The organism is Allocoprococcus comes, assembly GCF_013300725.1.
GTDB lineage: Bacteria > Bacillota > Clostridia > Lachnospirales > Lachnospiraceae > Allocoprococcus > Allocoprococcus comes_A.
This window is the reverse complement of the sequence record NZ_JAAIMM010000001.1, coordinates 171,175-228,845: the sequence shown is the minus strand read 5'-3', so window position 1 is coordinate 228,845 and position 57,671 is coordinate 171,175. Positions and strand designations below refer to the sequence as shown.

Here is a 57,671-nt window from a genome sequence, read left to right as displayed (position 1 = left end):
ATCTCACATCCAGTGCTTATTACTTCTTTTAAAGTTTCTTTTGTTTCTTCTTCCGACAGATGTCCACATGATAAAAACGCATATTTTATATTAGGTCCGATTTCACGAAGATCATCTGATGTAAAATTATCATAAAAATCATAGCAGATCCGAACGCCATACTTAGCCAGTTTCTTTATTTTTTCATGATTAACTCTGGCTCCCCAGCTGATACATGCGATATCAAATTCTTTAATATATTCAATTTCTTCCTTTGTAAATTCAAATGGATATAAATCCGTTACACCTTTCTTATTCCAATCAATAAATACTCTGTCTCCATCTTTCAAATCTACTAACGCATATCCACTGGAGCCTTCTTCATGATGTGAATGGCTGGTATCTATCTGCTCTTTTTGCAAAGTTTCCTCTAATATTTCTCCAACCTTATCATTTGCAAAAACTCCCATAAATGCAGCCTTTGCTCCTTGTTTTTTTGCATTGTATGCAATGTTATATTCATTTCCACCTGGATACATCTTATTTTTATAACAATAAATATCCATAGTAGCTATGCCAATTCCTATGATACTTACGTTCTCCATTATGTACCTCCTCGTATTATCTTGTTCCTGTTTTTTTAACTTGTATTAACTCGTCTTGCTACAAGAATACTATTGTTGTTAATTATTGTCAATATATTTTCTGATTTTTATTTTTTTTAGGTGTTTTATACAAATAACTTTAAATATTTTTGTAAAAAAAGGAGATATCTTTTTAGATATCTCCTTTTTTTCTTTCATTCTTTTATACATACCATTTCAAAATATTATCATTATCTCCTCTGACAATATCTTTGACCGTATGAACTGGTCCTCCATTAATATCAAACACACATACTTCCGATTCTATAACCGGAGTTCCAACCGAAAGCTTCAACAATTGTGCTATTTCTTCCGTTGCAAATATAATTTTTACACTTCTCCTTCCCTTAATTGACGGAATCATATGATATTTTTCCTGCAGAATCGCATAAAGCGATCCAGTTAAGTCCTCATTCATTAACCCCTCTAATTTTGCAGATAAGTGATTCTCCTCGATTAAAAGCGGAACATTATTCACACACCGTAATCTTTTAACAATTAAAATATTTTCTCCATCATTAATTCCAAAAAATTCTTTATCCATTTCCGTTTTTACCGGTTCCAAGCCAACTTTTAAAATCTTTGATTTCAAATCTGCCCCTTGCATCTTTGCATCTCCAGTAAAACTGGTTACTCCAACCGGCAGTCTTAACATATCTGACTGTGCAACAAAGCTTCCTTTTCCTTGCACCTTGATAATATATCCTTCTCTCTCTAATTCTGCCATCGCGTTACGAACAGTTACCCGGCTCATACCATATTCCTTTTGCATTTCTGCCTCTGAATCAAGTTTATCCCCGGCTTTTAATATTCCAGATCTTATTTCCTGTTTGATTTTATTTTTCACCTGTAAATATAATGGTATAGAATTTGATTGTGATTGAATTTTAGTCATTATATCCCCCTAGCTTGTATTAACACATGTATCTATTTTGATATTATCATAATACAACTAAAGTTATGTATTTGCAAGGAATAATGGAATATATGCTCTTTTTATATAAAGACACGTCTTATAACATATTATCATTATAATTTCATTAATAAAAACTTAATTATAAGAGAATTCAAATAAACATATCCAGTTTTACAGTAGTTCCATCATCATATACTTCTATATCCTTTATACGATCTTTTTCAGACACCGTATCCTTTTCACCACAGGCAATAGTTCCTTCTACGATCAAAACAATTCCCAAAAATATAGCATATTTTCTATATTCCAAATCCACTCAGCAATACATAATACCCTGTCAGAATCACTACAAACACCACAATAACCGGGATTGTCTTCTTCATCAGCTGCCCCCAGGACACTTGGAAATACTCCGTAATGATCGCAAGGCAGATGTGCGTCGGTGAAATCTGCATTGCCGCATAAGAAAGTGCCATCAGGTACACCAGAAGTCCGGCTCCTGCATGCGGTATGCTTGCAAATGCCAGCGGAATCAGTAGCACAATCATAGAATTTGCTCCACTGATAATCGTTCCAAGAAACATAATGATTCCAAATGCCGCAAACTGTGGAATCGCGGATCCGGCAAACAAATCCGGGAGTTTTCCGATTGCCCCTGTATAGGTAAGAATGTTCTTGAACATCATCAGAATGATCGTATTGAAGATGATTCTCCACTCTACCGATGTCTTTGCAAAATCAAACACTTCCTTCGGACTTAACCGGTATACAATAATCGAAAGCACAATAATAAACGGCAGTACCTTGATCACAGAAAGATTCAGTGCGATCACCAGTACAATACAAAGCACCAGTGGCCAGAAACAGTACAGAAGCTGTTTGAATTCTTCTTTTTTGTCAATCGTTTCATCCTCACCTGCTTCATATCCTTTCGACAGCTTCCGCAGATAAAATACATATCCCAGTACCAGAAGCACCACAACCATCGGCGCCATAAAAAGTACAAATTGCCCGGTCGATACTGCGGTAATAGAAAGTGCCAGCAGAATTGCATTATAAGTCGGCGAAAAGCTTTCTGAAATATGGCGGTAGTAACTGGTCACAAACGTCTTTTCTTCCACATCCAGATCTTTTCCTGTCGCCTTATCTACGATCGCCCCACAGATATTGACAGCTCCTGCAGACGGAAGGAATCCAATGATCACCGGCGCAATTACACACACCATACGCCTGTCTCCGCTAAGTCTCTGCAGTGCCATCTCCGCTCTTTCCAGAAGTTTCCGGTTTTCCATGATCCGCTGCAAAAAGGTTACAAGAATAAAGCTTCCGACCACCAGCAGTGTATCCTTTTCATAAACCGATTGTATCATCAATTTTGCTGCATCCCCAAGCGGAATTCCAAACAGGATCACAGTCAGCAAAATGGCAGCAATCATCGCATCACGCAGCTTTAATTTTGCAAGAACCATCACCATAATGACAATAAAAATCACTGCCAGCTTTGTAAATTCGGTCTGCATCTCTTTACTCCAATTCTCTTTTTTCTAATTTCCCTTTTTTCATCCACAGACACCGGTCCGCATAATTTGCAAATTCCCTGTCATGGGTACTGACCAGGATTGTCGTTCCTGCTTTTGCCATTTTTTGAAAATACTTCATAATGATCTCTGAATTTTCCATATCCAGACTGCTTGTCGGTTCATCTGCGACTACCAGTTTCGGATTCTGCGCAAATGTCCTTGCGATCGACACACGCCTTTGCTCTCCGCCGGACAGATTTGCCGGATATTCGGAAAGCATATTCTGAATCCCAAGAAGCTCCGTCAGATACGTGATCCTTTCTTTATCCGGTTTCCGGTTTTTCCCCAGCGAAAGCGGCAGCAGGATATTTTCCATAACCGTCAGATTCTGGAGAAGATTCTGTCCCTGCATGATATAACCAAGGTCGCCTCCCCGCAGAACCGATAACTGTCTGTCATTCATTTTTTCAATCTCATGATCCAGCACCGTGATCTTTCCTTCTGTCGGTTTCAGGATCCCGGTCAGCATATGGAAGAGGGTGGATTTTCCGCTTCCAGACTGCCCCATGATCGCAACCAGTTCTTTTTCTTCCACTTCCAGGTTCACGTGATCTACTGCGTAAAACTGATTCTTTCCACGTACAAATTCCCGACTCAGATTTTCTGTCTTTACAATCATGATTCCACCTCCTGGATCAGTTTATATGGTTCCATACGATTCGCTCTGACTGCCGCATATAAGGTGGCAAGAAGGCTGACACCAACAGCAAGCCCCAGGCTCTGTAATGCAAGAATCACATACTGGGAAACATTCACATTCAGATACGGCATATTCATGCTTTCCATGATCACGTCTTTAAATAACAGGACTCCGCCTCCGGAGAACACCACTCCAAGGAATCCTCCAAGCACACCGATCATTCCTGCTTCCAGAAGAAGCATCTGGAAAATCTGGCTTTTTCGTGCGCCGATAGAAAGTAGTACCCCAAACTCCTTCAAACGTTCATTCACAGTAATGTTAAAAATGCAGATCAGTGCCAGGACTGCCATTAAAAACAACAGTCCGATCAGAAGTGCGCTGTAAGACTGCATCTGTTCCAGTGTATCTGAAACTTTTCCGGACATTGCTTTTGCCGTATAAGCTTTCAGCCCGGAATCTCTCATCTTTGTGTTGATCGTGTTCGCTACTTCTTTCGGATCTGCTCCGTCTTTCGTCCGGATCGTCAGAAGGGAAACATATTTCTGCGGTTCTGTAAGATCCGTCACATACTTGATCTGAAAACTGTCAAATAATGTATATGCCGTCTCAAAATTCATGAATGCGCAATTATCATAACTGGTTCCTGTTTCTTCGAGTTTTCCTGCAACCTCATATTCCTGTCCAAAGAAAGAAATTTTGTCTCCCGCTTTTGCCGTAATCTTGCTTCCAACAACAGTCTGACCCTTTTTCAATTCACTCACATTGCTTCCGGACATCCACGGCTGTACAATAAAATCACTTTCCGGTTCAAAAGCAACAATCTGTACCGGAACTGAACAGCATGCCGCATCCAGTGATGCAATGTAGAGCTGCGGAGAAATTTTGTCAATTCCATCCGTCTTTTTCACCTGATCCATCAAAGACTTTTCAAAATAGAAACTGCACAACCCTCCCGAAAACAGAGAATCGCTTAAATCTGATTCATATTCTCCCGGTGCTACGATCACATCCGCCCCAATCCGATCTACTGTCTTATCAATACAAGTTTTCATACTTTCTGTCAATACTCTGCTGGTAAACAGCGCTGCCGATAAAATCAGCACCAGTGTTGCCAGAAACATCGTCCTGACTCTTCGATGCCGCAGATTTCTGACTGCAAGTCCAGGTACAGTCAACATTTTCTGTTCCATTTTTCTTTCCTTCCTTTTTAACATTTTGTCCGGAAAAACCCCGTAATTTTCCAATTATAAGAAAGAATGTGCCTCGGCACTTTCTCGCGCCAAGCGCGTTGCTGAGCGCCAGTGGCGCTCGTTAAGCAACGACCGAAGCGCAGCGTAGACCGCTTGCGACATTCTTCATCTTCGTGCCGAGGCACATTCCTAATATATAAGACAAAAGAGGATCTTCCACTCATCACAGAGTTCAAAGCTCCTCCACCTCATTCACATATGTGTCTGATTATTTTGTGCTTACTTTTTCAGCAAGTGGCTGCCATGCTGTCTCTACGACTTTATCTACAGTCCAGTCAGAGCTGATGATTCCTGCATCAATGTAGTCCTTTGCAACAGCTTCAATTGTTTTCTTTGTATCAGCATTGGATACTGCCCAGTTCTGCTGATCAAGCATGTATTTTGTAAGCTCGATGTCACCAGATACCATACCCTCATCAAGCATGATCTGTGCAGCTTCGTCTTTGTTTTCTGCAATGTACATATATGCATCCATTACACATTTTGTAAGTACCTGAGAGATTACCGGATTTTCTTTTACGAATTTTCCGCTCATAGCCATTACGCAGCATGTTTCATCTTTGAAATCATCATCCCATGTGATAGAACGAAGAACTTTTAATGTTCCGTCATCTACGAATTTCTTTGCAAAACGGTCACTCAGAAGGCAAGCTTTGATATCACCTGACTGAAGAGACTGGATTGCTGCACTTGATTCAACCTGTACACATGTTGCTGCATCCTGTTTCAATCCATCTGCAAGGAAGAAACGGATGATCATGTTGTGTGAAGATCCACCGACCGGGCTATCCATACCAACCGTTGTGCCTTCCAGATCTTTTGTTGATTCGATTCCTGAATCGGCAAGTACATATAAAGATTTGCATCCTGTCTGTGCGCTTCCTGTAAATACGATGTCCATTCCGTTTGTGATCGGAACTAACATATGTGCAATATGATGTACTCCAAACTGAGCTTTTCCAGTTCCAAGTGCTTCTGTGATTTCAGTACCAGCTGCGATCTGAACATCTAATCCCCAATTATCATAGTATCCGAGTGCTTTTGCCATGCTAGGTCCTGATGTACAGTCACCGCCATCATATTCTGCTGTGATGGTTGTTCCCCATGCCGGCTCTTTTTTCATTGCTTCTTTAATTTCATCATCTGACATTTTTGTGATATCAGTCACTTCTTCCTCTGTAGAAGCTTCCTGTTTTTTGGAATCACTTGTGTCTTCCTTCTTTTCTGATGAACCGCCACATGCAACCAGTGATACGGTCATTACGCATGCAAGTAACGTTGCAAACAATCTTTTTTTCATAATTCTTTTCTCCTCTTCGTGTTTTTACTTTGTTGCTTTTATATTTATCTTTCAATAAATATCCATTTAATGATCTGTATGATGCTTCAGATCGAGCATTTTCAGGATCCTGTTCCGATATGCCTGGAACTCTTCGCTGTCTCTCTGCTTTGGTTCAGCCAGTTCAATCGGTATATCTGCCTTTACACGTCCCGGTCTTGGCTCCATAACCAGCACTCTTGTTCCCATATAGATTGCTTCTTCTACATCATGTGTAACCATGACGACCGTCTGTTTCTGTTCTCTCCAGATATTCAGGATCTCATCCTGCATATTCATTCTGGTAAATGCGTCCAGCGCGCCAAGAGGCTCGTCCAGAAGCAGAATATCCGGATGATTGATCAGCGATCTTACCAGCGCCACTCTCTGTGCCATACCTCCGGAGAGCTGATGTGGATAGTCTTTTCGGAAATCTTCAAGTCCTACCATTTTCAGCATATGCTCTACCAGTTCTTTATCCTGCTTTTTCTGCATACGCAAGCTGAAGGACACATTCTTCTCTACCGTAAGCCACGGAAACAATGTTGCTTTCTGGAATACCATTCCACGATCCGGTCCGGCTCCAACAATCGGTTTACCACCAAGTCTGATCTCACCGGTAGTCGGTCTGATCAGTCCTGCGATCAATCGTAGAATCGTTGATTTTCCACATCCACTTGTTCCAACAATACTGACAAACTCACCCGGCTGGATCGTCAGATTCACCTCTGCCAGCGCATGTGTGATCTCGTTACTGTCTGTCTTTGCAAAACTCTTTGTTACTTTGTCAAACTCCAGGACACGCCCGTGTCCCTGCTTCTCATCCACTGATGCCATCTTATTTCACAACTCCTTCCTGCCAGCGAAGCACTATTCTCTTGATCACATTCAGTATAAAGGTAACTGCTGTGAAAATAAGACAAATTAAAACGATAGCTGCATACATTTTAGAATAGATCGCCCATGATTTCTGCCACTGGATATACCATCCAAGACCTGCCTCGGCTCCCATCATCTCAGCAACCAGAAGTGCTGTACAGGCAGAACTCATTCCCTGTGTCATACCCTGAAGAATGTTTGGCATTGCATGTGGGATAGCCACCCGGAATACCAGCTGGTGACCTTTGGCACCTAATGTTCTGGCCGCTTCCAGATATGCCTTGTCTACATTCTGGATACCGGTTGACGATGCGATCGTAAGTGCAAACCATACACCAAGAGCGATGATAAATACACTTCCTTTAAACAGTGAGGATACCAGAACCATGATGATCGGGATCCATGTTGTGGAAGGGATCGGTCCAAGCATCTTAATGATCGGTGAAACCCAGTAGTTAATCCTTTTGCTGTATCCACAGGCAACACCTGTGATCAGTCCAAGGATCGCTCCAATAAAATATCCTGTGAATAATAATCGCAGTGAGTACAATGTACTTTTCAATAATAGTGCCCGGTCATCAATGATCGCACACAGGACCGTATTCACACATGGAAAGAACGGCTGTTTTAAAATAGCTGTCTTAACCGTCAGAAAATCATACAGCATAATTACCAGTATGATCACAGAGTAAAGCGGTGCTTTATGACGTACTTTTGCAAAATAGCTTTTATTCAGTAATCCTCTCACTACCATGATTAGATATAATGCCAAAAAAAAGCAGACGACAATAGTAAACACATGCGGATTAAAATTCTGAACGGCATCCGGCATCAGATAATATACTAAAAACATAATTATCGCTGCAAAATACGGACAAAAACAAATTACCACATCCAACATATGTTGCATCTTCGTCTTCGGAGCACTTTCCATTTCTAGCAACTCTTCTCTCGTAAGCTGTCTTTTACTCTCCATTTTTCATTTGACTCCTTTGTAAATTTTTACCATTTCCTTTAAATGCTTTTTAACTATATCAGCATTTTGCACAAATGTAAAATTGTTATTTTTTATATGCAATTCTATTTATTATAATTTTCTATAGTTTTTATCTGGTAAAAATGAACTTATTAACTATAAGTGTGTTATACTAAATACAATAAATTTTTAAAGGAGATATGAATTATGAATTCACAAAAATTATCCGGAACAATTTCCTGTCTTGCAGCAATTCTTATTCTTGCAGCAGATAAGATCTTTGCCCCGGTATGCAAAGGAACCATGGAACTTGCAAACGGAGGAGAATGTATGATGCGGTGTCATTATTATGGAATTGCACTGTTTTTTTTCGCTCTGCTCCTGCTTGCAGAATCCGTTCTTCTTTTCTTCGGAACACACGATTTTAAATTACCGGTTGTTATCATTATCACTGCTGTTCTGATCCTGCTTCTTAGCAATACTTCAATTGGCATTGGTATTTGTGCCAAGGCAGGTATGATGTGCCACAAGACTGCTCTTTGGGGAAGAATTGGTGCTGTTCTGGCAATCATCGGTGCAGGAATCAGTCTCTTTGTACATAAATCACAGATGCCACAGGCGAATTAGGATTCACGCAACAACATTTCAAACAGAATGTCTGATTACCTTTCCTGTAATCTATAATCAGGAGTCAAAACTTTCTTTGTATGCAAAGAAGCCGGAGTCTGACCGATAACACAACTGCCTATATTCAGGCTTTTCTGTTATCAGCCAGATCCCAGCTTCTTTTTTCGCTCTTTAAAGTGCTTCTGCCACTTTCATATTTGCAATCAGTCCCCGCAGCTGGATCAATGAAGAATATCCATCGGTACAGTCATCAATCTTTCCGTTTGCCGCAGGATGGAAATAGCGTCCTTCCTTCTCCGCTCTCTTTCCCTCGGCAATTGCTTCTCTCAAGATCTCCCTGTCTTCTATCCGTCTTTCTTCCGGGATTTCATTGATGATGAGCATTGGTGGCTTTACCGTTTCTGCACTGTTTTCTGCCTTTCCCTGCAGTTCAACTTTTTCTCCACAAAATACATAGCCGGTACAGTAATTTCTTTCTGTTCCGATCACCTTCACTCCGTGCGATATCAGCCAATCGATCGTTGCTTTCCGGTCCAGCATATCTTTTGGCCCAGCCGAGATCAGGATCACCGGAATCTGCTGAAGAGCCGGAAGATCCGGGCAGAGTTCTTCTCCTTTGATGTCCCCGATTCCACCCATTCCACAGGTAATTGCAACCGGAATTCCCATTTTCACACATACTGCCATTGTCCCGGAAGCGGTAAGTGCGCCTGATTGCTTTTCCGATAATGCCTTTTCCAGCAGATCACAGTCAATTCTTGGATAAGCAGCTGCCCGGCTTCTGAATTCAAGGAACTCATCGATATCCCCGATCCTGATTTCCCCATGATCAATCCAGGTGATCTTTTTTCCCGGATCCTGCCATTCTTTTTTTATTGTTTCATTTGATACCGATTTTAATCCATGTGTCAATAATGCTGATTCTACTAAATATTCCATCTGTTGTTATTCCACCTTTCTCCTTCTGGATATCAATCTCGTACTTTTCCTCATCATATCATACTTTTCCGACTCAAACTAAAAAACCGGATAAAAATTTGCATTTCTACCCGGTTCCTGTATTATTTCAACAATTGCATCAGCTCTTCAAAAAAGCTTTTTGAGGTTTCTTCTGAAATCGTATAATCTGACGTTATCTCTTTAATGATCTTTTTCAGCCATTCGTCCCATTTCATAGTCCACCTTCTTTTCCGCCAAAGGCTTCTATTTTGTATTGTCTACCGCATCCTCCACCAAAGAGTAATCGGCATTATCGCCCACAACATCTGCGTACAGATCATCCAGTGTCGGGTATCCATAATATTTCCATACCATGCTGGAAATACCGTCTGTCTTCGCATCAGTCTTGATCTTAAAGAAATTGCCAGGTGTTCCATAGTCAGACAGATCAATATCTGTATTTCCTTCCCCGTCTGCAAGAATTGTTCCATAATGCATATACCAGTAAACATCATTCACCTTGTCATAAGATCCATCATCATTACTGTACTGATCCCGTACCTTTACATGATAAATAAGATACAGTTCATTTCCATTGCCCACAACAGGCTCCAGCAGATAATCTCCCATATAAGTAAGGCTTTCCAGAGATTCGGAATCTACCCAGCTGCTCTCCACATGATCATTGTATTCCTGTTCCGCCCGGTCCTTCATTTGCTGCATTGTATCATCATCGATGTCACTGGCTGATGTGACATAATACCACAGTCCTTTTACGGTATATTCTTTTTCCCATTTTTCCGGCAGCTTTCCCAGATTGGCGGCATAGCTGTCTGCCATAGATTTATCCAGATATACTTTAATCTTATCTCCGTTTGCCAATGTTCCATTTGATGCATCTGTCTGAAAATCGGCAGATGTAAGATCAGATCCTGTATAATCAAATGAAACTTCTCCTCCCGGACTTATTCCGTTAAATGATACCTCCAGGTCTTTGAATGCATCAAATGTCTTAACCTCTTCCAGCCCTTTTACTTTATAGGTTTTATTTTTATATTTCAGGTTGCACTTCACATATTTTGCATAATCTTTATTGACATTCCATCTGTATTTGACTTTATCTTTGTTGGAAAGATCGCTGTCTGAATTCATTTCCACACTGACATAGGACTGGAGTACCGCTACCGGAGATACGGAATCGACACTGTCACCAAACTGTTCTTTAAATTCTTTTGTAAATTTCAGTCTGGAATCATATTTTTTCTGGATCTTCTGCCAGTCGATCTGCGGATATACATTTCCATATCCGTTATATCCTGTTGTTTCAAAGGTGACATACTTGTTCAGATCGATTGTTCTTCTTGCACGCGATATCAAAAGCCCTGCTGCGATCACTACAACGACAACCGCACATGCCAGACCGATCAGGAACTTGTTCAGTCCTCTTGATTTCTTATGTGTGAGTGATTTTGTTTCTGCTGTACTTGTTACCGTCTCTTCTGTATTCTGAGCGATCTCTTCTTTCTGCTCTTCTGCATTCCGAGCAGCCTCTTCTTTCTGCTCTTCTGCATTCTGAACAGCCTCTTCTTTCTGCTCTTCTGCATTCTGAACAGCCTCTTCTTTCTGTTCTGCTACATTTTTAGCAGGTTCTTCCTGTTCCAGTGGTTTTCCGCATGTTGCACAGAATCTTGAACCATCTGGATTCTCAGTTCCACAATTTTTGCACCTCATATCTCTTTTACATCCTTTCTGTATGCTATATTTTTCTCGTTTATATTATTAAGACGAGTCAAAATCCGGTTTGGTTTTAAAAAAAGAAAAAATTTTTATTTTTTTAATAATGACTGATCTGGTTGATGATCTCATGGTATGAAACAGCTTCATTGCCCAGTGCTTCCGGCTTTCTGTTTCCAAATAATTTCTTTAATTTCTTTTCATATTTCTTTTTTGTGACTTCTTTTCCATCCCATTTATACCGGAAAACATAGTCTCCGTTTTCATCATACTCCGGATTCGTATTATCTTCCATTCCATATTCGCCATCACCGATCTGTACCCATTTCCCATCTTTGATTTCAAAAACGCGGTCATAAAAAACACCCATATTTCCGTCATTGTTGTCCAGTACATTACTGCCCGGAATATACCACATCCCGATCCTATAGACTTCTTCTTCCTGGATTCCATCCGGTGTACAGGTCGCTACGGTCGCACCATCCGCCATGCAGGATCCAACCCGCACAATCTCGGGTACATCATCTCCATTCATGTCAAAGAGTTCAAACCTTGTGTCATCACTCCACTTTCCAACCCAGTCTTTGTAAGCCGCCTGCCATTCTTCTTTTGTAACCTTCTGCTCTTTTGCCTGATGGATATTATACCCTGCGACAGCACCTCCTCCGATCACTGCCGCTCCTACAACTCCGGCAACAGCCTTTGTACCGATGATTTTCCCTGCCGCTTTTCCTGCCGCACTCTTTACGATCTTTCTGCCTGCTGCCTGCCCGTTCTTTACCGGATCTGTCTTCCTGATTCCACTTTTACCCGAACCGGTATTTCCGCTTGTGAGTGCACTTCCGCTTTTTACAATACCGGCACCCTGTCTTACCAGTTCTCTTCCAAATGAACCAGGCACCGATATCGTCTGCTCGCCCTCTCTGAGCATCCAGAGTATAAATGGAAGCGGCGCCACGCTGTATAATTTCGTTCCTTTTCTTTCCAGTTCTTCTACATCATTTCTGATCTTCTTCCTGGCGTAATTCAGTCTGCTCTTTACCGTTCCGGTCGAACATCCAAGTGCATCTGCAATGTCTGCAACCGACAATTCCTCATAATAATACATCAGCACACACAGCTTCTGATCTTCTGGCAGACTGTCCAGAATTTCTTTCATCAATCGCTTTGTCTCTGCATAATCCACGGAATCTTCCGGTGAAAATGTCAGATTTTCATCTGCAATTGTATCTTCAAATTCCCGGTCATCATCCCCTGTCGGTATATCAGAAAATAGCTGCGGCTTCTTCTTTTTCAGCCAGTCTTTACACTTATTTGCCACGATACAGTTGAACCAGCTTTTCAGCCGGTCCGGATCCGCAAGCTGATTCAGATTGCAAAATGCAGAAATATACGCATCCTGCATTACATCCATTGCATCCTGCTCATTTTTCACTATCTGAAGTGCGATCGCAAACCCCTGCACATAAGTCAAATTGTAAATTTTCTCCAGAGCGTTCTCTTCTCCGGCGACAGCTTTTTCTATCATCTCTTTCAGATCATTTTTTTCTTTATAATTGATATTCTTCGCTCCACAGTTCCCGCAGAACTTCTGGTCACTCCTGATTTCTTTCCCACATCTGGTGCAATACATGTTTCCTGTCCTCCAACGCATCAGCCGGTCGTTCCTGTGTATGCACAAATCTGTAACCGGCTCGTCTTATACATAAAAGACCGGATAGAATAACTCCTATCCGGCTTTTTGCATATACTCTTTTATTTTTTTACATTCTGACCTGCGTTTCATCATTCGCTGCTTTGCCTTCTAGTTTTCCTCAGTTGCCTTATCGTCTTCTATTTTTGTTCCACAGTTTGTGCAGAATACAGCGCCCTCTTCCAGTGGCTTTCCACAGGCTTTGCACACTTTCACTTCTGCCTTTTCCTCCGGTTGTTCTGCCGGTGCTTCCAGTGCCGCTCCACAGTAAATACAGAATTTACTTCCAGGGTTCACTTTCTTTCCACACTGCGGACAGATCTCTTCTGTCGATAATTTTTCAATCATCTCTTTATTGGCCGCGATCTCATCCTGCAGGGACTTGATCTGTGCGGCAAGCTCCGGCATCTTTTCCATGCATTCATCTCTGTAATTGGCATAGTATGTACTGCCAATCTGATAAATGACTTTTTCAATTTCTTTTTCTTTCGTCTTATTTAAATTTGTCAGGCGGAAAATCTCTGTCGTATCCTTTGCCTTCTGTGATAAATCCTGACCGGTTTCTGTCAGGCTGCTTTTCAGATTATCAAAAAATCCCATTTTCTTCACCCTTCTTTCTGCAATTTTCATCTTACCACATTCTTTATATTTATCAATAAAGAACTTGTATAATTTACCACTTTTATAATTTTTTTAATAGTTATTCAAAAAAGGAAAACACTTTTTTCCAATACTCTTCTGCAATGTCATTTCCTGCATTGAATATCTCATGCTTGGACTCCGGGAACTTCACAAGCTCGGCACTTCCCGGTCTGTTCTTGTTTAATTTTCGCACAAAACGTTCCTGCTCTGCATTGGACACCAGATTATCTTTCCCTGCTGAAAAGAGCATAACAGGTGCTGCGATCTTTTTCCATCCGGTCTTCTCCAGATACCGGTTCAGACGCATTGCATTTCCAAGCCATCCATAAGACGGCGCGTTCAGATGATAACGGGATTCTTTTGTTCTCTTTTCCTCGTAATACTCAAATCTGGCATGGGAAAGAGAACAGCTATCCTCAAATTTTGCCGGCTCCTTGTACGGCTTCTGACCAACCACATAGTTTGCTTCCCTTCCCACTTTGCAGGAAGTCTTTGCAATTGCCTTTGCCACATGCCACGGCACCCCTCCGGTCAGTGGGCGGATCATCGGTGACGACAGAATTACCTTCTCAAATATTTCCGGCGCTCTTGCCGCAACTGCTGCCGCAATTCCGCCTCCCATAGAATGTCCGTACAGATAAATCTTCATCCCCGGATTGTCCTCTTTTGCCTTCTTGGTTACAAAGATAAAGTCTTCCACATAACGCTCAAAATTATCCAGATGTACCAGTGATTCATCCTCTGTCATACGATAGCTGAAACCATGTCCGCAGTGCTCCGGAAGATATACGCTAAAGCCCTCCTTTGCAAAATAATAGGCGATCTCCTTGTATTTCTCCGCATTTTCAACGAATCCATGTGACAACATCACAACCGCATGTGGGTTCTCCGGAACATAATGCATACAATGGATCTTCTGTCCTGCATGCCTTTCCAGATAAAATTCTGTTCCGATGGATGCAAGATACGGTTCTACGATGGTCTGCATCTCTTCTTTGTAGTTACTTTCCTGTAAAATAGTTGTCTGCATGTGAATAACCTCCCCGATAGATATATTCTGGTTCGTACTTTTTATTTCCTGATATGATTATAGCAGAGAGGGAAACTCTCTGCTATATGATTTCTGTATACAATTCTTTAAAGTTGTTTGAAATTATAAAGTTGCACTTTTTCCACTTACATAATTCAGCAATCACGCATTAACGATAGATGCTCATCCTTAATCTCTGCCTTATCTTCTATTCTGCCAGCACTTCTTCCGCAATATTTCTGGCATGGTCAGAAATTCTTTCCAGACATACCAGGGAATCAAGGAATACCACTCCGGCTTCTGTGTTGCACTGCTGGTTGGTAAGACGCTTGATATGCTTTGCACGAAGGGAAATCTCCAGCCCGTCTGCCTCTGTTTCCTTCTCGATCGTCTTCAATGCGCTTTCGCGGTCATTGGACTCAAAGGCTTCCAACGCATACAGATAACTTGCAATACAGACATCCAGCATCTTGTTCAGATGTTCCACTCCTATTTCGGAGAAGTCAACCTGCTTCTCCTGTAAGGATTCTGCAAACTCGGAAATATTTTCACAGTAATCACTGATACGTTCCATATCCGACACGATCTGAAGCATATGAGCCACTTCTTCATGCTCACGTTCATTGATCTGCAAAGTCGACAGCTTGATTGCATAGGATGTAATTCCGGCACTTAACCGGTCTACCTTGCTTTCTTCTTCCTTCAGGAACGCAATCTGTTCTTCTTTTCGTTCGAACATAACCTTTCTTGCAACCTCCAGGGAATCCGCAACCACATGTCCCATTCGGACAAGCTCGGAAACGGTTGACTGAATCGCGATACCAGGGGTCTCCAGCATACGGTCATCCAGAAGGACTGCACTTTCATCCTGTACCTCTTCTTCCACATGTCCGATCTTCTTGGCAAGCTTGATGATCCAGTCAGAAACCGGGAACAGCAGAACTGTTGTCACAATGTTGAATACCGTATGCACCATACTGATCTGTGTCTGTGTAATATTGCCGTGTGCCCATGCCGGATTCACAATACTCAGATATGCGATCGCTATGATACTGAAAATGATCGTTCCGATGATATTAAAGATCAGATGCATCAGTGCTGCGGTTTTCGCATTTTTCTTTGCACCCACACTGGACAGGATTGCAGTTACACAGGTACCGATATTCTGTCCCATGATAATATAGATCGCTGCGCCAAACGGTACAAGACCTGCTGCTGCAAGGCTCTGCAGGATTCCGACCGACGCAGATGAACTCTGGATGATTGCCGTAACTGCTGCACCTGCCACGATACCCAGGAACGGATTTCGTCCCAGTGATACGAAAATATTGCAGAATGCTGCGTTATCCTTAAGCGGTTCTACTGCCGAAGACATGGATGAAATTCCGACAAACAAAAGTCCGAATCCAACCACAATACTTGCAATATCCTTTGTCGAGCGTCTCTTTCCTGTCAGCATAATGATCACACCGATCATGATCGCAACAGGTGCCAGATTGGACGGACTTAAAAATTTGGCCCATTCCACACTGGATACCAGCCATCCGGTAACCGTTGTACCGATGTTCGCACCCATGATAACCCCCATCGCCTGCTGAAGGTTCATGATCCCGGCATTTACAAAACCGACTACCATGACGGTCGTCGCAGATGAGCTCTGGATCACTGCGGTAATGAACGCTCCAAGCAGTACGCCGAAGAACTTATTCTTTGTAAGTGCTTCAAGCAATGACTTCATCCGGTTGCCGGCAGCATTCTCCAGCCCCTGTGCCATGATCTGCATTCCATAAATGAACATACCAAGGCCTCCGACAAACGGAATAATGATACTTGTGTACTTCATAGTCGTGTTATCTCCTCTTATGTACTTTCTTTTTCACTCTGATTCTTATTTTACAGGCCATTTACACAGCCACGATTTCATCTTAACATCATTTTTCTCTCTGTACAATAAATTTTCTTTCGTAGTTCTGACGAAAATTATTCCCATTACTCCTTCATCTTTGGTTCAAATATCCATGATGCAATGTACCCAAAAATCAATGCGCCGCTGATTCCTGCCGCACTTGCCTTGAATCCTCCAAGAAAAATTCCGATAAATCCTTCCTTGTCGACTGCCTCTTTTACCCCGTTCCATAAAGTATTTCCAAAACCGAGCAGTGGCACGCTCACGCCCGCCCCGGCATACTCCTGAAGTGGTTTGAATATCTGTACAAAACCAAGAATGCAGCCAAGCACCACCAGGCTTACCATGACTCTTCCCGGCATCATTTTCGTCCGGTCAAGCAGGATCTGCGCCAGTGCACAGACGAGTCCTCCTACCCAGAATGCATTGATATAGTCCATTTTCTTTCCTCCTTTAACAATGTTCCAGCACAATTCCATGTGCAATTCCTGGAACGCTTTCTCCTTCATTGAAGCTGACCGTCGACATCAGCGCCCCCGTTGGTACAAAAAGGATCCTTTTCCACTCCCCCGATATCAGCTGTGGCATAATATATGCTGCAAGAGTGATCGCCGCGCAGCCGCAGCCGCTTCCACCGGAATTGGTATGCTGTGTCTGCTGATCGAAGATCGTCATTCCGCAGTCCATATGATTTTCTTTGATATCCAGCCCTTTTTTCCGAAGCAGGTCAAATAAAATCGATTGTCCCACATAGCCCAGGTCTCCGGTAATGATCCGGTCATAATCCTTTTCATCCCTTCCAAAATCCATAAGATTCTGCAGGATCGTATCACACGCTGCCGGTGCCATACACGCTCCCATATTCTGTGAATCCTTCAGTCCATAATCCACAATTTTTCCAATCGTCACCCCACTGATCCGCACCCGGCTTTTCTTTTTTCCTACCAGAAAGGCTCCGCTTCCTGTCACTGTCCATGTCGAGGAAAGTGGTCTCTGATTCGCATAGCCAAGTGGAAAACGGAATTCTTTTTCTGCACTTCCAAAATGGCTCGATGTTGCAGCAAGCACCAGATCTCCATAACCTGCCGCCACAGTCATTGCAGCAAGGGCAAGTGCCTCTCCGGATGTAGAACAGGCACCGAAAAGGCCGAACACCGGGATCTGAAGTTCTTCCGCCCCCATCGATGTAGCAATCCCCTGTCTTAAAAGATCACCGCCAAAGAGATAGCGTACCTCCTCCGGCTGTACTCCCGCATTTTTCAATGCCAGCATACACGCAAGCTTCTGCATTGTTCCTTCTGCAAGCTCCCAGGTTTTCTCTCCGAAAAGGTCATCCTCCGATGCAATATCAAAATATTTTCCAAGCGGCCCTTCTCCTTCTTTTTTTCCGGCAACCGATCCGGCGCTTACCAGATACGGACTTTCCGAAAATGCAATACTCTGCGTACCTTTTATCGCATTCATATCCATCCCTCCTTACACAATTCCGATCAGCGTTCCAATCCAGTAGAGCAGTCCCAGAACCCAGCTGGTGAAAACTCCGTACAGGATCACTGGCCCTGCGATCGTAAATATCTTGCAGCCAATTCCGAAAACCTGTCCCTCTTTTTTGTATTCAATTGCCGGTGCCGCAACGGAATTGGCAAATCCGGTGATAGGGACCAATGCTCCTGCTCCTCCCCAGTTCGCGATCTTCGGATAAATTCCAAATCCGGTCAGCACCACACTTGCCAGGATCAGGATCAGTGAACACCAGCTTGCAGAAATATCCTTTGACATTCCTGCCTTTTCGCACGCGTTTAAGATCGCCTGCCCGATCGTACAGATGATCCCACCGGTCACGAATGCTTTTGCCATCGCAGGTCCAGGCTTCCTGACCGGAGTTTTCTCTTTTACATATGCTTCATACTCTTTTTCTTTCTCTTGTTGCTTCATTTTCTCCTCCAGTTACCATCTTTTATAGAAAAACAGAAGTGCTCCCAGGCTTTTCCCAAGCGCCATCCCAAAGATCAGCCACGGCACACATTTCAGGATTTTGATCCTCCGGATAAAGATCGGAAAAATATTCAGGATTTCCGCAAGTGCCATTGACCAGCATCCGACAAAAATTCCAGAAAAAAGCCCAAACACCGGAACGATCCATTTGCCGCCGGGCATCGTGAGCCCGTATACCCAGAAAATATTTCCAAGGATCCCACCTGCCATAATGCAGTTTTCATACAGCATGACATGCTTCCCGGTATGTGTCCGGTCTGCAAAATCTGACACCACGCCAAGTCCAATAATAAAGGAAAACAGTCCTGCCGCGACTGCAAATCCGGATGCAAGACCAACCACCGCCACCAGAATCTGCCTAATCCACATCGACTTCTTTTTCCTTTCTCGCATAAGCTTCGATCAGAGTTTCCTGAATATCATTTTCATACAAACGCATTTCCACTTCCATCGGAGTCGGATCTGCTGTAAATTTCTTTCTTCCAAAATGATTGAAGAAAATCAGGATCCCGACGATCAGCCCAATGCAGTAAGTCATCTCTAGCAGGGTAAATCCATTCGACTCTTTTCCGGTAAGAAGCAGATAAATCCGGGAAAACATCTTTGTCACCGACACATCATTGTTAAATGCCATAATGGAAAATGCTGCTCCGATAAATGTGATTCCTGCAACTACAACCACTTTTATTCCCTGCCAGATAGCATTTCGTTTTTGCTCCCCTTCATAGGTAACGATCAGATCACTTTCCCCTTCGTTCCGGATCTGTAATCCGGGAATTTCCCGGTGGATACATTCTATGATTTTCAGAACAGACACCACATACCTGTGCTGTCCTTTTTCCGGGATTTTCAGGATCCGCAGTGGTTTAATCCTGTTCATGATGGAAGAATTGCTGCATTCCATTGTCAGGATATCTCCCAGTGTCACATTTGGTTCTTTCACCTCTGTATTCTTTTCCCCTTTAATATAAAGTATTTCATTTCCCGAAGACATCTGTATCCGTCCTTTCCTTTACCGGTACCGACTGCCAGATCAGCGTTCCTTCATTTACCTGGTCTGTCCCCCGGACGTCATTGTAATAGTAGACCACTCCGATCAGAACTGCTGTCAGCAGGGCACAAAGAACACAGCCCCAGATATATTTTTTTCTTCTTTCCAATCACATCCGCCTCCTTTGTGATCTGTTTCAGATAGGAAATAGTATCCCTGTTTTTCCGGAAAACATACATCCTTTTATTCTTTTGCGTGTTCCCGCATGGTTTTCAGGATCTTTTTCTCCATCCGCGATACCTGCACCTGGGAAATCCCAAGCTCTTCGCCGATTTCTGTCTGCGTCTTATCTGCAAAATAGCGCAGATACAGAAGCCTTCTCTCGTCTTTTTTTAATTCTTTGATCAGCTCTGTAAGCAGAAGATGATCCAGGATCTTTTCTTCTGCACCGCCTGTATCTGCAATCTTTTCCAGCAGCATCACTTCATTTCCATCTTTCATTCCGACCGGTCTGTGAAGCGATTCCACTTCTCCTGCTGCCTCCATCGCCATCACAAGCTCCTCTTTTTCCACACCCGTTTCTTCCGCAATTTCTTCCAGAAGCGGTTCTCTGCCAAGCTTTTCCGTGAGTGCCTCCTTTGCCTGATATGCTTTATATGCAATCTCTTTTAAGGAACGGCTGACCTTCAGCATCCCGTCATCACGCAGGAAACGCTTTATTTCTCCTGTGATCATCGGAACTGCATAGGTAGAAAATTTCACATCATAGCCCAGATCAAACTTATCGATCGCTTTTAAAAGCCCGATGCTTCCGATCTGAAATAAATCCTCTGCCTCTGTGCCCCGTCCGTAAAACCGTTTCACAACACACCAGATCAGACCGGTGTTTTCCTCCACAAGCTGTGCCCTCGCATTTTCATCCCCTTCGTGAGCCCGTCTGATCAATGCGATTGTGTGGTCCATACAGCTTCCTTCTTTTCCCCTCCTGTCGTTTTCTTCATCCAAACCGTAGTCCCTTTTCCAGGCACAGATTCCACCTGTACTTCATCCATAAATGCCTCCATAAATGCAAATCCCATCCCGGACCGATCCATATCCGGCCTGGTCGTATAGAGTGGCTCCATCGCCTGCTCCACGTTTTCGATACCGACGCCCTGATCCTTCACTGTGACCAGAATGGTCTTCCTATCTTTTTCAATCCCGCACCAGACCGTAATCTTTCCGGATGTCCGTCCCTCATATCCATGGATGATGCTGTTCGTCACTGCCTCGGAAACCGCTGTCTTCACGTCTGCCACTTCCTCCAGAACCGGATCCATCTGTGTCATAAATGCAGCCACTGCCACCCTTGCAAATCCCTCATTCTCCGATCTGCTGTCAAATACTACTTCCATCTCGTTAAAATATTCCATTACATCATTCCCTCCTCATAAATCTGTATGATCTTCGTCACGCCGGACATATTCAGAATCTGCCGCATCCGTTCACTTGTATGTATCGCCCATACTTCCCCGCCAAGAAGAAAGATATGCCGGTACCGTCCCATGATCACTCCAATCCCGGAACTGTCCATAAAATTCGTCCTTCCAAAATCAAAGATCACATATTTGATATGTTGCTCCTCGATCACCTTATCCGCCTCCCGTTTGATCTCCTCCGCATTGTGATGGTCCACCTCCGCCGGAAGAAAAATCGTAAGACAATTTTCTTTGATCTGATACTGCATTTTTGATTAAACCCCTTTCTGTCTTTTTTATTTATACAAATACGCCAATAACCTTGATGGATAAATGATACAAAAGAACGTGTTGCACAGCTTGAATGTCATCACACTTTTTTGTATCATTTGTCTCCACAGCTTAAAATACAGGATTTATAACAAAAAAAGAGAAAGTAACGCCTTTTTTCGCTACCTTCTCTTTTGTGCTTTCTATATTTTATGATGTTGGGTCAAAAGGTATTTTGCCCCTTTGATACCAGATTGCTACGTGCTTTGCACTCTTGCAATCCTCATTTATTGTCCCTGGGTACCTGTTCCTCCGGAAGTATTCTCCGAAGTTCTATCTGATCCCATTGCATCCAGTGCGCTCTGTGCCGAATATGCTGCCTGTGTTCCCGGATAATCGGTCGCGGCTTTTTCGTAATTGCTCTTTGCATTGTCCGTATCACCTTTGCCGGCATACGCGTCTCCAAGAAGCTTGTACACACCACCGTCACTATAAGAGTCATCCATCTTCTGGATCTTTTCAAGATCCGAAATGGCATCATCGTAATTCCCACTCTGCACTTCATACTGCGCAGTCGAATACAGGCTCACACATACTCGCGGGAACAAGGAACCTGAGATTGAATCATAGATTTTCTGTCCCTCTTCTCCCAGCGAATCCCTGTTCAGTCCAAGCAGCGTATCTGCCATATCCGCATTGCTCGTTGTTCCACCATAATACTGCTGATATACCTTGATCAGGGCATCATAGCTGTCCTGTGTGGATGCGGCGGTCTGCTTTGCCGATTCTACCTCATCACTGCTGTTACGGTATCCTTCCAGTTCATCCTTAAGCGTCTGGATCTGCGTCTTCTGTGAAGCGATCTGCTCGCTTAGTGCAATAACATTCCGGTTTTTTGTAGACGACTTTGTCTGGTTTACCGCCGGAGCGATCAGAAACCACACCACTGCCGCTCCAACCACCATACCGATCAGAATATTGACAACGGTCATCACTGCCGCATTGTCTCGCAGTGTTGCTGCAGGCTGAATGATCGTCTCATTTCCCAGATTGTATGTGACAACCGATTGTCTGCCATGCTTTTCCTCTTTAATATGTGCAACCTGCCGGTTCCGCTGACGGTTCAGCTCATGCATATACCGAAGCGTAATATCATTCGTCACATCCAGCTTGAGTGCTGTCTTCAGGCTCTGTCTTGCTTTGGAATACTGTCCGGAATGCATATAAAGCAATGCCAGAAGCTGATATGCCTTCAGGAAAGACGGATGTGCCACAACCACCTTTTTCAGCTGGATGATCGCAAGATCTTCTCCATTCTGTCTGCAGTATCCAAGACACTGGTTGTATTTGTGAACTTCCTGATTCACCTTCTCCAGCTCACTTGGATTGTCCTGGACCTTACTGATATAGTAGCTGGCAATATTCTCGGAAGCCCTGAAGTTTTTACTGATGATCCACTCTACAAGAGCCTCCGCTACTTCTCCACGTCCATAATAGACAAGTCCGAGAAGATTCCTCGCTGTGATATTTTCTCTGTTAAACTGCAAACTTCTTTTTAACGACACAATTGCCCCGGACAGATCCCGGATCTGCGCTTTCTTCAGTCCATCATTGTACCAGTAGTTCGACTGGTACTCGAGTTTCTGCTTATAGTCCATCAAAATCTCCCCTATTTTTTCTGATCCATCATCTCTCTTAAGATATCTGTCATATCAGACAGATCCTCCTGATATACTGCATTCTCGATATCTTCTACTTCCAGACTTGGTTTGAACTTCTTAAGTTCTTCTTCAAAATTAAGCATCTTGTCCTCCTATCAGTTCTTTTAACTCCCCTACCAGATAGAGCGACCCCAGACAGTAAAGTTTCCCTTCGCTGCCCTTTTCATTCAGTGCACGTGTAAATGCATCAGCAAGCGTGTCCTCCCGATAGACCGGTCTGTCTGTATACTTCCGGAACAGCGCGGCAAGTGTATCTGCCTGCGCTCCCCTTTTATTGTCTACTTTGGAAATGACATAGGCATCTGCTTTCGATTCTCTGCATAGAAGCTCGATCATATGGCTGTAATCCTTATCTGCAACGGCTGAAAAAAGGATTACCAGTGGATGGATTTCTCCTTCCGTCTCTCTTTGGAACCGGATACTCTTTGTAAATTCACGGATTGCCGCAAGATTATGCGCCCCGTCAAAGATAACTCCGGGAAGAACTTCTTCCATTCTGCCCTGCCATTTAACAGATGCGACCACCTTCTGCCATTTGCAGATCTCTGCCTTGTCGCCAAATGTATATCTCATCGCCCGGATTGCCAGTGCTGCGTTCATCACCTGATAGATTCCGGTGCTCGCCACCTGCCATACGGTATTATTATCATACTCATCCAAAATAGAAAAAGCAATATGTTTGTCTGTAATTTCTTGAATTTTCAACGCATCTTTTTCCATTTTATACCACGGTGCTTCCAGATTTTCGGCAGTTTCTTCTATAACCCGACTGCTTCTTTCATCAGAGCCGTCAAAAAATACCGGTACGCCTTTTTTAATGATTCCGGCCTTTTCTCCCGCGATCTTTTCAATCGTATCCCCAAGAATCTCTGTGTGATCCAGTCCGATCGATGTGATCACACTCAGGAACGGATGCTCGAATGAATTAGTCGCATCCAGCCTTCCACCAAGTCCTGTCTCCAGTACAATATACTCTGCATCACTTTCTTCAAATGCAAGCATCCCCATTCCATACAGGAATTCAAAATAAGAAGGATGTTCCAGTCCTTCCTTTTCCAGTTCTTCTGCCACCTGCTGCACCTTTGCAAAAATCCTGCAGAAGGTATCATCGTCAATATCTTTTCCATTGATCCGGATCCGCTCGTTGAGCTTTACCAGATGCGGCGATGTAAAAAATCCAACACGCTTTCCCTCAAAAAGAAGAATCGCCTGCATATATGCGCAGACGCTTCCCTTTCCGTTCGTCCCTGCCACGTGAAGAACCTTTCTTCCCTGGCAGGGATTCCCCAATCTTTTCATAAATTCACGGGTATGCAAAAGCGTATGCTTCTTTGTAAATTTTGGTATGTCCTCTATATACCGGACTACTTCTTCATACTTCACAATCTTTCCCGTCTTTCTTAAGCGGAACTCTACTGCTGCCCGCTCTTTTCTTCTTTATTATTCTGATCCTGCTGTTCTTCGGACTGTCCGGCATTTTCTGTCTTCTTCTGATCGGTGTCCGTCTTTGCAGAATTCTTCTGTTCCTTTTCTTTCTTCAGCTGTTCTTTTACTTCATCTGTATATTCCAGGATTTTTCCATCCGTGTAAATATATTCACTTGAAGTCCTGAAGATGGTATTGCTTGATCCGACCTGACTGACCGTAATGATGTCTCCATCCTTCAGCTTACTGTCCGGCAGTTCGATCCTTGTATTATTGAGGAAGGTAGATTCCTGCTTTTCATCATTGATGTAAACCTTGCTCCATTTAGTAAAGTTTGTCCCGTAGAGGCTGTAGGTCTCATCCAGATTTTCTACAAGATCCGTGAGCGTAACCTCCTTGATCCCCATCTGCATATGGCCTTCTGTGATCGGTGGCTTACCATTGTATACATACTGGTCTCCATACAGAATATCATACTGTAAAAGCTCCAGATCCTTCAGATAATCCTTTGTCTGGCGTCTCTGCTGGTGATAGTTGAATACCGTACCGGAATGTAATCCCAGGCTGTCCATCACATCCGCCATGATCTGGTAGGACGGAATGTTCCGATCCTCTTTCTGAAGTCCGATATTGTCCCAGATCACATAATTTGTATTGTACAGATAACGGCTCTTCATATCCTTTGCTTCCAGTCCCATTGTCGGCAGATGATCACCATAGAATACGATCACAGTCGGCTCACCGCGTTCTTCCATCATTTTCACCAGATTACCGGCAAACTGATCCATCTCATATACCTGGTTCACATAGTATTCCCAGGCATTGTTCTTCTCTTCTGTCGGTGCTCCTGTTACGGTGATCTTCGGATTCTCAATCACCTTTTCTGTCGGATAATTTCCATGTCCCTGTACACTGACTGTAAATACAAAATCCTCCTGCTCGGTAGAGTCCAGAGCGTCTTTGATGTGCGTCAGAAGAATATCGTCCTTCGACCATCCATTCTCTGTTGTCTGGAGAATATTCATAAACTCTTTACTTGTAAAGCTGTCAAAACCAATATTGTTAAATACCTTCGCACGGCTGTAGAAATTACCACCGTTATTGTGAAGCGCATGGGTTCCGTAACCGAATGCAGAAAATGCAGTTGCTGCACTTTCACATACCTGATTCTTAAGCTTTGTCTTATAAGGATACTCGCCCGGTCCGAAATAACGCAGGTTCATACCTGTCAGTACTTCAAATTCTGTATTGGCTGTTCCGGCTCCCACCGAAGGAACCTTAAAATATCCGGAAGAATAATTTTCAAACATCTTGCGCAGATTCGGAATCGGATCCTCTGACATCTGCAGATCCTCATATTCGGTAGGATCAAAGAAAGATTCCAGCTGTACAAACAAGACATTCGGTCTCACACCATTGTCTGATGTGCTCTCTGTCATCTCTCCATTATTCGTGATCTTCTCGATCGTGTCTTTGTTATAATCATTCGGTTCTGAAATACCTGTATTAAAAAGGCTGGCTGAAAAACAGTACGGAAGTCCGTAATCCTGATAAGCAAATGCAATGTTTCCAAAGTAAGTAGAAATAATCCTCTTATCTACAGCAACATTTGTCAGTACAGAATATCCAAAAAATGCTGCAACAACAATAATCAGCATCGGGATCCTGTGCATCTTTCCTTCATACTGTCCGGCACGTCTCCACATGGCAACCAGCCAGATGAGCAGTGCCGGGACACCAATTCCCATCATCACAAGCTCTGCCACCGAGAAATAATTTGTAAACAGTGACAGTCCTTCTGTAAATGTCTTTAGATCCTGTGCATTAAACGGCGTAACACGCTTTGCCAGCATCACTCCGTTGACAACACCCAGAAAGAGCCACAATGCACTGATGATCAGTCGTGTAAACACCCGGCGCCGCACCAGATAAGCGATTAAAAGTGTAACGAAAATCATTCCGGCATTGTACAAAAATACCAGCGGTGTTCCTGTCATATACTGCCAAGCTGCAATTGCTGAATGTCTGGACAGTGCTTCAATGATAAAGTTAATGATACAAGCCCACAGTGCCTGAAGCGGCAAAGAGAACCGGTTCATTATCTTATAGTACGGTGCCATCTTTTTTGCGAATTTGCTGTTACGCCGCTTTTCAAGAATCTGCTGTCTTCGCTCATGCTGCTTTTTTAAATGCGCCTTTATATCTCCTGGCTTCATATTCTTCAGCTTCTGCCATTTTCCTTTCAGATCCGGTTTTTTCCACTGAATCTTTTTAAAATGAATTCCCTTCATCGTCTTTTAACCCCTTACGTGTTTCTGTACCGGCAGGTGCAGTTTATGCTGCATCTGCCGGTATATCTGGCTAAAAAAGAATATGCCTTAGTACTTTCCTGCAGTGATTATCTTCCTGCCTTTAAAGCCTCCAGACGTTCTTTCACCTGTTCCATCATTTGTGTATACTTTTCAAGCTTTGCTTTTTCTTCATCAACCTTTGCCTGTGGTGCTTTGCTGACGAATTTTTCATTTGAAAGCATTCCCTTTGCACGGTTGATTTCTTTTGTAAGCTTTTCTTCTTCTTTTGTCAGACGCTCGATTTCCTGTTCGAAGTCGATCAGCTCTTCCAGTGGTACATATACAGAAGCATCCGGTACTACGATTGATACGGCATCATCCGCAATACCTGCCTTATCAGCCTGGATAGCAAGTTCAGAAGCACTCATAAGCGGGCATGCGCATGTTGTCAGCTCTTCGAATCCTTCACAAAGCTTCTCATCTTCGCATACTACATAAACCTTTGCTTTACGGCTCGGCGGTACATTCATTTCTGCCCGCGCATTTCTGACACCGCGGATAACTTCTTTCATATGATCTGTTATATTTTCAGCGTCTGCATAGCACCAGTCTTCGGTAAACTGCGGCCAGTCTGACATCATCAGAGATTTTTCCTCCGGTACCAGTGCGCTGTAGATTTCTTCTGTTACAAATGGCATAAATGGATGTAACATCTTCAGTGCATTACCAAGAACCGTCTTCAGTGTCCAAAGTGCTGCATTGGCGCTCTTATAATTTTCATCTGAATGGTAGATCCTGTATTTTACAAGCTCGATGTACCAGTCACAGAATTCATCCCAGATAAAGTCATATACTTTCTGTACTGCAATACCCAGTTCAAATTTGTCCATGTTCTCAGTTACATCTTTTGCAAGTGTATTGACCTTTGATAAGATCCATTTATCTGTAACTTCCAGATCGGCTTCGTCCGGTTTGGAAATCACTTTGTCTTCCATATTCATCATGATAAATCTGGAAGCATTCCATACTTTATTGGCAAAGTTACGGCTGGATTCTACACGTTCGTTGTAGAAACGCATATCATTTCCAGGTGCATTTCCTGTGATCAGAGTCAGACGGAGTGCATCTGCACCGTACTCATCAATGACCTCCAGCGGATCGATACCATTTCCAAGAGATTTACTCATCTTACGGCCCTGGGAATCCCTTACCAGTCCATGGATCAGAACGGTATGGAACGGTGCTTTTCCAGTATGTGCATATCCGGAGAATACCATACGGATTACCCAGAAGAAAATAATGTCATATCCGGTTACCAGTACATCTGTCGGATAGAAATACTTGAGGTCTTCTGTCTCTTCCGGCCATCCAAGTGTTGAGAACGGCCACAGTGCTGAACTGAACCAGGTATCCAGTGTATCTTCATCCTGTGTCAGATGTGTGCAGCCGCAGTGCGGGCATTTTTCCGGCATCTCACGTGCAACAACCACTTCTCCACATTCATCACAATAGTAAGCCGGGATTCTGTGTCCCCACCAGATCTGACGTGAAATACACCAGTCACGGATATTTTCCAGCCAGTTCAGGTAGATCTTACCGAAACGTTCCGGTACGAATTTTAATTCGCCGGTCTTGATCGCATTGATCGCCGGTTTGGCAAGCTCATCCATCTTAACAAACCACTGTGGTTTGATCATCGGTTCAACGGTTGTCTTACATCTGTCATGTGTTCCAACGTTGTGTACATGTTCTTCGATGCTTACAAGGTATCCTTCTTTTTCCAGATCTTCTACGATTGCTTTTCTTGCTTCGTAGCGGTCCATTCCGGAATATCTTCCGTATCCTTCTACGATGGTAGCATCATCATTCAGGATGTTGATTTCCGGAAGATCATGTCTCTTTCCTACTTCAAAGTCATTCGGGTCATGTGCCGGTGTGATCTTAACCGCACCTGTTCCGAATTCTTTATCAACGTAAGCGTCTGCCACGATCGGGATCTCTCTTCCAACTAACGGAAGGATGACATTCTTTCCTACGATATCTTTGTACCTGTCATCGTCCGGGTGTACGGCGATCGCTGTATCTCCAAGCAGAGTTTCCGGACGTGTAGTCGCGATCTCAAGGAAACGGTCTGTTCCTACGATCGGGTACTTGATGTGCCAGAAATGTCCTGCCTGTTCCTCGTGCTCAACTTCTGCGTCAGAAAGGGAAGTCTTACATACCGGACACCAGTTGATGATTCTGGAACCTTTGTAGATAAATCCTTTTTCGTGAAGACGAATGAATACTTCTTTGACCGCATTCGAGCATCCTTCATCCATGGTGAAACGTTCTCTGTCCCAGTCACAGGATACACCAAGCTTTTTCAGCTGACCTTCGATAGTTCCTGCGTACTCTTCTTTCCACTGCCAGGTTCTCTTAAGGAATCCTTCTCTTCCGAGTTCTTTCTTATCAATTCCCTCTGCCTTTAACTGGTTTGTAACCTTTACTTCTGTTGAAATTGCAGCGTGGTCTGTTCCCGGGATCCACAGTGCATTATATCCCTGCATTCTCTTGTAACGGATCAGGATATCCTGAAGTGTATTATCAAGAGCATGTCCCATATGCAGCTTACCGGTGATATTCGGTGGCGGCATTACCGTTGTAAATGGTTTCTTACTTCTGTCAACTTCAGCGTGAAAATACTTTTCTTCACACCATTTTTCATAAAGTTTCGCTTCAATCTCTTTCGGATTGTAGGTCTTTTCAAGATTCTTACTCATTGTTTCCTCCTCTTATAAGTACACCGCGCACTTTGCTTTCTTCTATATAATAGAACATTGTAAATGAATAAAAAACACCCTTTACAAAACGTAAAGGGCGTGTATAAACGCGGTACCACCTTTGTTCCACGAAATAGATTCATCTCGTATCTCTCACAGTTCTATAACGGAAACCACCCCGTGACATCCTACTCGCCCTTTTCAGATATCCGGCTCAAAAGCTACCTTCCGCAGTCGCTTCCCGCAAACCGTCTCTCAGCCCCTGAACGGTTCTCTCTTCTTCGGACTAACCTGCATACTCCTCTTTCTCATTGCCTTTCCCATAACTATTGATAATCATAGTATTCAAAGTTCGATTTGTCAAGAAGTTCATGAAATCTTTAGAACTTCTTAAAGATTCCCACACGGCAAATCAAAAATACGCCTGCTGTGTTCCGATACCCGCATCCAGCATCTGCCTTCTCCGGCACAAAGGGCGGAACCTCTCCACCTCTGAAAGATCCCGCCCTGAAATTCTATGCCTCGTCAATCGCCTTTCCGATATCGTGGCGCATATATTTGTTATCGAATTTAACCCATTCGGTTGCTTTGTAAGCATTGGCACGTGCTTCTTTGAGCGTTGCTCCTTTGGCTGTCACACCGAGGACACGTCCTCCGTTGGTTACGATCTGGTCTCCGTCGAATTTGGTTCCGGCATGGAAGCAGTAGTAACCTTCATGCTTCTTGAACTCGTCAAGGCCTGTGATCGGAAGTCCTTTTTCATAAGCGACCGGATAACCGTCAGATGCAAGTACCACACAGACTGCTGCATTGTCTTCAAACTGAAGATCTACCTGCTCCAGTGTTCCGTCGATGCAGGCTTCGATCACATCAATCAGATCATTCTTCATACGCGGAAGAACAACCTGTGCCTCAGGATCTCCGAATCTGGCATTGTATTCCAGAACCTTCGGTCCGTCTTCGGTAAGCATCAGTCCGAAGAAGATGATCCCCTTGAACTCTCTTCCCTCTGCTGCCATTGCATCTACCGTCTTCTGGTACACATATTTCCGGCAGAATTCGTCAACTTCTTCTGTATAGAAAGGACTCGGTGAGAAGGTTCCCATACCACCGGTATTCAGTCCCTGGTCTCCGTCTTTGGCTCTCTTGTGATCCTGCGCGCTTGTCATAGTCTTGATTGTCTTTCCGTCTACAAATGAAAGAACAGAAACCTCACGTCCTGTCATGAATTCTTCTACAACCATGGTATTACCGGATGCACCGAATTTCTTGTCCAGCATGATCTCTTTCACGCCGTCTTTTGCTTCTTCCAGCGTATTGCAGATCAGTACACCTTTTCCAAGTGCCAGACCATCTGCCTTCAGAACGATCGGGAATTTGGCTGTCTCCAGATAAGCCAGCGCTTCGTCTGCATTGTCAAAGTTCTCATATGCTGCGGTCGGGATGTCATATTTTTTCATCAGATCTTTTGAAAACGCCTTGCTTCCCTCCAGGATTGCTGCATTTTTTCTTGGTCCGAATGCGCGGATCCCGGCTTTTTCAAATTCATCTACAAGACCGCCAACCAACGGATCATCCATTCCTACGATTGCCAGATCGATCTCTTTTTCTTTTGCAAATGTAACCAGCTTGTCAAATTCCATCGCACCAATCGGCACACATTCTGCAAGCTCTGCAATCCCGGCATTTCCCGGTGCACAGTACATCTTCTCTACCTTGCTGCTCTTTGCTACACAATATGCGATTGCATGTTCTCTTCCGCCGCCGCCTACGATCAATACTTTCATTGGTGCTCCTCCTTCTCTAACGGGCAACTGATACCCTGCCATCTTTTACGGTTACTTTTCCATTTGCGATCAGGTCGATCGCATGTGGAAGGATCTTCCACTCCGCCTGCTCCATCACACGTCTCTGCAGAACCTCCGGTGTATCGCCTTCTTCTACTTCAACAGCCTTCTGGAGAATGATCGGACCGGTATCCGTTCCTTCGTCTACAAAATGTACGGTTGCTCCAACCACCTTCACCCCTCTGGCGAGTGCCGCCTCATGAACCTTCAGTCCATAGTATCCTGTTCCGCAGAATGACGGGATCAGAGATGGATGGATATTGATGATCTTATTCCGGTATCTGCTGATCATTTCTTCCGGGATCACAACCAGAAATCCCGCCAGAACGATCAGATCCGGTTTCAGTTCGTCTACTTTTTCAAGAAAGACTTTATTAAACTCTTCTCTTGTCTCAAAATCCTTCGGTGAAACGCACTGTGCCGGGATCTGATGATTCCCGGCTCTTTCCAGCGCATATGCGTTCTTATTATTGCTGATGACACCGACCAGCTTAGTGTTTGTGATCGTGCCATTTTCTACTGCATCAATGATTGCCTGCAGATTGGTTCCGCCTCCGGATACAAGTACAGCAACTCTTAGCATAAAGTAACTCCTTTTTCTCCTGCTTCTACATAACCAACCACAAATGCTTCATCTCCGGCTTCTTTCATTGCCTTAATTGTAGCATCTACATCCTTTTCATCGACAGCGACAACCATACCGATACCCATATTGAAGGTATTGTACATCATCTCTTCTGCAATGTTACCGGTCTTTGCGATCAGGTTGAAGATTGCAGGGATTTCATAGCTGTCCTTCTTTACCACTGCACGGATTCCTTCCGGAAGCATTCTCGGAATATTTTCATAGAATCCACCGCCTGTGATATGGCTGCATCCTTTGACTCTCACACCGGCTTCTTTTACGTTCTTCAGTGCTTTTACATAAATTCTGGTCGGAGCAAGAAGTGCTTCGCCAAGTGTTTTTCCTAATTCATCATAGTATGTGTTTAAGGATTCTTCTGTAATGTCGAATACCTTACGAACCAGTGAAAATCCATTGCTGTGAACCCCTGTAGACGGCATTGCAACAAGTACATCACCTGGCTTAATATCAGAACCGTCGATAATGTCTTTCTTATCTACAACTCCGACTGCAAAACCTGCAAGGTCGTAATCATTCTCCGGCATCAGTCCCGGATGCTCTGCTGTCTCTCCACCTACAAGTGCACATCCTGACTGCTTGCAGCCCTCTGCCACACCGCTTACGATGGTAGCGATCTTTTCCGGGTAATTCTTGCCACAGGCAATATAATCCAGGAAGAATAACGGTTCTCCACCGGAGCATGCGATATCATTCACACACATGGCAACGGCATCAATACCGATCGTATCATGCTTGTCCATTACAAATGCAAGCTTCACCTTTGTTCCGCATCCATCTGTTCCGGAAAGAAGTACTGGTTCTTCCATATTCTTGATTCCGCTTAGATCAAATGCACCTGCAAAACCGCCAAGTCCGCCTAACACTTCCGGTCTCATGGTTTCTTTTACATGCTTTTTCATAAGTTCTACTGATTTATATCCTGCCTCGATATCTACGCCGGCTGTCTTATAATCCAACATTTTCTATATCCTCCTGGTATTTTCACTGACATCTGTATGCCTACATCTGCTTGATATATTCTTTGTGTCCGATTTTTTCAAGCTTTTCTGCTTTTTTCTGGACGGTTTCTTTCATTTCTGCAGTATAATCCTTCAGTTTCTGAAGAAGCTCAGGATCTGAGGTTGCAAGAATCTTTGCAGCCAGAATTGCTGCGTTTGCTCCGCCGTCGATCGCAACTGTGGCAACCGGGATTCCAGGCGGCATCTGAACGATTGAATAGAGTGCGTCGACACCCTCCAGATTCTTCCCTGACATTGGGATTCCGATAACCGGCATCGGGAAGATTGCTGCACACATTCCAGGAAGATGTGCTGCCATACCTGCACCTGCAATAATTACTTTGAAGTCTTTTGCTTCTGCAGACTTCGCATATTCATAGAATACGTCAGGCTCACGGTGTGCCGAGATGATCGTCATCTCATAATCGATTCCAAACTTTTCCAGCATGTCAGCAGCTTTTCCCATTACTTTCATATCTGAGTCGCTGCCCATTACGATTCCTACTTTTGGCATAATGATCTCCTTTTCTTTTATCTATAAGTATTTTAATAAATAGCTAACCACTTATAAGTTATTTTACTAAGTCTGTTGCGGTATGTCAACCGTTACTTATCTGACCATTATTTATTTTTACTTATTGGTATTATTGAAAATCCATAACTAATACTAATTCAGAGGTTCATTGAGGATCTCTGTTCCCGGAAGAACAAACCGTCCATCACGGATAATTTCTGTCTCTGTTCCGTCTTTTGCCACCACAACAATGCTTCCCAGCTCATCATAAGGGATGGTGATATCGGTATGGCACTGGAAATATGCTTTCGACGGATCCTCTTTTCTCAAGATCGATATGCTGTTGTCTCTTGCAATGATCTCTTTTCCATCCGGATTGTAAACCTTTACATCCTCTGCCCAGTTGTAGCAGGTATCCCCTACTGCAAAATGCGGCCCCGTCTTTTCGGCGATCAGGATCGTATATTTGTCTGCAATATCATATTTCTTCGCAACCGCATAAGCTGTGGTATTGGTTCCGATCGCAAACTCGCCGATCGGAAGTGTCTGGTGATTGTGCAGAATATTATCGAAAATATATTTTTTATTTTCTTCTTCTGAATCAAAATTGGTGCAGGTATACTCTGTGATCTTTCCTTCTTTAAAACTGATCTTCAGATTGTAATACGGAAGTCCATGAAGGAATACCTTACTCACAAAAAGGGTGCCTTCTGTTCCTTCCAGTACCGGAGAAGTGAACACCTCACCTACCGGGATATTGACATCGGCAACACAGTTTTCAAAGATCGTCTCTTTTGCCGGATCAGCAAGCGGATGAAGCATCACTTTCAGATCCGTCTGGTTTTCGCCTGAGCCTGTTACTTTTACATACTCCCCTTTATCCAGTGCATCGATCATAGTCTGCTGCACCTTCTGGTAAAGCTTGTAATCCAGTGTATTGATCTTGATGGTTTCGTCAAAAATCTCATGATACTGCTCTCCGATTTCCGGAACCGGCCAGGAAATGATCGTAAAGCTTCTCTCATCTCCCGGAAGATATTCATTGGTCAGACGTCCGGCTCTTCCATTCATCGCAACCAGAAGTTCTTCCTGTTTTTCACTTAACTTAACTGCCTCCGGTTTTGCCTGTGGAACAAAGGTCTTTTCCCCGAAAATATCAATGACCGCCGGTCCTGCATAACCTGCTGCAATCTCTTTATTCTGCTCATAAGTGGTGCGCATGACTTCCAGCTTGCGCTCTACATATTGCTTGTCCATCACAAGCCCGATATCATCCCGGTGATCATAGATGTACTGCCTGTTACCGGAAATATTGAAGAATCCGATCTGGCTGTTGCGCCCTCTTGTGATCACGCTGTGGCTGGTACGAAAAATCGTTGGCTTTAATCCCATTTTTTCAAAATTCTCAATGGCTTTCTTTACGATCCGTTCGAATCCCATTGCATAGTAAATATTGACCACAGATTTTTTTGACAGATCTTTTCCGGTATTTACAAAGCCGATCCGGTATCCTTCACTGAAGGTATCTGCCATCTTATCAATCTTCTCCTGTGGAAGGGAATTTAAATAAGCTGCTGTGCCTCTTTCATTTTCTCCCACGTATTCTCCCATACGGTAGAGGTAACGCAGATCGGAAAGATCTTCATTCATGATCATATTCACAATAAAGCATCCACTTTCCGGATCGATCTGGTCTTTGATGCGGTCTGCTGCAAAGACATCACAGTAATCACTTGCATACCAGTAAAAGATTTCCTTCAGGCTTTCCGGCTGCGGCTGCTTTTCTTCTTCAAATTTGTTGTAGATTTCAATAAAAAGCTCTGCTCCTATCACAACATACTCCATACGCTGTTCCTGAACATAAGAAATGCTTCCGCGGATCTCGGTGTAAACCGCAGATAAAAAGCTTCCAAGCTCTTCTCCCAGCACCGAAACCGCATAAGCCGGATTTGCATAAGATTTCTCATAGTTTGCTTCAAGTTCGTCTGCATAAAGATCCTTCATCTCTTCCTGCAGTTCTTCTTCTGACATCTCTTTCTGCTTTCCGCTCTCCACATTCTGTTTCAGCTCATCAAGCTTTAAAATAAACCGAGCCACATGCTGGAAATACTCCCGATATGGCTCTGCTACTGTTTTTTCTTCTATTATTGCTTTCATTCTGTCAATTGCCAGATTATATCTTTCTTCCATTTATACACATCCTCTTATAAATACTAAGATCAGGGCAAGTAAAACAAGTCCGTTTACAACGATTCCGATCTTGCAGGTCAGATAATTTTTATCTCTTTCTTTAAATCCTTTTACACCCGTTACAATACCGATGCAGGCAAGAATCATATCGAAAACTCCAAAGCTTCCTACCATCGCTGCTGATTTCCCTTTATTCATAAATGCCATTACAATCAATCCCGCTATCACTGCCGTAACAAGTACTGCCATCACACAGGACCAGATTCCCTTGCGGGAATGCTTTCTTTTTATCTGACCATACTTCCGGTTTCTTTTATTTCTGTCTCTTTCACGTGCTCTTTTTTTATCTCTCCTGCTTCGCATCGTGCCATCTCCTTATCATATTACAAATCGCGAAGACGATATACCCGATCACACCGCCAAGGGTATTGAGCAGCATATCATCCACATCAAAACTCCCCACTCTTGTTACCAGCTGAAAGCACTCCACAAAGAAGCTCACTCCAAAACTGTAGAAAAGGGTAAGAAAAAAGCTGCGATACCGGCTTGCCATCGGCATAAAAAATCCAAATGGCACGAAAATCAGGACATTTCCGAACAGATTTGCATAAGCTACCCATCCCAAAACATCTCGATACAGCCAAAATCTTTTTATTTCACAGAAAAGAACCAGGTTATAATGATATTCCCCGGTTCCTTCCCGTCCATACCAGTCAGAAAAAATCAGAAAGTAAAATAAAAATCCAATATACAGGACAAATAAAATCTTTCCAAGAACCCGAAGTCTTTTTCTGTTCTTTGCTTTCAACTTAAAGCGCCCTTCCTAAAATGTCAGTCCCTTTTTCGCACCAAGCAGCTTTCCACCGCTGACAAGCAGAATGATCCCGGTTGTCACACCAATAACGATAGAAATAATTCCGATCGCGATATTTGCACCGCCGGCAAGTCCCATCACTTTATATGTCTTTTCTGTCACTGTAACTCCTCCTTATTTTGCGCCATACTGTTCATAGTATGCGTCGATTGCAGCCTTGATCTTGTCATCGATAACAATTTCACCATTGCATGGTTTGTTGTACAGATGCTCTACTACATCCTTCATGGTTACGATTGCATTAGTTTCAAATCCGTAAAGGTCCTTTACTTCATCGAGTGCGCATTTCACGCCGCCTTTTCCAACTTCCATACGGTCAAGGGATACCATCAGTCCAACAATTGTTACATCAGCGGCTCCTCTTACCTTCGGTACAGTCTCTTCCATGGATTTGCCGGATGTGGTGACATCTTCGATCATAACCACGCGGTCTCCGTCCTGAAGCTTGCTTCCGAGGAAGCTTCCCTTATCTGCTCCGTGATCTTTTTCTTCTTTACGGTCTGAGCAGTAACGGATCTCTTTTCCGTATAATTCACTGTAAGCGATCGCAGTTACAACTCCAAGCGGGATTCCCTTGTAAGCAGGTCCGAATAATACATCAAAATCATCCCCGTATTTGTCATGGATTGCTTTTGCGTAGTATTCACCGAGTCTCTTGAGCTGTGAACCGGTCACATAAGCACCTGCGTTCATGAAGAACGGTGACTTTCTTCCGCTTTTCAGTGTAAATTCTCCAAATTTAAGAACGTGGCTTTCTACCATAAAATCAATAAATTCCTGTTTGTAACTTTCCATTTTATTTATCCTCCATCTCTTATCTGTTCTTTATTTTACAATTCCAACCATATCTTTCACAGACTCAAAGCCATTCTTCTTCATGTAGGCTTCAATTCCATCGATCACTTCCATCGTCACTGCCGGATTGTGGAAGTTGGCTGTTCCTACGGATACGGCACTTGCTCCTGCAAGAAGGAACTCAATCGCATCTTCTGCACAGGAAATACCGCCCATTCCGATGATCGGGATGTTCACTGCCTGTGCTACCTGATATACCATGCGTACAGCGATCGGTTTGACGATCGGTCCGGATACGCCTCCGGTCTTATTTGCCACCGCAAATGTCTTACGATTGATATCAATCTTCATACCGGTCAGCGTATTGATCAGGGAAACTGCGTCTGCTCCACCTGCTTCTGCCGCTTTTGCTATCTCGGTGATATCCGTTACATTCGGTGTCAGCTTCATGATGATCGGCTGCTTTGCGATCTTCTTGATCTGTCCGGTCAGCTCCTCTACATGCTTTGCATCCTGTCCGAAAGCGAGGAATCCTGCATTAACATTCGGGCAGGAAATGTTGATTTCCATCATATCGATCGGTTCATCCGCAAGGCGTTCTACCACTTCAAGATACTCTTCCGGTGCATGTCCGCAGACATTCACAATGATCTTGGTATCGTAATTTTTCAGATACGGAATGTCTCTTTTACAGAACAGCTCGATTCCCGGGTTCTGAAGTCCGATGGCATTCATCATTCCACCATAGACTTCGGCTACACGCGGAGTCGGATTGCCCGGCCACGGTACATTTGCCACACCTTTTGTCGTCACTGCTCCAAGCTTGTTCAGATCTACAAATTCAGAAAACTCTTCTCCTGATCCGAAGGTTCCTGATGCCACTGTTACCGGATTCTTCCATTCTACTCCGGCAATATTTACACGCATATCCATTAGATTTCCACCTCCGTAGAAAGAAATACCGGTCCGTCTTTACAGATACGTTTGTTGTGCACATTGCTGTGCGCATCCTTTTCTTTTGACTTGCATACGCACGCAAGACAGGCACCGATTCCACATGCCATTCTCTCTTCCAGAGAAATGTAGCATTCGATTCCATTTGCTTCTGCATACTGTTTGATTGCGCGGAGCATCGGAGTTGGTCCGCAGGCATAGATCATATCTGCTTCCAGTGCATTCTCACGGATCGCATCCATGACATTTCCCTTTGTTCCGACACTGCCATCTTCGGTTGAGATATAAAGCTCTCCTGCCTGTTCAAATTCTTCTTTCAGGAAGGTATGTGCATCACGGTATCCAACCACGATCTGCTTTTTCTCACATTCCATCTGCTTTGCAAGCTCCAGGATCGGCGGCACACCGATTCCTCCTCCCATCAGAAATACCTTCTTTCCTTCGGCCTTCTCAAATGGGAATCCATTACCAAGTGGTCCGATCACCGGAATTGTATCTCCTGCCTTCATCTGTGAAAATTCTTCTGTTCCGGTTTTTTCCCCTGTTACACGGTAAACCACACGAAGTTTTCCACCTTCTTTATCGATCTCGCAAATACTGATCGGGCGTGGAAGAAGCTTGCTGCCATCATTGGTATACATGGAAATAAACTGCCCCGGTCTTGCACTCCCTGCTGCTTCTGTCTGGATCCACATACTGAAGATTCCATCTGCAAGCTGTTCCTGCGATACAACCTTTGCCTGTTCTTTTTTCTTTGTAGTCATCTTCTATTCTCCTATAATCCGGATTTGCCGGTATGTCAGAAGCTTCTGTCACACCGGCTCATTCTTTTCTCTTATCTGTTCTCAAGCGCGCCTTTGATATCTGCTACCATGGCTTCTACTGCTGCACGGGATGCATCTCCAAAGTTCTCTGCACCATATTTTGCATAAGCTTCCTGCTTATATGCTGCAATAATTCCTCTGGATGAATTTACGATTGCTCCAAGTCCGTCTTCATTGAAGAAATGAACCAGATCTTTTCCTTTTCCACCTTGTGCACCGTATCCCGGAACCAGAATGTAAGATTTCGGCATTACTTTACGAAGGACTTTTCCCATCTCCGGATAAGTAGCGCCTACAACAGCTCCGATGTAGCTGTAATCATCACCCATGCAGTCTGCTCCCCACTCGGCAACCTTTTCTCCGACCAGTTCGTAAAGCGGACGTCCGTCGATCAGCCGATCCTGGAATTCTCCACTGGATGGGTTGGATGTCTTAACAAGGATAAAGAGACCTTTTTTCTCTTCTTTACATACTTCGATAAATGGCTTAACTCCGTCAGATCCAAGGTACGGATTCACAGTAGCGAAATCTTCATCGAACGGTACATAGGATTTGCTTCCTACCTGAACTCTTCCAAGATGTCCAACAGCATATGCTGCTGAAGTAGAACCGATATCGCCTCTCTTGATATCTCCGATGACAACAAGTCCCTTTTCTTTACAGTAGTCTACCGTCTTCTTGAATGCCTGAAGTCCCGGGATTCCGAACTGTTCGTACATAGCGATCTGCGGTTTAACTGCCGGAATCAGATCATAAGTCTTATCCACGATCTCTTTATTGAACTGCCAGATAGCTTCTGCTGCTCCTTCCAGAGTCTCACCATACTCTGCAAATGCCTTTTTCTGTACCTGCTCTGGTACATAGGAAAGCATCGGATCCAGTCCGACAACGATAGGTGCTCCTGTTTTTTTAATGTTAGCGACTAATTTGTTAATCATCTTATTCCCTCCAGTTTTCTATTTATATTTTTACTGTAACAGAAAATATTATCTTTTTGTTACCTGAAAAAAAATATTCTTTACTTATGATATCATATTAAAAACTAAAAGGGAATGCCGTTTTCGGCATTCCCTCCGGATTTCTGTTATTGATTGATTTTATTTCTTACCTGTTCCAATGCTGCATCAAGCTGATTATCTGCATCCGGATTATTCTCATCCTGCTGATATTCAACTTCTACATCCGGTGTAATTCCTTTTTTGTGAATATTTCTTCCATTCGGAGTATAGTACTCAGCCATTGTCAGTTTCACACAGGTTCCGTCTCCAAGATCAAAGATCTGCTGAACGATTCCTTTTCCGTAAGTTGTTGTTCCCACGATCGGTCCAAGTCCGTAGTCCTGGATCGCTCCGGCAAAAATCTCGGAAGCACTTGCACTGTTGCCGTCAACAACAACCGCCATCGGCTTCGTAAACTGGTGTTCATCATCCGATGAGATCACCTCTTCGTGACCACTCTTGTCTTTTGTTGACACGATCGTACCTTTTGGCAACAGCAGATCCAGCATCTGTGTGACTGTCGCAAGATTGCCTCCCGGATTCGCCCGAAGATCAACCACAAGTCCTTTCATCCCCTGATCCTCCAGACTGTCAAGTGCACTCTTGAACTGGTCGTAGGTCACACTGTCAAATTCCGTAACCCGGATATAACCGATCTGGTCATCCTTCATTTCAGACTTGACTGTCTCCACCTGGATTTTTCTCCGGGTAACTGTCATCGTCACTTCCTTCGCATCATCCCCACGCAGGACTGTGATATCAACAGTCGTATTCTCTACACCGCGGATCAGCTGTACAACATCGGAAAGATCCGTTCCACTTACATCCTTATCTCCGACCTTATACAGAATATCATTCGCCTGGATACCTGCTTCATTCGCCGGGCTGTTCTCATAAACCTGAACTGCAGTGATCACCTTAGTTTCCTGATTCTGCGAAAAAACAACTCCGATTCCCGAATACTCTCCCGAAGTTGATTCCTGCAGGGATTTGGTCTGTTCTTCATCATAATATACAGAATACGGATCCCCCAGTGCATTAATGTATCCACTGTAAAGTCCGTTCTCCAGATCTTCTTCTTTCAAATCATCTGTATAAAGATAATTTTCATCAATCAGCTTTTTCAGTTTATTCAGTTTTTTCTCTTCCTGCGCATTTACGACCTTTTCCTGACTGGTCCCAAGGTCTACACCTGCGACATTCATAATTCCAAGTGCCGCAGCACCTACCATAAACATGGCGAGGGCGCCTGCAAGCGCCCCCTTCCAAAAATTCTTTTTATTATTTTCCATCATTTACTCTTTCATACCTGTTATGTATTATCTTACAGATAGTTCAGTGGATTGACCGGTACACCACCTACATGAACTTCAAAGTGAAGATGTGGTCCTGTGGAAATTCCGGTCGTACCGACATTTCCGATCACCTGACCTCTTGCCACCGTCTGTCCCACGGTAACGCTCATCGAACTCAGATGCTGATACCATGTCTGCATTCCATTACCGTGATTGATTACGATGTAATTTCCACGTGCACTGTTGTACTGTGCGGTAATAACGGTTCCGGAATCAGCCGCATAAACTGCTGCTCCGTATCCTGCACCATAATCGATTCCGTCATGACCGGTTGTTGCACCTGCAGTCGGTGCCACACGTCCGCCAAAGCCACTGGTAATCGCTGCCCCCGGCACCGGATGTGTAAGTGATCCGGTTCCCGTTGCACTTGCATTGCTGCTTGTATTGCCTGAACTGCTTGTTCCTGACGAAGCTGATGCCTGAGCTGCCGCCGCTGCCTGTGCAGCCTGAGCGGCTGCCGTTGCTTCTGCTTCTTTTCTGCGGGCTTCTGCCGCCTCTGCTTCTGCAATCAGCTGCTTCAGTTTGTCAGCATTACTGCTGATCTCAGATGTCAGGTTATCGATCTGAATGTTCTTATCTGCAAGAAGCTTTTCTACATTTGCCTGTTCTCCCGCAAGTTCATCCTGCAGGTTTTCCAGCTCTGCATACTCTTTTTTAAGTGCATTTTCTCTGTTCTCGACATCTTTTCTTGTATCTTCGTATTCTACAAGAAGTTCACGGTCGCATTTGGAAATCTTGTTGATGTATTCTGCTTTGTTCAGCAGATCTGCAATACTGTTAGCTTCCATCAGGATCTCCAGGAATTCATTGCTCCCGTTCTCATACATATACTTGATACGCAGCTTCATCGTCTGGTACTGGTCATCTTCGTTGGCTTTCGCAGTTACCAGCTCTGTCTCTGCATCATTGATCTCAGTCTCTTTTGCAGTCAGATCTGACTGTGTCTTCTCCATCTTTGATACAATGGAATCCAGTTCCGAAGAAAGTTCCGACTTCTCCGCCTCAGCCGTATTCTTCTGCTGTTCCAGCTCCTGCTGCTTCTTTTTCGCATCCGAAATATCATCAGCCTGTGCCGGAATTACCATACCGAAGCAAAGCGTAAACGCCAGTAACGCCCCAAGTATCTTTTTCCCTCTTATCATATTCGTCTCCCTTAAATATTATGCGACTAGACTCTTAAGTGCTTTCTAATCGTAAAGAAACTTCCTACAAAACCAATTCCGATTCCCAGTAAAAGTCCGACCGGAAGCAGTGTCTTGTATACCTGTCCCACCGGAAGGAAATCCAGAATATTATTCAGCAGACTGAATTTTGTAAGAATATAAGTAATTGCTTTGTTATAAAGTATATAAAGGATACCAAGCGGAATCGCCGCACCGACAAGACCGATCAGGATACCTTCAATGATGAACGGTGCCCGTACAAAACCATCCTTCGCACCGATATATTTCATGATTGCAATCTCTTCCCTTCGGACAGTAATACCCATTGTGACCGTATTGCTGATCAGGAAAATAGATACTGCCAGAAGAATCGCGATGATAACAGCCGATACATACCATACCAGCTTGTTCACGCTGTTCAGTGTATTTGCTACGGTATCTGATTTGTTAACCTTGCGAACCCCGTCAAGGCTTTCCGCAAAGGAAACCAGCTTCTTCTGTGAAGCCACATCTGTCATATATACTTCATAGTTGTCAGATCCTGCCAGAGGATTATCATTTTTAAATCCTTCTGCAAGGTCACTTGATTCGCCAAAATACTGATCCTTAAATGTCTCCCACGCTTCGTCTGCAGACACATACTTGATCTCTTTTACACCATCCTGCTTTTTAAGCTGTGTACCAATATTATCAATCTGCTCCTGCGTTGCATCATCATTGAAAAATACAGTGATCGCCACGCCTTCTTCTGCTTTGTGTACAATATACTGGAAGTTCATAATAATTGAGAAAAACAGTCCGAACACAAAGATACATGCAGCCATAGTTGCAACAGATGCCAGTGAAAACATCTTATTTCTTCCAATATTCTTAACTCCCTGTTTCACGGAGTATCCAACTGTACTAATCCTCATGCTTATACCCACCTTCTTGTTCGTCGCTGACAATGACACCCTTCTTCATCGTAATAACGCGCTTTTTCATCTCGTTTACAATTTCCTGGTTGTGAGTAACTACCAGAACTGTAGTTCCTCTCTCGTTCGCTTCTTCAAGAAGTTTCATGATCTCCCATGAGTTGGTTGGATCCAGGTTTCCTGTCGGTTCGTCAGCCAGCAAAATGGCAGGCTCATTTACAACAGCTCTGGCAATTGCAACTCTCTGCTGTTCCCCACCGGACAATTCCTTCGGGAATGCTTTGTACTTCTGTGCCAGTCCGACAAGTGACAGAGCTGCCGGCACTTTCTTTTTGATCACACGGGTAGATTTCTCAGTAACCCGCTGTGCAAATGCAATATTCTCATAAATATTGCGGTCTTTCAGAAGTCTGAAATCCTGGAATACAACGCCGATTCCTCTTCTGTACTGCGGAATCTGGCGATGTTTCATACGATTCAGATTCTGACCGTTGACAATAATCGTACCTGACGTTGGTTCGATCTCCTTCATCAGAAGACGTATCAACGTAGACTTTCCGGAACCGCTGTCTCCAACTACGAATACGAACTCTCCCTGTTCGATCCGAAGGTTGATACCATTGAGCGCAGCAATACCCTTCGAGTATTCCTTGGTAACTTCTTTAAGTTCTATCATATGCTCCTCCTAATTATCCATACTCCGATATAACTTAATACTCCAGTGTTTCCATGTATTTCATATATTTGACTACCATCAGCGCGATCTTGAATGTGATTGCATCCTCAAATACGCGCAGATCCAGTCCTGTGCTCTTCTGCAGTTTGTCAAGACGGTACACCAGTGTATTTCTGTGAATATACAGCTGTCTTGATGTCTCGGAAACATTCAGGCTGTTCTCAAAGAACTTATTGATGGTCGTGAGCGTCTCTTCATCAAATTCGTCCGGAGATTTCCCCTCAAAAATTTCGCGGATAAACATCTTGCAGAGCGGAATTGGAAGCTGATAGATCAGTCGTCCGATTCCAAGCGCACTATATGCAATAACTTCCTTCTCGTCGAAGAAGATCTTTCCTACATCGAGCGCAAGCTTCGCTTCTTTGTAAGACTTGGATACTTCTTTGATGTCATTGACGATCGTACCATATGCGATACGGATATTCTCTTCTCCTTCTGCTTTCAGAAGATCGAGAATCTCATGCGCAGTCTTGTCCATCTCCGGATATCCATCGCCAGGACCTAATTCTTTTACTACGATGATGTTCTTCTCATCAACTGCTGTAATAAAGTCCTTGCCCTTTCCACCCAGAACAGAACGGAGACTGTCAAGCGCACTGACATCTCTTTCCCGAGAAGTCTCAACTATAAAGATATCACGTTTTACCTCTGTGTCAATATGTAATTTTTTGGCGCGATTATAAATATCCACCAGAAGAAGGTTGTCAAGAAGAAGATTTTTGATGAAATTATCCTTATCAAAACGCTCCTTATATGCTACCAGAAGATTCTGGATCTGAAAGGCTGCAATCTTGCCAACCATATAAACATCTTCACTGCCGCCATTGGCGATCAGAATATACTCCAGCTGGTGTTCATCATAAATTTTGAAAAACTGATACCCCTGAATCACCTGGCTTTCTGCCGGAGATTCTACAAATGAAAGAACGGCATTCTCATAATCTCCAGGCTCCGGAAATGTTGTCGCCAAAGTCTTTCCATCTGTATCCATCACTCCAAGATCAATCCTTGTAATTGATTTCAACCCTTCAATTGTATTCTGCAGTATCTGATTTGATATCATATTCTCTTTCCTCCATCCTCCGTGGTTCTATACACTTTGTACAATCTTCATCCCCCGCAACTGTGGACTTAGTCATATACATATATAATACTTTAATACATATTACCAAAAAAATAAAGAGGAAATCACATTTTTTTATGCATTTCCTCAATTGAGTTTATTATAAAATTTATTCTGTCGAAAAAGATTTTTTGATTTTTTTTATTATTTTCAGTCTTTTGTCGCTTCAATTATACTTCTTTTCTTTTTTGCTCTTTTTTGATCTCCCGTTTTAAAATCCTTTTACCGATAAAATTTTTCAGGTGATCTGCCCAGTTCTCACCATTTGCAAAGGAAGCAATACTATGTCCTGTTCCAAACCACATTCTGGTATTCAGCTGCTCTTTGCACCGGTAAACAAACTGTTCCTGCCAAGGAAAATCCATGCTGGCAATCACACAGTCTACTTCTCCGCCGTTGACCAGATTGGTGATCCTGTCATCCTCACTTTCGTCTGCCGGTACTGCTTTCATACCGACAACCTGAATCCCACTGTATGCCTCATGCAGATAGCCCTGCAGTCTGTCTCCTTCTTCCTCAGATCCTGCCAGTATAAATATCTTACAGCGGTTCTTATGAAAATAATGGAATACCATCTTCAGCAGCGTCTGATCCTCCATCTCCTGGATCCGCTTTCTGTCTGTAATCTTTGCAGCTTCAAGGATCGCCAGATCTCCCGGAAGCAGAAGATCCAGCTTCTCCAGCTCTTCTTTCATACCGTCAAGCTGCGTCGCTCTCATCAGGGTATCCACCGTAACAATATCTACTGTGTTAAGTTCTTCTGTCTGCATATATTCTGCAATGAGCTTCATCGCATCTTTTGCAGTACAGTTATCAAGCTGTACGTCCAGTACGTTCATTTTTTCATTCATTTGCCTCACCCGTTCCATTTTCTCGGTTTTTGCGGTCAAGCGATTATATCAAACATACAGTGCTTTTTCAACAAACGTTGCAAAATATTCACATTTTTTAAAATTTGTAATATTATTGTAAATTCCCGGTCTCATTCTTCCTGGATTTTTTTGAAATGATTCCTCCGATCCGCCCGGTTTCTTTTGATGACAGACTCTTCCAGCCATCTTCCAGAACCTTATCGAGAAGTCCAAGCTCCTCCGCAATCTCGTATTTTACCCGCTCACTTGTTTCCAGATTGGGGATATCTTCGCGTCTGATTTTCTTTGTCTTTGTGCTTTTCATGGTTTTCAACTCCTTTTTCAGAGTGTTTCCCCAATTACGGATTTTATACATATATACCTGGTTATTATAAAAGAAGCCGGAAACATTACTTCCGACTTCTTCTCCTTCTGCCTTTTTTATCGGCAAAGCTCTCTTATTTTTTTATTCCGGATCCGGAATGATAACTGCTGCAACAAAATAGGCAACCACGGCAGTCCCACAGCTTACGCAAGCCAGCAAAACACCTCCAAGCCGGATCAATGTAGGATCGATATTAAAATATTCTCCAAGGCCTCCACATACACCGCAGATCTTGCGGTCTGTTACAGATCTGTATAATCTTTTTGGTTCCATAAAAGTTCCTCCTTTTCTGTGTTTCTTCTATTATATATGTGTTTCATCTGATACATTTTTCTGTCTATGTTAATTCTAATGGAAACGGATCTCCACGCTGCCTGCTCCGTTCGATATCTCAATCGTGCGTTTACTGCCATTATCGATTGACTTCTCTGTGCTTAAGCCGCCAAGATCTATATCTTCTCCAATTTCTACCGAACCGGCACTGCTATCCAGTTCATAATTATAATCCTCCACTTTTCCTTCCAGATTCAGTGTGACTCTTCCAGCACCACAGTCAATGTCCACTTCTTTTTCCACTGTTCCATAAAAATCCAGACTTCCGGCTCCTGTTTCTACATCTAACTCCTCTATATCTGCATTTTTTATTGTACAGCCTGATGCCCCGCTTTCAATCTTAAGGCTTTTCGCATTTAGTCCATCGATCTCTGCTGTTGCTGCACCATATTCCATGTCCATCTGATCGAACTTGTAATCTTTCGGAAGATAGATCACAAGTGTTCCCTTTACGTTTCTCACATTTTTGAAACTGCTGCGCATTTTCGTTGTTATTTCCAGAGTTTTCCCGTCATCGGACAGCGTTTTCTGCACTGCGTTTTCTGTTTTCATTCTGGAATCATCCACATGGATCTTGTCATCTGTCCCCGTCTTGATCCGCACCTCACTTGCACCAATATCAAGCTTCAGATTCTCCACACCGGAAAATACCTCTCCCGATACAACATTTTCTGTATCATCCAGCTCATCATCATCCCAATCGTCATCAAAAGAAACATAATTCTTTCTTATAATACCAATTCCATTCGGATATGCTTTTTCAAACTGTGAAAATGTAACTCCAAAGCATAGAGCAATGATACAAAATACAACGCCTACCCCCGTCAGGCTTATAATAACTGTCCAGAAAATCTTCCATCCTTTTTTCATCTGCATTCACCTCTCTTTTTCTGAAATGGTCTGCGACAAAGATTTACAAGTCCACGGAACATCATTGGGATCAGTTTGAGACATCCCCATCCGATCAATACTGTAAATAATGCCCCAAGTGCCAGCAGCAGGCAGCCGACACCAAGCATTCCGATTCCAAGAACCGGGGAATAAAACAGCTGACCAAATCCGTGAATCCCCAACAGAATCCCTACGACTGCGGTTGCAACTGCTGCCACCCAGATTGCTATTGCTGATATTGCAAGTGCGACCAGAACTCCAAATGCCGCCAAAAGAAGACCAAGTGCTGTCGGAACTACAATTGGAAGCCCAATCACAAGGATACAGATGATCAAAATGATCTTGCCGGCACTGGATTTCTTACGTGGCATTTCTGTCGTCTGACCCGCACCATATCCCTGATTTCCCGCATATGTATATCCCTGATTAGAATTGGCTGTATAAGAATACTGTCTTTCTGAAAATGGATTCCTGTCATTCTGTGACTGGCTTTCTCCATATGTCTCTGAATAGCTGTCTTTATAATAGCCATCTTTTCCTGCCGGATACTCACTGGTATCAAAACGTCTGTCCTGATATCCTCTCTCTCCGTACTCTCCATAACTTTCCGCCTCATCGGTATTGCCATTTACCCCGGCGCGAATCGTATCTGCAAGCTTTGCAGGACTTCCAAGCTCTTCGATTACCTTTTCTTCATTCTCGCTTCCGGCGTCATCAAAATAATCATTATAATACTGCATTGCTTCTTCTCTTTCTTCTTTCGAAATTCCCTGAAGCAGTGCATCTAATTCCCTCATATACTCTGTACGGCTCATTCGGCTGCACCTCCCTCGAACATCTCTGTAATCTTCCTTGTGTAGTTCTTCCATTCGACTTTATACAAATTAAGCTGTGCCATTCCTTTTTCTGTAACTTTATAGTATCTGCGGTTCCTTCCGTCAAACTGCATATCGTAGACTTCCAGGCATTCATCTTTCTGAAGTCTTCTGAGTACCGGGTACATCGTTGATTCCGATACATCCAGAACTCTCCGGACATCCTGTGTGATCTTATATCCATAGGTTCCTTCCTGCTCCCGTGATACAACGGCAAGGACAATTGCATCGAGAAGAGCAGCTCCGGTGTTAAATACCATATTTATTCACATCCTTTTGTTTGTTGCTTGTTATATTGTTTTGTTAAGCATATTATACGTCATATAATATAGTGAGTCAATATAATATTGTATAAGACTTTCTGAAGATTTCCTAAAGAAATGGGTGGGGGACGGATGGGTGGGAGGAAGGGAGGTTGTGACAGCTTGCGGATAGAAATAAAGTCCACCGCTTCCCACGGGGCGAAAGCATTCCGATGAGCCTCTGAATGCGAACATTGTGTCAGCAATGGCTTCCACAATGTTTGAGTCTCATCTCCATTGCCCCTCAAGGGAAGTGGTGGACTTTATTTCTATCTGCAAGCCGCTCAAGGTTATCGAATGCCCAGCCATCCGCTTGGGCGGGCTGCCAGGGCTAATGCTGTGGCGAAATTTGAGGGATTGTGAAAGGGGGACGGGACGACTGCAAAATTTGGGGGAGGGAAGTTTGTATAAAGGGGCGCAGCGTCCCTGGGTGAGAGAGTTTCGTTTTGTATTATGTTTTGGATAAAGGGGACGCACAGCGCCTGTGAGGCGACTGTGCTGGGGGATCAAATATTTTAAATATTTGGGTAAAGAAAAAAGATGATTATCATTTGAATGATTAGAATAATAGGGATTCCTAATTTGAATTTCAGGTGGCGGGTTTTGTGGTGGTAGTGTTTCATGGCGAGGAGGGCGGCGGGGGAGCCGCCCAGAAGGGCCAGGAGGATGAGGGTGCGTTCGGGGATTCGCCATTTGTTTTGGCGGGCTTTGGTTTTATCGGCGGCGTAGGTGAAGTAGGTGATGATGTTGATCAATAGCAGGTATGCCAGGAGTATTATTTTAATCATTTTTGTAGTCCTCCAGGTGGATTTCTTTGCAAAGGGTGAAGGAGTAGATGATCTGTTCTTTTACTTTTTTCCGGGTGATCTGTTCGAGAGCTTTGGTGTAAAGGCGTAGCTGTTCCTGGTATCGGTCTTTTAATTCAGCCTCGGTCTGTACACGGTCGGTTTTGTAATCAAGTACGATAATTTCTCCGTCTTCTTCAAAGTAAGCATCAATAATTCCCTGGATCAATACCATTTCACCCTTTTTCTGATCCGGATAAAATTCTTTTGCATCTACACCGAGAACAAACGGCTGCTCACGGTAAAGTGTTTTTGCCCTGGCTGCATTTTGCATTCTTTTTCCCACATTCGTATTAAGAAACTCTATAATTTCTTTTTTTTGAATACATCTGGCTGTTTCCGCATCCAGGTAACCTTCATTTTTCAGATCTTCTATGGTTTCCCGCAGTAAATCCATCGTATATATTTTCATAAAGTCAAGAAGCTCCATTACTTTATGATATGCTGTTCCTTTTGTTGCTCCTTTTACCTCTTCTTCCTCTTTCATAAAATTCGGAACGATTGGAACAATCTCCTCTTCCGGAATCAGCATTTCTCCATCCTCTTCTTCCGAAGCTGCCGCATATTTTTTCAGTTCTGACACGGTGTACTTCATTTTCATCTGTTCTTCGCCCTGATACGGATATCTGTAGGAAAATGCTTCCTCGATTTTTGCCCGAAAACGTTCATCCGTCACAGCCATCGGATGTTCTTCTGCCTCTATTTTTTCAAGGAACACCTCTTTTTCCAGATAGTCTGCTGCTTCCTTATCCACTTCACCTTCTACAAGTGTATCAACACCAATCACTTTTAATTCGATCGGAACTTCTTCTGTTTTACGCACTGCTGCCGGAAGGATCCAGTCATAATAAGACGTTGCATGTGCAAGTTTTGTAAAGTCCAAAGTTTCTTTTTTACTGTTCTCCTGTTCCAGCAGACAGGCTTCCAGCTTGTCTGCCGCATGTGGAACTGTTCCGGTAAGGATCAGTTTTTCCTTCGCACGCGTAAGTGCTACATAAAGCACACGAAGCTCCTCACCAAGATTTTCCAGACCGATTTCATTTTGAATAACTTTCTTTAAGAGTGTCGGAGATTTTGTTCGCCGCTCCAGATCGATCGCATCGATTCCAAGTCCCAGATCCGGATGGATCACGACGCTTGCCGTGGTATCCTGAATGTTGAACCTCTTTCCCATTCCGGCCACGATCACAACCGGGAATTCCAGTCCTTTACTCTTATGGATACTCATCAGACGAACTGCATCCGTCTGCTCATCGTAAAGCCCGGCTTCTCCAAAGTCTACATTATATTTCTTGAGCTGATCAATATAACGGACAAAATGATACAGTCCCTTATAGCTGGTTGCCTCAAATGCCTTTGCCCTGGTGATCAGCATATCCAGATTCGCGCGTCTTCCTTTTCCGCCTGGCATTGCTGCGATATACTCCCGGTATCCTGTCTTTTTCACGATCTCCCACAGAAGATCATGGATTGCCGTGTACGGTATCCGCTCCCGGAAATAAAAAAGCCATCCAAATACATCGCGCACCTTTTTCAGAATGCCCGCCGGAAGATCGGTCTTTTTTTCCGGATCCGCTGTTTCCAGTACATTCTGATAAAATGGTACTTCTGCATTCAATTCTCTGATCTGTGCCAGTTCTTCATTTGTCATTTTTCCAAACGGGGATTTCAGCACTGCAACGAGTGGAATATCCTGCCGAAAATTGTCAAGTACACGCAGATAGTCCATCATCCATCCAATTTCCAGAGTTTCAAAATACCCATCTGCAGATTCAGCCAGAACCGGTATTCCCTCCTCCTGCAAAATTCGTGTAACAGTATCTGTCCACCCTGCAGGACTTCTTGTCAGGATTACAATATCCTGATAGCGTACCGGTCGCAACATTCCCGTTTCTTTATCTACAATCTGCTGACTTTCCATCAGCTCTCCGATTCTTTGTGCGATCAGACGGACTTCCAGCTCTTTTGCCGTCTGGCTTCCGCTTCGCACAGAAAGCCCGGTATCCTCTTCCTCACTTTTTGTATCCAGAAGAAGGATTTCTGTCTCATTCTTTTCGGATTCCGGGTAAGAAGCTCCCACATAAAGTGCAGCATTCTCATCGTATGTGATCCTCCCAAGCTCCTCGGTCATGATCTGTCGGAAAATGAAGTTTACCGCATCCAGCACTTCTGCCCGGCTTCGGAAATTTTTGTGCAGATCGATCCGCCTGTTTCCTCCGTCCGTCAAACTGTAGGTATTGAATTTTTCCATGAAAAGCTCCGGTCTTGACAAGCGGAAACGGTAAATGCTCTGCTTCACATCTCCTACCATGAAGAGATTATTTTCCCCTCTGCTGATCCGGGACACACTGGTCAGGATCGCCTCCTGGATCAGGTTACTGTCCTGATATTCATCGATCATTACTTCTTCAAAGGTATTCTGATACTCTTTTGCCACCTCAGAAGGCACTCTTTTTCCGTTTTCTTTTCTTGTCAGGATCTGCAGTGCAAACTGTTCCATATCCCGGAAATCGATCAGATTTTTTTCTGCCTTCTTAGCTGCAAGTGCCCTCTGGTATTCTTTTACCAGACTGACCAGCTCATGCATGACCGGAATGCAGATTTTCCGGTCTGCTTCCATCTCAGACGGCGGCTGGAAAAAATAATTGTTTCGAATGTCATCGGTAAGTTTCTTCCAGGTATCCCGATAAGCTCTTACCTGCTCTCTTTTTGTCGGATCTACTGCGTCATCTTTCTTTCTGGACAAAGTTTTCCATGCCGGCTTTTCTTTCAATGCCTCATACATTTCTTCATAGCTCTTTGCCGTAAAAAGCTTTCTCAGAACTTTCTGATCCGCTTCCAGCATTTCTCCATACATATACGGTCCGTCCGGGTCCATGCAGATCTGATCCGCTTTTTCCATCAGCATCTGCACATCCGCAACTGTTCTCCGGATATACTCCATCACCTTTTCGATATAGGTGGCATTTTCCCCACTCTCTTCGTACATCCTTGCACAGTCATCCAGCCACTCCTCCGGGTCCGGATAACTTCCGGCAAATTCATACAGTCTGCTGATGATTTCTTCCAGCTGCAGGTCCTCCCTTCCGGTTGCAAAAGTCTCCACAAAACGCAGGAAATCCTCGTTTCCTTCTTCATATTTTGCTTCCAGAAGCTCTTTCATCACGTCCTGCTTCAAAAGCTTTAATTCTCCTTCTTCCGCGATACGGAAGCCCGGGTCCAGATCGATCGTGTGAAAATACTCCCGGATCACAGACAGGCAGAAGCTGTGGATCGTTGTAATCTTTGCTGTATGGATCAAGGCAGACTGCCGCTTCAGATGTTCACTTGACGGATCCTCCTCCAGCTCCTTCTCAATCGCAGCACCGATCCTTTCTTTCATCTCAGCTGCCGCCGCCTCAGTGTAGGTCACGATCAGCATATGGTCGACATCCACCGGATTTGCATCCCTTGTCAGTCGCGCAATAATCCGCTCCACCAGAACGGCAGTTTTCCCGGAACCTGCGGCCGCTGACACCAGAATATTATGATCTCGCAGGTCGATCACCTGCTGCTGTTCTTCGGTCCATTTTACTCCCATGTCTGCTTCTCCTCTTCCAGCTTCGCCATAATTTTCTCCATTACAATTTCCTTCGGAAGCTTCTCCAGCTTCCGGTATTCATATCCTTCGATCTGCTCATCAAATCCGCAGATATCCCGGTATGGGCAATACGTACAGCCATTTTGCGTACCCATCTCATACGGCAGTGCCTCCGCCTTTCCGCGGTACATTGCCCCCTGCAGATCAGTCCGTCTTTTCTGTGCATAAGTCAGCACTGCATCAAACTCTTCCGGTAGGAGCATTTTGGATGCTTTGGAATATCCGCTTTTCGTCTTTCCGACCGGAATCACAAGCGAATTCCCCGAAAAATCCGCATCCAGTCTCTGAATCACTGCATCCTCCTGACGGATGATTCCATCCAGCCGAAGCTCCTTTAAAATTGCCTCTTCCAGTTTTTCTTCATCCAGCTCTTTCCCGACGATCGGATCCTTCATCCGATAGTAGAAAATGCCTGCCGGCACGATCTTTTTACCCGGATGCTTTCTTTCCTCCAGCCGGACTGCTTCTTCCATATACACCACCAGCTGCATCTGCAGACCATGATAAAAAGCTGCCATATCAAAACTCTTTGCCCCGGTTTTATAATCCAGGATCTTCACATAGACCTGATCTTCCGTCTCACAGGTATCGATCCTGTCAATCTTTCCGCTTCCAAAGCTTACCTCATAGCCCTCCGGTTTAAAGCTTCCCTTCCGAAGCTGCTTTGTCATCGCCCAGACCGTCCGGTTCATCATACGTTTCATACGTGGCACGATATACGCATTCCGTGCACTGCTGTAGATTACGGTATTGCTGTAATCTACGATGCTCTCGTCCACGCTTTCCGAAGCAAACTGTTCCTGCTGCTCCTTTGTAACCTCAGCCCATTCCAGACTTTCCCGTTCTACCCGGCAGGCATATTTTTCCAGTGCTTTATGAAAAATATTTCCAAAATCAAGAGCAGCAAATTCATAGACCTCTCTCTCCTTAAGGCGAAGTCCATAGGTCAGAAAATGCGCACAGGCACAGGCAGCAAATTTCTCCAGTCTTGAAATGCTCGGTACCCAGTCTCCATAAAGCTTCCGCGCGGTCTGCAAAGTCAGATCGTCCTCCGGTCTGCGGTATCTGCTGATTCTTGCCAGATCATGCACCTTTTCGCTCCAGTCCTCCTGCGCACAATACCAACGGTACAGCTCCTGCCAGCTGCCTTCCTCCATCTTTTTCGGGTTCTGTAATCCTTCGATCAATGGCCCGATCCCGGTCTGTGGAAGCATTTCTTTCGTCTCCATCCCATACTGATCCATATTAAATACAGGAAGCTTTGTATACATCCGCTTCAGATCCCCGATCAGATATGCCGCCCTCCTGCTCTTTCCATCGGCCGATACTTTACTGTAGGTCAGCATCAGTTCTTCCGTCGGCTTTGTCATGTGCAGATAAAGATAAAATTTCTGGATGTAACTTTTTTCTCTTGTTCCCGGTGCAAGCGCAATTCCTCTTTCTTCAAAACGCTCCCGGTCTCTGTCTGAAATCAGTCCACCTGCGGATGCATTTCCCGGAATCAGAGAATCATTAACTCCCAGAAGGATCAGCGCCCGGATATCTTTCAGTCTCGTTCGCTCAATATCTCCTGCCATCACTTCATCCAGACTTGGCGGAATCACACCGATCCTTGCCTCTTCCATTCCGGCGTCCAGAAGCTCCCTGTACTCTTTGAGGGCAATCCGCTCATCTCCAAGAAGACTTACAAACTTGTCAAACAGCTCCATCACCACACGATAGATCTGTGCATATTCTTTTGCAAGTGCAAGCTCACCTGCTTCTGTAAATTGATTCTCCAATACTTTTACCTGCTTCTGGATTTCTTCTTTTTCCAGAAATTCACAGATTGCAAGCGTCACATCCCGCACTGTCTTCTGACGCTGCTTTAAGACAAACACCAGATCTTCTGTTTTTTCCACAAAGCGTACCCGGAGATGATTCAGTACCTCCAAATCTTCCTCTGTCGTATCCTTCGCTCTGCGGATCCATTTTTCCTGCCATTTTTTGTAGCCACGGATGCCAAGAGCAAGTACATAATTTTCCAGAAGATCCAGTTCCTCACCGGTAAATCCGGTCAGATCCGTTCTTAAGAAACGAAACACACTTTCTGCCGAAAAATTCTGTTCTGTCATCGCAAGAAGACTCCGGATATACTCCACAAAAGAATTTAAAAGTACATTCCGCTTATAATCCATGAAAACCGGAATCTCATACTCCCGGAAGGTCTTCTCGATCTCATCCGCATAGAGATTCATGTCACTTGCGATCACCGCGATCTCCCGGTAACGATATTCTTTCTTACGAATTAAAAAACGTATCCTCTGGGCAGCACATTCTACTTCCATCCTGGGATTTGTCGCTGCATAAATCCGCACATTTGACTGCTTTTCCCTGTAAGTCCTGCCACTGTAACGGAACAGTTCCTTCTCCAGAAATGCAAGTGCCGGTGCATTTCTAAAACGCCAGACCGGTTCCTGGTACAGACAGACCGGCTCTTCGACCAGCACCTTTTTCTCCCCTGCAATCCTCACAAGAGACGTCACCATCTGCTTGCTCAGCGCAAACAGCTGATACTTGTCTTTCAGCACGTAAGGATCTTCCCTCTTATCCATCGTAACAGTAATCATCACCTTCTGACAATGCTGCAGCATTTCCCCCAGCACCTTATTCTGAAGCGGCGTAAACCCGGTAAATCCATCCAGTGCGATCACACTGTCTTTCAGCATTCTCGATTTGTCCATCACACTGCTGAGAATATCCAGAATTTCTTCTTTTGTAATATATTTATCTGCAAGATATTCTTCAAATGCCTGATACATCACCTGGATATCCTTCAATTTCCAGGCAAGATACGAAGACTCATCTGCCTCCGTGATCATATCATCCATGCCATCCGGGGAAATATTGTACTGCGTCAGCTCGGAAATAACGGATTTCACCTCACTGATGTAACCTGGCTTTTTAATATTTCCTTTTAAAACCTTTAGCGAATCTTCTTTTTTCCCCGCGAGTCGCCTGAGGATCAGATTCTTTCCTTCATCATCCAGAATCTCCCTGCTTCCATTCCCTGTTTCTTCCAGAACACGAAAAGCAAGACGTGCAAAGCTCAGCACGTCTATGTTCATAATTCCATGTCTCGGATGCCGCAGGACCAGTTCCTTCTGCGTCTGCATCGTGAACTGTTCCGGCACCAGAATAATATAATTAGTATCAGGATGTTTCATCGATTCCCGAATGATATGTTCATATAGATAATGTGACTTGCCCGAACCGGGATTTCCAAAAATAAACTGTAAAGCCATCTGTTATACCCTCCCGTCAAGCTCTTTCGGCACGTATGCAGATACATGGATTCCATCTTCTTTGTATTCTTCCTCCAGCAGTTCTCCATACTTCCGGATGAGCTGGATTTTCCCGGATTCCTGATAAGAATAAACTCGTTCGATATAAATTTTCTGCTCCCGCAGGATCTCTTCTATTGCCTGAAGAAGTGCTTCCAGACCTTCTCCGGTCTTTGCAGACACCTGTACGATCCGGTCTGCCTTAAAGTCCCGTACCGTCAGGCTCTCCCCGATCCTGTCCATCTTGTTAAATGCCGTGACCACCGGTTTGTCCATTGCCTCCAGACGCTGCAGTGTCTCATACACCACATACATCTGCTCGTCCATCTGTGGATTGGATGCATCGACTACATGCAGGATCAGATCCGCATACTTCGCTTCTTCCAGCGTACTTTTAAATGCATCGATCAGATGATGAGGCAGCTTCCGAATAAAGCCTACCGTATCTGTCAGAAGAATCTCCTGTCCACTTGGCAGCTTCCGGCTTCTTGTCGTCGGATCAAGAGTTGCAAAAAGCTGATCCTCCTGCAGCACACCGGCTCCGGTCAGTGTGTTGAGAAGCGTGGACTTTCCGGCATTGGTATAACCGACAATTGCCACGACAGGAATCCGGTTCTTCGTCCGCTGTTC

Annotated in this window: 57 protein-coding genes and 1 other annotated feature (2 of these 58 only partly in view); of the genes, 1 reads left to right on the top strand and 56 read right to left on the bottom strand. The window is 43.9% G+C overall.

The window, feature by feature from the left end; translation table 11 throughout:
• From G4407_RS01235 to G4407_RS01195, 9 genes are all read right to left on the bottom strand, one after another.
• A protein-coding gene (locus G4407_RS01235; RefSeq protein WP_173687438.1) for a PfkB family carbohydrate kinase crosses the window boundary here: on the bottom strand, positions 1-584 show its 5' portion. 301 nt of this gene lie to the left of the window's left edge; 584 of the gene's 885 nt are visible here — the first part of the coding sequence; its start codon is at positions 582-584; its stop codon lies off the left edge, out of view.
• A 202-nt stretch (positions 585-786) separates the two neighbouring features.
• The gene (locus G4407_RS01230) at positions 787-1,518 is read right to left on the bottom strand and encodes a GntR family transcriptional regulator (RefSeq protein ID WP_173687437.1); all 732 of its coding nucleotides are present in this window, start codon (positions 1,516-1,518) and stop codon (positions 787-789) included.
• A gap of 172 nt (positions 1,519-1,690) precedes the next feature.
• Positions 1,691-1,849, bottom strand: a complete 159-nt coding sequence (locus G4407_RS01225) for a hypothetical protein (protein WP_173687436.1) — start codon at positions 1,847-1,849, stop codon at positions 1,691-1,693.
• Positions 1,839-3,059 (bottom strand): DUF401 family protein, encoded by a 1,221-nt coding sequence (locus G4407_RS01220; protein WP_173687435.1) that lies wholly within the window; start codon positions 3,057-3,059, stop codon positions 1,839-1,841. The genes G4407_RS01225 and G4407_RS01220 overlap by 11 nt, the downstream gene beginning before the upstream one ends.
• Positions 3,060-3,063: 4 nt before the next feature.
• On the bottom strand, positions 3,064-3,738 hold the full coding sequence (locus tag G4407_RS01215; RefSeq protein WP_173687434.1) for an ABC transporter ATP-binding protein: 675 nt from the start codon (positions 3,736-3,738) through the stop codon (positions 3,064-3,066).
• Entirely contained in the window at positions 3,735-4,949 is a 1,215-nt protein-coding gene (locus G4407_RS01210) for an ABC transporter permease (RefSeq protein ID WP_173687433.1), read from the bottom strand. Before G4407_RS01210 ends, G4407_RS01215 begins: the two co-directional genes overlap by 4 nt.
• Before the next feature lie 268 nt (positions 4,950-5,217).
• Positions 5,218-6,309 carry an ABC transporter substrate-binding protein gene (locus tag G4407_RS01205; RefSeq protein WP_243259237.1) on the bottom strand — a complete coding sequence of 364 codons (1,092 nt, stop codon included), beginning with the start codon at positions 6,307-6,309 and terminating at the stop codon, positions 5,218-5,220.
• A 66-nt stretch (positions 6,310-6,375) separates the two neighbouring features.
• On the bottom strand, positions 6,376-7,164 hold the full coding sequence (locus G4407_RS01200; RefSeq protein ID WP_117823543.1) for an ABC transporter ATP-binding protein: 789 nt from the start codon (positions 7,162-7,164) through the stop codon (positions 6,376-6,378).
• Between the two features lies 1 nt (position 7,165).
• Positions 7,166-8,182 (bottom strand): ABC transporter permease, encoded by a 1,017-nt coding sequence (locus G4407_RS01195; protein WP_173687432.1) that lies wholly within the window; start codon positions 8,180-8,182, stop codon positions 7,166-7,168.
• A 207-nt stretch (positions 8,183-8,389) separates the two neighbouring features.
• On the opposite strand from G4407_RS01195, the gene G4407_RS01190 reads away from it, so the two are divergent.
• Positions 8,390-8,809 carry a DUF4418 family protein gene (locus G4407_RS01190; protein WP_173687431.1) on the top strand — a complete coding sequence of 140 codons (420 nt, stop codon included), beginning with the start codon at positions 8,390-8,392 and terminating at the stop codon, positions 8,807-8,809.
• 171 nt (positions 8,810-8,980) lie between these two features.
• Here G4407_RS01190 and G4407_RS01185 read toward each other — a convergent pair whose 3' ends face one another.
• From G4407_RS01185 to hflX, 47 genes are all read right to left on the bottom strand, one after another.
• Positions 8,981-9,748 (bottom strand): pseudouridine-5'-phosphate glycosidase, encoded by a 768-nt coding sequence (locus G4407_RS01185; protein WP_008372991.1) that lies wholly within the window; start codon positions 9,746-9,748, stop codon positions 8,981-8,983.
• A 264-nt stretch (positions 9,749-10,012) separates the two neighbouring features.
• Positions 10,013-11,479 (bottom strand): zinc ribbon domain-containing protein, encoded by a 1,467-nt coding sequence (locus G4407_RS01180; RefSeq protein WP_173687430.1) that lies wholly within the window; start codon positions 11,477-11,479, stop codon positions 10,013-10,015.
• A 103-nt stretch (positions 11,480-11,582) separates the two neighbouring features.
• Positions 11,583-13,115: a sigma-70 family RNA polymerase sigma factor gene (locus G4407_RS01175; protein ID WP_173687429.1), complete on the bottom strand. Its 1,533-nt coding sequence runs from the start codon at positions 13,113-13,115 to the stop codon at positions 11,583-11,585.
• 171 nt (positions 13,116-13,286) lie between these two features.
• Positions 13,287-13,775, bottom strand: coding sequence for a zinc ribbon domain-containing protein (locus tag G4407_RS01170; protein WP_173687428.1), 489 nt, complete (start codon positions 13,773-13,775; stop codon positions 13,287-13,289).
• Positions 13,776-13,875: 100 nt separating this feature from the next.
• Positions 13,876-14,847, bottom strand: coding sequence for an alpha/beta fold hydrolase (locus G4407_RS01165; RefSeq protein WP_173687427.1), 972 nt, complete (start codon positions 14,845-14,847; stop codon positions 13,876-13,878).
• Between the two features lie 208 nt (positions 14,848-15,055).
• Positions 15,056-16,690, bottom strand: a complete 1,635-nt coding sequence (locus G4407_RS01160) for a Na/Pi cotransporter family protein (protein WP_173687426.1) — start codon at positions 16,688-16,690, stop codon at positions 15,056-15,058.
• A 146-nt stretch (positions 16,691-16,836) separates the two neighbouring features.
• The gene (locus tag G4407_RS01155) at positions 16,837-17,193 is read right to left on the bottom strand and encodes a SpoVA/SpoVAEb family sporulation membrane protein (protein ID WP_173687425.1); all 357 of its coding nucleotides are present in this window, start codon (positions 17,191-17,193) and stop codon (positions 16,837-16,839) included.
• A gap of 13 nt (positions 17,194-17,206) precedes the next feature.
• Positions 17,207-18,217, bottom strand: coding sequence for a stage V sporulation protein AD (gene spoVAD / locus G4407_RS01150; RefSeq protein WP_173687424.1), 1,011 nt, complete (start codon positions 18,215-18,217; stop codon positions 17,207-17,209).
• 12 nt (positions 18,218-18,229) lie between these two features.
• The gene (locus G4407_RS01145) at positions 18,230-18,688 is read right to left on the bottom strand and encodes a SpoVA/SpoVAEb family sporulation membrane protein (RefSeq protein WP_173687423.1); all 459 of its coding nucleotides are present in this window, start codon (positions 18,686-18,688) and stop codon (positions 18,230-18,232) included.
• 12 nt (positions 18,689-18,700) lie between these two features.
• Positions 18,701-19,117, bottom strand: a complete 417-nt coding sequence (locus G4407_RS01140; RefSeq protein ID WP_173687422.1) for a stage V sporulation protein AB — start codon at positions 19,115-19,117, stop codon at positions 18,701-18,703.
• Positions 19,107-19,742, bottom strand: coding sequence for a stage V sporulation protein AA (locus tag G4407_RS01135; protein ID WP_173687421.1), 636 nt, complete (start codon positions 19,740-19,742; stop codon positions 19,107-19,109). Before G4407_RS01135 ends, G4407_RS01140 begins: the two co-directional genes overlap by 11 nt.
• A complete protein-coding gene (locus tag G4407_RS01130) occupies positions 19,726-19,908 on the bottom strand; it encodes a hypothetical protein (protein ID WP_173687420.1) in 183 nt (60 codons plus the stop codon). Before G4407_RS01130 ends, G4407_RS01135 begins: the two co-directional genes overlap by 17 nt.
• A gap of 74 nt (positions 19,909-19,982) precedes the next feature.
• Complete coding sequence (gene sigF / locus G4407_RS01125; protein ID WP_173687419.1) at positions 19,983-20,702, bottom strand: RNA polymerase sporulation sigma factor SigF; 720 nt, start codon at positions 20,700-20,702, stop codon at positions 19,983-19,985.
• The gene (spoIIAB, locus tag G4407_RS01120; protein ID WP_173687418.1) at positions 20,681-21,151 is read right to left on the bottom strand and encodes an anti-sigma F factor; all 471 of its coding nucleotides are present in this window, start codon (positions 21,149-21,151) and stop codon (positions 20,681-20,683) included. The genes sigF and spoIIAB overlap by 22 nt, the downstream gene beginning before the upstream one ends.
• Complete coding sequence (locus G4407_RS01115; protein ID WP_008372950.1) at positions 21,151-21,465, bottom strand: STAS domain-containing protein; 315 nt, start codon at positions 21,463-21,465, stop codon at positions 21,151-21,153. Before G4407_RS01115 ends, spoIIAB begins: the two co-directional genes overlap by 1 nt.
• Before the next feature lie 288 nt (positions 21,466-21,753).
• Positions 21,754-23,124, bottom strand: a complete 1,371-nt coding sequence (locus G4407_RS01110; RefSeq protein ID WP_173687417.1) for a tetratricopeptide repeat protein — start codon at positions 23,122-23,124, stop codon at positions 21,754-21,756.
• Between the two features lie 11 nt (positions 23,125-23,135).
• Complete coding sequence (locus tag G4407_RS16670) at positions 23,136-23,270, bottom strand: hypothetical protein (protein WP_022220983.1); 135 nt, start codon at positions 23,268-23,270, stop codon at positions 23,136-23,138.
• Entirely contained in the window at positions 23,263-24,570 is a 1,308-nt protein-coding gene (locus tag G4407_RS01105; RefSeq protein ID WP_173687416.1) for a bifunctional folylpolyglutamate synthase/dihydrofolate synthase, read from the bottom strand. The genes G4407_RS16670 and G4407_RS01105 overlap by 8 nt, the downstream gene beginning before the upstream one ends.
• A 29-nt stretch (positions 24,571-24,599) precedes the next feature.
• A complete protein-coding gene (locus G4407_RS01100) occupies positions 24,600-26,828 on the bottom strand; it encodes a sulfatase-like hydrolase/transferase (protein ID WP_173687459.1) in 2,229 nt (742 codons plus the stop codon).
• Between the two features lie 182 nt (positions 26,829-27,010).
• Positions 27,011-29,665 carry a valine--tRNA ligase gene (locus G4407_RS01095; RefSeq protein WP_173687415.1) on the bottom strand — a complete coding sequence of 885 codons (2,655 nt, stop codon included), beginning with the start codon at positions 29,663-29,665 and terminating at the stop codon, positions 27,011-27,013.
• A gap of 90 nt (positions 29,666-29,755) precedes the next feature.
• Positions 29,756-29,986, bottom strand: a binding site (T-box leader).
• 194 nt (positions 29,987-30,180) lie between these two features.
• Positions 30,181-31,452 carry a phosphoribosylamine--glycine ligase gene (gene purD, locus G4407_RS01090; protein WP_173687414.1) on the bottom strand — a complete coding sequence of 424 codons (1,272 nt, stop codon included), beginning with the start codon at positions 31,450-31,452 and terminating at the stop codon, positions 30,181-30,183.
• 16 nt (positions 31,453-31,468) lie between these two features.
• The gene (gene purN / locus G4407_RS01085; RefSeq protein WP_173687413.1) at positions 31,469-32,095 is read right to left on the bottom strand and encodes a phosphoribosylglycinamide formyltransferase; all 627 of its coding nucleotides are present in this window, start codon (positions 32,093-32,095) and stop codon (positions 31,469-31,471) included.
• Positions 32,089-33,114 (bottom strand): phosphoribosylformylglycinamidine cyclo-ligase, encoded by a 1,026-nt coding sequence (gene purM / locus G4407_RS01080; RefSeq protein WP_055156423.1) that lies wholly within the window; start codon positions 33,112-33,114, stop codon positions 32,089-32,091. Before purM ends, purN begins: the two co-directional genes overlap by 7 nt.
• 43 nt (positions 33,115-33,157) lie before the next feature.
• Positions 33,158-33,670: a 5-(carboxyamino)imidazole ribonucleotide mutase gene (purE, locus tag G4407_RS01075; protein ID WP_008372927.1), complete on the bottom strand. Its 513-nt coding sequence runs from the start codon at positions 33,668-33,670 to the stop codon at positions 33,158-33,160.
• 153 nt (positions 33,671-33,823) lie between these two features.
• A complete protein-coding gene (locus G4407_RS01070) occupies positions 33,824-35,860 on the bottom strand; it encodes an aminopeptidase (protein WP_173687412.1) in 2,037 nt (678 codons plus the stop codon).
• Positions 35,861-36,223, bottom strand: coding sequence for a DUF6142 family protein (locus tag G4407_RS01065; protein ID WP_173687411.1), 363 nt, complete (start codon positions 36,221-36,223; stop codon positions 35,861-35,863). It lies immediately after the preceding gene.
• Positions 36,204-36,668 carry a VanZ family protein gene (locus G4407_RS01060; RefSeq protein ID WP_117834969.1) on the bottom strand — a complete coding sequence of 155 codons (465 nt, stop codon included), beginning with the start codon at positions 36,666-36,668 and terminating at the stop codon, positions 36,204-36,206. Before G4407_RS01060 ends, G4407_RS01065 begins: the two co-directional genes overlap by 20 nt.
• A 15-nt stretch (positions 36,669-36,683) precedes the next feature.
• Positions 36,684-36,836, bottom strand: coding sequence for a hypothetical protein (locus G4407_RS01055; protein WP_173687410.1), 153 nt, complete (start codon positions 36,834-36,836; stop codon positions 36,684-36,686).
• Positions 36,837-36,848: 12 nt separating this feature from the next.
• Positions 36,849-37,529: an orotate phosphoribosyltransferase gene (gene pyrE / locus G4407_RS01050; protein ID WP_008372917.1), complete on the bottom strand. Its 681-nt coding sequence runs from the start codon at positions 37,527-37,529 to the stop codon at positions 36,849-36,851.
• Positions 37,530-37,559: 30 nt separating this feature from the next.
• Complete coding sequence (locus G4407_RS01045) at positions 37,560-38,462, bottom strand: dihydroorotate dehydrogenase (protein ID WP_173687409.1); 903 nt, start codon at positions 38,460-38,462, stop codon at positions 37,560-37,562.
• Entirely contained in the window at positions 38,462-39,247 is a 786-nt protein-coding gene (locus tag G4407_RS01040; protein WP_173687408.1) for a dihydroorotate dehydrogenase electron transfer subunit, read from the bottom strand. The genes G4407_RS01045 and G4407_RS01040 overlap by 1 nt, the downstream gene beginning before the upstream one ends.
• 71 nt (positions 39,248-39,318) lie before the next feature.
• Positions 39,319-40,245, bottom strand: coding sequence for an orotidine-5'-phosphate decarboxylase (gene pyrF, locus G4407_RS01035; RefSeq protein WP_008372910.1), 927 nt, complete (start codon positions 40,243-40,245; stop codon positions 39,319-39,321).
• A 146-nt stretch (positions 40,246-40,391) separates the two neighbouring features.
• Positions 40,392-41,600 (bottom strand): S41 family peptidase, encoded by a 1,209-nt coding sequence (locus G4407_RS01030; RefSeq protein WP_330585905.1) that lies wholly within the window; start codon positions 41,598-41,600, stop codon positions 40,392-40,394.
• Positions 41,601-41,629: 29 nt separating this feature from the next.
• The gene (locus tag G4407_RS01025) at positions 41,630-42,802 is read right to left on the bottom strand and encodes a murein hydrolase activator EnvC family protein (RefSeq protein WP_173687407.1); all 1,173 of its coding nucleotides are present in this window, start codon (positions 42,800-42,802) and stop codon (positions 41,630-41,632) included.
• A gap of 26 nt (positions 42,803-42,828) precedes the next feature.
• Complete coding sequence (gene ftsX, locus G4407_RS01020) at positions 42,829-43,737, bottom strand: permease-like cell division protein FtsX (RefSeq protein ID WP_173687406.1); 909 nt, start codon at positions 43,735-43,737, stop codon at positions 42,829-42,831.
• Positions 43,727-44,413 carry a cell division ATP-binding protein FtsE gene (gene ftsE / locus G4407_RS01015; protein ID WP_008372900.1) on the bottom strand — a complete coding sequence of 229 codons (687 nt, stop codon included), beginning with the start codon at positions 44,411-44,413 and terminating at the stop codon, positions 43,727-43,729. The genes ftsX and ftsE overlap by 11 nt, the downstream gene beginning before the upstream one ends.
• Positions 44,414-44,447: 34 nt before the next feature.
• Positions 44,448-45,536: a PucR family transcriptional regulator gene (locus G4407_RS01010; protein WP_008372899.1), complete on the bottom strand. Its 1,089-nt coding sequence runs from the start codon at positions 45,534-45,536 to the stop codon at positions 44,448-44,450.
• Positions 45,537-45,766: 230 nt separating this feature from the next.
• Entirely contained in the window at positions 45,767-46,447 is a 681-nt protein-coding gene (locus G4407_RS01005) for a WecB/TagA/CpsF family glycosyltransferase (RefSeq protein ID WP_173687405.1), read from the bottom strand.
• A gap of 112 nt (positions 46,448-46,559) precedes the next feature.
• Entirely contained in the window at positions 46,560-46,772 is a 213-nt protein-coding gene (locus G4407_RS01000; RefSeq protein ID WP_022220993.1) for a small, acid-soluble spore protein, alpha/beta type, read from the bottom strand.
• A 141-nt stretch (positions 46,773-46,913) separates the two neighbouring features.
• Positions 46,914-47,105 carry a PspC domain-containing protein gene (locus tag G4407_RS00995; RefSeq protein ID WP_173687404.1) on the bottom strand — a complete coding sequence of 64 codons (192 nt, stop codon included), beginning with the start codon at positions 47,103-47,105 and terminating at the stop codon, positions 46,914-46,916.
• A gap of 75 nt (positions 47,106-47,180) precedes the next feature.
• Positions 47,181-48,035, bottom strand: coding sequence for a DUF4097 family beta strand repeat-containing protein (locus G4407_RS00990; RefSeq protein WP_173687403.1), 855 nt, complete (start codon positions 48,033-48,035; stop codon positions 47,181-47,183).
• Positions 48,032-48,871, bottom strand: a complete 840-nt coding sequence (locus G4407_RS00985; RefSeq protein WP_173687402.1) for a DUF1700 domain-containing protein — start codon at positions 48,869-48,871, stop codon at positions 48,032-48,034. The genes G4407_RS00990 and G4407_RS00985 overlap by 4 nt, the downstream gene beginning before the upstream one ends.
• The gene (locus tag G4407_RS00980) at positions 48,868-49,191 is read right to left on the bottom strand and encodes a PadR family transcriptional regulator (protein WP_008372886.1); all 324 of its coding nucleotides are present in this window, start codon (positions 49,189-49,191) and stop codon (positions 48,868-48,870) included. Before G4407_RS00980 ends, G4407_RS00985 begins: the two co-directional genes overlap by 4 nt.
• A 557-nt stretch (positions 49,192-49,748) precedes the next feature.
• Positions 49,749-50,021, bottom strand: coding sequence for a DUF1294 domain-containing protein (locus G4407_RS00975; protein ID WP_173687401.1), 273 nt, complete (start codon positions 50,019-50,021; stop codon positions 49,749-49,751).
• On the bottom strand, positions 50,014-53,658 hold the full coding sequence (gene addA / locus G4407_RS00970) for a helicase-exonuclease AddAB subunit AddA (RefSeq protein WP_173687400.1): 3,645 nt from the start codon (positions 53,656-53,658) through the stop codon (positions 50,014-50,016). Before addA ends, G4407_RS00975 begins: the two co-directional genes overlap by 8 nt.
• Positions 53,649-57,002, bottom strand: coding sequence for a helicase-exonuclease AddAB subunit AddB (gene addB / locus G4407_RS00965; protein ID WP_173687399.1), 3,354 nt, complete (start codon positions 57,000-57,002; stop codon positions 53,649-53,651). The genes addA and addB overlap by 10 nt, the downstream gene beginning before the upstream one ends.
• A 3-nt stretch (positions 57,003-57,005) precedes the next feature.
• Positions 57,006-57,671, bottom strand: the 3' portion of a protein-coding gene (gene hflX, locus G4407_RS00960) for a GTPase HflX (protein ID WP_022220997.1). The gene runs 576 nt beyond the window's last position; 666 of the gene's 1,242 nt are visible here — the last part of the coding sequence; the start codon falls outside the window, past its right edge; its stop codon occupies positions 57,006-57,008.

What these genes read in the sequence shown, in the direction of transcription:
- G4407_RS01040 (WP_173687408.1), bottom strand. Translation starts at nt 39,247, where the DNA reads ATGACTACAAAGAAAAAAGAACAGGCAAAGGTTGTATCGCAGGAACAG.
- G4407_RS01185 (WP_008372991.1), bottom strand. Translation starts at nt 9,748, where the DNA reads ATGGAATATTTAGTAGAATCAGCATTATTGACACATGGATTAAAATCG.
- G4407_RS01180 (WP_173687430.1), bottom strand. Translation starts at nt 11,479, where the DNA reads ATGAGGTGCAAAAATTGTGGAACTGAGAATCCAGATGGTTCAAGATTC.
- G4407_RS01200 (WP_117823543.1), bottom strand. Translation starts at nt 7,164, where the DNA reads ATGGCATCAGTGGATGAGAAGCAGGGACACGGGCGTGTCCTGGAGTTT.
- G4407_RS01025 (WP_173687407.1), bottom strand. Translation starts at nt 42,802, where the DNA reads ATGATAAGAGGGAAAAAGATACTTGGGGCGTTACTGGCGTTTACGCTT.
- G4407_RS01210 (WP_173687433.1), bottom strand. Translation starts at nt 4,949, where the DNA reads ATGGAACAGAAAATGTTGACTGTACCTGGACTTGCAGTCAGAAATCTG.
- spoIIAB (WP_173687418.1), bottom strand. Translation starts at nt 21,151, where the DNA reads ATGGAATATTTTAACGAGATGGAAGTAGTATTTGACAGCAGATCGGAG.
- G4407_RS01010 (WP_008372899.1), bottom strand. Translation starts at nt 45,536, where the DNA reads ATGATATCAAATCAGATACTGCAGAATACAATTGAAGGGTTGAAATCA.
- G4407_RS01070 (WP_173687412.1), bottom strand. Translation starts at nt 35,860, where the DNA reads ATGGAAGAAAGATATAATCTGGCAATTGACAGAATGAAAGCAATAATA.
- ftsE (WP_008372900.1), bottom strand. Translation starts at nt 44,413, where the DNA reads ATGATAGAACTTAAAGAAGTTACCAAGGAATACTCGAAGGGTATTGCT.
- addA (WP_173687400.1), bottom strand. Translation starts at nt 53,658, where the DNA reads ATGGGAGTAAAATGGACCGAAGAACAGCAGCAGGTGATCGACCTGCGA.
- G4407_RS01220 (WP_173687435.1), bottom strand. Translation starts at nt 3,059, where the DNA reads ATGCAGACCGAATTTACAAAGCTGGCAGTGATTTTTATTGTCATTATG.
- G4407_RS00990 (WP_173687403.1), bottom strand. Translation starts at nt 48,035, where the DNA reads ATGAAAAAAGGATGGAAGATTTTCTGGACAGTTATTATAAGCCTGACG.
- G4407_RS01045 (WP_173687409.1), bottom strand. Translation starts at nt 38,462, where the DNA reads ATGGATATGCGTGTAAATATTGCCGGAGTAGAATGGAAGAATCCGGTA.
- G4407_RS01205 (WP_243259237.1), bottom strand. Translation starts at nt 6,309, where the DNA reads ATGAAAAAAAGATTGTTTGCAACGTTACTTGCATGCGTAATGACCGTA.
- G4407_RS01095 (WP_173687415.1), bottom strand. Translation starts at nt 29,665, where the DNA reads ATGAGTAAGAATCTTGAAAAGACCTACAATCCGAAAGAGATTGAAGCG.
- G4407_RS01115 (WP_008372950.1), bottom strand. Translation starts at nt 21,465, where the DNA reads ATGCAGTATCAGATCAAAGAAAATTGTCTTACGATTTTTCTTCCGGCG.
- G4407_RS01005 (WP_173687405.1), bottom strand. Translation starts at nt 46,447, where the DNA reads ATGAATGAAAAAATGAACGTACTGGACGTACAGCTTGATAACTGTACT.
- ftsX (WP_173687406.1), bottom strand. Translation starts at nt 43,737, where the DNA reads ATGAGGATTAGTACAGTTGGATACTCCGTGAAACAGGGAGTTAAGAAT.
- G4407_RS01140 (WP_173687422.1), bottom strand. Translation starts at nt 19,117, where the DNA reads ATGTGGATTAGGCAGATTCTGGTGGCGGTGGTTGGTCTTGCATCCGGA.
- G4407_RS16670 (WP_022220983.1), bottom strand. Translation starts at nt 23,270, where the DNA reads ATGCTTAATTTTGAAGAAGAACTTAAGAAGTTCAAACCAAGTCTGGAA.
- G4407_RS00985 (WP_173687402.1), bottom strand. Translation starts at nt 48,871, where the DNA reads ATGAGCCGTACAGAGTATATGAGGGAATTAGATGCACTGCTTCAGGGA.
- G4407_RS01230 (WP_173687437.1), bottom strand. Translation starts at nt 1,518, where the DNA reads ATGACTAAAATTCAATCACAATCAAATTCTATACCATTATATTTACAG.
- G4407_RS01195 (WP_173687432.1), bottom strand. Translation starts at nt 8,182, where the DNA reads ATGGAGAGTAAAAGACAGCTTACGAGAGAAGAGTTGCTAGAAATGGAA.
- sigF (WP_173687419.1), bottom strand. Translation starts at nt 20,702, where the DNA reads ATGGACCACACAATCGCATTGATCAGACGGGCTCACGAAGGGGATGAA.
- G4407_RS01160 (WP_173687426.1), bottom strand. Translation starts at nt 16,690, where the DNA reads ATGAAGTACACAAGTATCATTATTCCGTTTGTCGGAGGCCTTGGTATG.
- purN (WP_173687413.1), bottom strand. Translation starts at nt 32,095, where the DNA reads ATGCTAAGAGTTGCTGTACTTGTATCCGGAGGCGGAACCAATCTGCAG.
- G4407_RS01170 (WP_173687428.1), bottom strand. Translation starts at nt 13,775, where the DNA reads ATGGGATTTTTTGATAATCTGAAAAGCAGCCTGACAGAAACCGGTCAG.
- G4407_RS01110 (WP_173687417.1), bottom strand. Translation starts at nt 23,124, where the DNA reads ATGGACTATAAGCAGAAACTCGAGTACCAGTCGAACTACTGGTACAAT.
- G4407_RS01190 (WP_173687431.1), top strand. Translation starts at nt 8,390, where the DNA reads ATGAATTCACAAAAATTATCCGGAACAATTTCCTGTCTTGCAGCAATT.
- addB (WP_173687399.1), bottom strand. Translation starts at nt 57,002, where the DNA reads ATGGCTTTACAGTTTATTTTTGGAAATCCCGGTTCGGGCAAGTCACAT.
- purE (WP_008372927.1), bottom strand. Translation starts at nt 33,670, where the DNA reads ATGCCAAAAGTAGGAATCGTAATGGGCAGCGACTCAGATATGAAAGTA.
- spoVAD (WP_173687424.1), bottom strand. Translation starts at nt 18,217, where the DNA reads ATGAATGCGATAAAAGGTACGCAGAGTATTGCATTTTCGGAAAGTCCG.
- G4407_RS00995 (WP_173687404.1), bottom strand. Translation starts at nt 47,105, where the DNA reads ATGGAACCAAAAAGATTATACAGATCTGTAACAGACCGCAAGATCTGC.
- G4407_RS01030 (WP_330585905.1), bottom strand. Translation starts at nt 41,600, where the DNA reads ATGATGGAAAATAATAAAAAGAATTTTTGGAAGGGGGCGCTTGCAGGC.
- G4407_RS01065 (WP_173687411.1), bottom strand. Translation starts at nt 36,223, where the DNA reads ATGCGAAGCAGGAGAGATAAAAAAAGAGCACGTGAAAGAGACAGAAAT.
- G4407_RS01135 (WP_173687421.1), bottom strand. Translation starts at nt 19,742, where the DNA reads ATGTCTTCGGGAAATGAAATACTTTATATTAAAGGGGAAAAGAATACA.
- pyrE (WP_008372917.1), bottom strand. Translation starts at nt 37,529, where the DNA reads ATGGAAAGTTACAAACAGGAATTTATTGATTTTATGGTAGAAAGCCAC.
- G4407_RS01155 (WP_173687425.1), bottom strand. Translation starts at nt 17,193, where the DNA reads ATGGACTATATCAATGCATTCTGGGTAGGAGGACTCGTCTGTGCACTG.
- G4407_RS00980 (WP_008372886.1), bottom strand. Translation starts at nt 49,191, where the DNA reads ATGGTATTTAACACCGGAGCTGCTCTTCTCGATGCAATTGTCCTTGCC.
- G4407_RS01145 (WP_173687423.1), bottom strand. Translation starts at nt 18,688, where the DNA reads ATGAAGCAACAAGAGAAAGAAAAAGAGTATGAAGCATATGTAAAAGAG.
- pyrF (WP_008372910.1), bottom strand. Translation starts at nt 40,245, where the DNA reads ATGATTAACAAATTAGTCGCTAACATTAAAAAAACAGGAGCACCTATC.
- G4407_RS00975 (WP_173687401.1), bottom strand. Translation starts at nt 50,021, where the DNA reads ATGATTAAAATAATACTCCTGGCATACCTGCTATTGATCAACATCATC.
- purD (WP_173687414.1), bottom strand. Translation starts at nt 31,452, where the DNA reads ATGAAAGTATTGATCGTAGGCGGCGGCGGAAGAGAACATGCAATCGCA.
- G4407_RS01215 (WP_173687434.1), bottom strand. Translation starts at nt 3,738, where the DNA reads ATGATTGTAAAGACAGAAAATCTGAGTCGGGAATTTGTACGTGGAAAG.
- G4407_RS01000 (WP_022220993.1), bottom strand. Translation starts at nt 46,772, where the DNA reads ATGAAAAGCACAAAGACAAAGAAAATCAGACGCGAAGATATCCCCAAT.
- G4407_RS01100 (WP_173687459.1), bottom strand. Translation starts at nt 26,828, where the DNA reads ATGAAGCCAGGAGATATAAAGGCGCATTTAAAAAAGCAGCATGAGCGA.
- G4407_RS01165 (WP_173687427.1), bottom strand. Translation starts at nt 14,847, where the DNA reads ATGCAGACAACTATTTTACAGGAAAGTAACTACAAAGAAGAGATGCAG.
- G4407_RS01175 (WP_173687429.1), bottom strand. Translation starts at nt 13,115, where the DNA reads ATGTATTGCACCAGATGTGGGAAAGAAATCAGGAGTGACCAGAAGTTC.